Raw genomic sequence first — 57,671 nt, 5'->3', positions numbered from 1 at the left:
CTCCTGCGTGCTCAAATAAAGTGAGCGCTGCTTCTCCCTTGCGTACATACTCTCTGTAATCTTTGGGTTTATTCAGTAGTTGAATATAGGCAAGATAAAAAGGCTCAAATTCAGCATGTCTTTCAGAACCTGCCTGCTTTAGCATGAGATCAATATTGTACAACAGCTCGCTTTGATGCTGCATCGTCTCAATTAACTTGTTTTGATCTTGGCGGATCATTGAAGCTACTACTCGTTCGTCAAAGTTATTAAGTTGTTCGGCCACTGTTTGATAAATCTTTGCAAATTGAGCTTGATGTAAAACACTGAACTGTTGTTGCAAGTGGCGTAAAAAAATAGCTTCCTGTTCAACTAGTAAACCTCGTTGCCGTTTTGCTTCTACTAATACCGCTTGGTAACTTTGAGATTGTCTTTGAATATTTTGCAGTGTTTCAATCTGCTCAGTAATTGTTTTTATCTTAGTATTTATGGCAAGCAGCTTTTGATTGATCTCGATAGTATTCCACTTGCTAGGAGAGTGGTTAAAAAAAGAGGTGAACGATATTTCATTTTTACTTGCTGTCGTTTGCAATTGGACTAATTCATCAATCAACTCAGTAAGAGGGTAATCGATAGATAACGCACGCAGCAATGTATCCGCTTGCAATGAGTTATTAATATCTTTGGATTGTCCAGCTCCTATCTGGGCTATAACAATGTTGCCGTTGTCATAGGCGCGTTGTGCATCGGATAGCAAAGTGGAGGCATTCAATGTTTCTAGGTATAACGCTTGCCACTTATTATTATCATATTCATTGAGCGACTTGAGCGCGTTAAGTTGGGCATCTAAATTTCGTTGCTGTTGAGCAAGGGTTAATTCTTGCTCTATCTTGGTAATTTCTGATGGCGTGCAGGCCGCTAATGCAGTTAGAAATATAATAGAGAGTAGTTGCTTCATATCGTTATTGTTTGGTATTCCTTTTGTCTAACGTTAGCATCATCACTGCAATGGGGCAATATTCCTATATTGGGTATACATTTCGATATTTGCCCACACTTGTATTGTTCAATGGCTGTCTGATCTGCATTTTGCTGGCTGTTGCTGAGTAATAACCCTGCTTATAAAAGTGAAGTGCATTGTCTTGCCAATCTAACTCGAGAAATTGACAGACTTCTCTCATCACAGCCTGAGGCTTTTCTACCAGCGATTCATAATTCACAAACTTAATTTGAGTCGGATGTTGTTGCGCAGCATCTTGCAAAAACGCATATGTATTATCATACATAGCTTGAATATCTTGCATCCGGTATGAGTAGCCATGAAAGGGGCTATTCGTTTGATATAGCTGACGGAAGTTTGCGATACAAGTATCTGTTCTGTCTCGCTTCATCACGACAAATTTTGCGCGTGGAAACGCCTTTGCGAGTAAATCGATAAAGAAAAAATGAAATGGTTGTTTGTCTATAAAACGTTGAGCACCAGTAACGGACTGCGCAGTGAAGAGGCGGTATTGCTCAATGGCGTTAGCTTCTTCATAGGCGTGGCTGATATGTTGAATATTGCTGTTGTAGTCATGAGAAAACCTAAGTGCTTGGGGCAATATATTGGTCTCTCCCAGCGGTTGTAGTGACAATTGCGCTAAGATCTGCTCCATTAAACTGGTGCCTGAGCGTGGTAGCCCAATGATAAATACTGGTGCAAGCGTTTGCTCTGGAGCAAAATCAATAGGCTTGTCTAGAAGTTTGCCGAGTGCTTGAAAATAGCCAGTCATTTGTTTAGATGAATAGGAAATCTCGGCACTTATCGCTTGTTTACTGGCAATAAAGCTTTGCCATGCCTTGGGATAATTTTCCTGCTTTTCGTATTCGAGTGCCAGGGCATGGTAAAGCCGTTGTAATGTAAGTGGAGCAGTTTGCGCTGTTATTTCAGTTGCTAACTGAGCGATGCGAGTCGATGCTAATTCTACAGGAGTTAGCTCTGAGTAGGCTAACTGGCACTTTGCATTACTTGGGTTTGTTTGCACTAAAGAGGCAAGCAGCGTCCGTGCTTGTGCTAATTCACCATACATCTTTAAATGCATTGCATAGTTGAGCGCGATTTCAGGACAGTGTGGTGAGCGAGTGTAGGCATGGCTAAAATGCCAACCAGCGTCAGTATATTGGTTTAATCTCAGTAAGATATTTGCGAGGGTATCGTGCTCTGACCCTGACAATTGTGTGTTACCTAGCAAATGCAGAATATAGCGCTTTGCCACTAATGGTGCTTGGGTAAAAAGCGCAAGTTTGGCAGCGCTCAATGAGTAAAGTGCGCAGGGAAATAAACTTAGGCACTTGTCGTAAATTTTTAGCGCTTTGCTGCGGTTACCGAGAGCGATATTCAATTCGGCCAATAAGGCGTACGCGTGGTGATCGTTGGCATTGGTATTAATGCGAGCGACTAATGCGTGATGCGCCGCTTGAAATTGACGCTGTTGAATATAGCTTTGGATCTGATTGTATGATGTCATCGCAACGTAAAGAGAGTGAAGGTAACTTCACTCTCTATTTTAGTTTTTTGCTGATTATAACTCAAACTGGTAGTTAAGCTTGACCCCAACGGTACGAGGTGTTGTGACATAGTGTCCGTACACTCGCTGCTGCTCAGGCAAGGCTTTGTTTAACGCCGCGAATTTAGCTTCACCAGCCCAAGACTTGTCGCGTCTTACCGAGGTGAAAGCAAATTTGTCAAACAGGTTGTCTACATAAAAAGTGACGGCCCATTGCTCGCTTGAAAGCTTAGCACTGAGGTTAGACAAGGCAAATCCTGGTAATACCTCTCCGTCAGCTTTGAGTCCGACTTTAGTGTATACGTCACTCTGCGCGGTTACTCCATAATTAACGTTAAGCATTTTGTCGTCGAACACTTCCTGCTCGTAGCTTAAACCGAATGAGAACTGCTGCTTTGGGGCGCCAGGTAAGCGGTCACCGTCTGTACCGTCATAGTACGGCTGGTAAAGCGCGATTTCTTCAGCGCTATAGTCACCTTCTTTGAATACCGCAAACAGGGCTGGTGCATCATCAGTTAGCTGTGCTTTTGCATAAGAATAGGTTGCATACACCGTCCACTGATCGTTCAACATAGCCCGGGTTGATAGCTCAATCCCACTAGAGTTCGCAGATCCAGCATTGGAGGTAATGATCTCTTGGCCGTTTACCGTCACAGATGAGATCTGTGCATCTTCCCAATCAACACTGAATAATGCGGCATTAAAATGCAGCTTGTTATTCAGCCATGTAGACTTTAATCCCAGCTCATAGTTAGTGGTGGTATCTGGTTTATAGCTAAGCTCATGCGGCAGTGCACAGATGATTTGTTGCTCTGGTAGTGTTTCTGGACAGGACTCCAAACCGTTACCACCGCCTAACCTAAATCCTTCACTGACAGTGAAGTACGTCAGCAGTCCATCTTGCCAGGTGTAATTGGCATTAAACTTAAACAAACTACCATTGTCTTTGGCACTGACTTGTTCAAATGAAATTTGCTCAAGGCTTGGCAGGCCACCAGAATAGAGCGGGGTTTCAGCCGCTGACTCAGTTTTAACATCATAGCGATAGAAACGAGCGCCCACTGTGATATTGAAATCGTCTGAAAATGCATAGCCAACTTCGCCAAACAATGCTGACTCTTTGCTGGTGGCATTGGTCAGTGCAATATACTCAAGATCTTGCTCAATATTGTCGATTTCATCGCCCCAAAACGCCGTGAGTCCTGGCGTGTACTCTCTATCGTCCGAACTAATTTCTTGTTTGCTGTAATATACCCCTGCAATCCAATTTAGCGCGTCATCCCCTTTAGAGACTAAACGGATCTCTTGGGTAAAAGTGTCTTGATCAGTAGTATCTTTAGTCAAAGCGGTAAAACTAGGAAAATCCGCATAACCCGGCCAAATATCATAAAGTAGATCGGTTTGATCTCGTTGGCCTTGTTGTTCTTTGCTTGACCAACCGGATGCCGAAACTAAATCAGCAAACTCTAAATCGGCGTTGATTTCAAGGCTAAGCAGGTCGTCTTCTTGTTCGTTAGGCTCAAGCACGCGGTACGCTGACTCGTAAGGTTTAATAGAATCGGCAAGCGGGTGCTGTGCTGCAAGGCTTTGATATTGTGAAATTGAGTTAGCGCCATTTTCTTGCTTCTGATGAAAATAGTTCAGTGTGGTATCGATATTCTCACTCACCAACCAACGTAGAGAAACCCGTGTGGTTGTTATGGTCTCATCATTTGCATCCGCAACTGCGTTGATGTTTGCTTTTACATCCTCAGCATTGGACCAATCAGGATCTGGGTTTGAAACGCCAGCTTGCTTAACCACATAACTGTAATCCATAAAGCCGGGGTTGTGATAGCGGTTAACGCTCGCACGAATGGCTAATTCATCCATCACTAGAGGCATATTGAAGACAGCACCTACTTCATGACCATGACTGTCACTTTCATTGATACTGAATAAGTCACCACTTAGTTTACCTTCAATAACGTCAAGCACTGGCGCTTTAAGCATGGTTCTAATCGCACCACCTAGCGTGCCTGCACCGTAAAGCGTACCTTGTGGGCCGATCAAGACTTCAACACGTTCGATATCGGTTAGTCGCAAATCTACGTTGATTGGAATTTCGCCTAGGTAAGTTGCCACTGTTCCTGAGTCAGAAGCACGTTCCGACGAATTAGTATTCAAGCCACGAACAATAATAGGTGAGCCCTCACGGCCACCTTGCTCTGTGATTGTCAAACCAGGAACCCATCTTGCTACATCTTCAAGGTCGCCAATATTTTGGTCGCTCATCACATCGCTGTCGACGGCAGTAATGTTTAATGGCGCTTCTTGAACTGTGCCCGCGCGTCGAGTGGCTGTTACTTGAATTCGTTCAATTGACTTTTCTTGAATCTTACTTTCTTCTGCTTGTGATTGATTAACAACAAAAAAACTCGAACTAACAGCTAGTGCGACTAAGCTTGGATGGAGCTTACTCATGGATGGTGGAACCTCAAATTAAGAATTAAACGTGACGAAATTTCAATCTTTAGAAATGGGTAACTATGCAGGTGGTGCATTTCTGTCCCGAGTTTAGAGAGAATTTCATACAACCGGTGGTGAATAAATTAGCCATGTTTTGTTCATGGTTTAGGTAAATTTAGCCACCCTGAAACTGCGGCGCATGCTAACATGCTTATTCGTATTTTGTGAATAATTATTTTGATTATTTGAATGGTTATCTCTTTTTTAGATAAGGTGATTTGCGAAAATTTTCAAATAGCTTAGAGTATTAACTCCGTATGTTTCTTTTGTACGTCGATTATCTTAAGGAAAAACAATGAAAAAGCTGATGTTTGCATTGTTGGCATCTTGTACGTTACTAGGTTGCTCTGACAGTGAAGTTGGTGATGTGTCACTCGGTCTATTTACGCTCAAAGATATAAAATTAGACTCTATGGTTGACCCCGTTGTAACGGGTGTGACCTGTCATGTGGCGAGTGTTGAAGATGATTTGAGCTTTTCGGACCCAAGCGATAGCTCTATTTCTTGCCGTCAAACGAGTGAAATAACACCGGCAATGCTGGCGAATATAGATAAAAGTGATTCAGGCGAAGTGGTATTTAAAAAATCAAAAAGTGTGTTTTTTAAATCAATGAAAGTGAGAAGGATCTTTGATGCAAAAAATCAAACCTTGATGTACTTAGCCTATACCACTAAGGAAACCTCTGGTAGCTTTAAGCATAGCTTGTCAACGGTGCCATTATGGGGAACTCAGGCTTATCAAGGCGTTAAAACCAATTAATTCGAATGTTGGCTAGCACATAAACCAACACGTTTTGATAATTGCATTTAGTAAATTATTTTTGTTTGAATTAAACCTTTTTGCTCACGATTTCGACTAAGCTTAGTAGTGATAAGTTTAGGAGAAATCGTGATGTTAAAAACACGCTTTTTAGGGAAAACGGTTAATATTGCATTTGCAGTGATGACTGTATTGTTTGTTATTTTAACGTTAACAACTGATGCTCATAGCATCTCATCTCAAGCAACTCAGGTTGAGGTGTTTAGCCAAGACGAGGTGATTACCGAGTCCAAATCGAAGTAAGTTTGGGCTGTGATTTATCTTGTTTTACTGATTAGTGCCATTCGAAACGATGAAAATATAATATAAATATTGCGCTCGGCTCAGTCTCTGTTGCGCGTGGGATTAAGTGCATAAATTTTCATGAAGTTTTTATGACATATACTCATGCGTCACTTACGCTCTGTATAGCGTATAAACTCTAAACTACCATCTCTGACTCATCTCATTAATAGTCTTAACTAGGCTGTCACCAAAATTGTAATTAATTTGTTGCGTTCTCCCCAGTCTGCATTAGCTTTAATTAGGGACTAAGAAAAAAGCAGCGCAGTTTGCAATCGGATATATGCAAGTTTCTGTTTTAAAAAATACGAATTTTAGCTGACGTACTCGTTATTCGTCTGACTAAAACGCTCACACACAAGGAAGAAATATGGCACGCCAATTCGATAACTTTTATAGTCATGGGGCAATTAATTTTAGTGATTTTATTAATTGTGTTTCTAGCTTATATACTGGTCCAGACTGCTTGGATGACAGTACATTAAGACTGCTTGCTGAGATGTTGTATCGGCTTTCGCAAAACAAGCAATTTCTCGCGGCTCAAGTCGCGGGCAGCAGTAATTACCAACATCATGCCCGAGGAATGTTGGACAATGATGATCTATATGTACTTTATGAAAATAAACGACCATTTTTTAAAGTATGTGCACAAATTTGGCACCCAATGCCAAAGCGGGGGACTCAGCGCTGTTTTATTCCGCAAGTGCGGGACTACAATTTTACGGCATTGACAACCAATTATTTTGGCCCCGGTTGTGGCAGCAAGCTGTATCAATATGAGTATAGGAAGGACTTACAGCAAGGCGAGCATTGTGATTTACAGTTTGGGCAGTTTTATCAATTTACCCCTGAATCTGTACTCTTTACAGAAGCGTCGAGAGATGTGATAGCGCAGGCTTTACCTAAAAGTTTGAGTATCACCATCAGCTTACAGTTGGAGCAAAGGCCACATGCTTGCTTTGTGTTTGACAAGTCATCTGGTCGCGTGCAGCAGATTATTGCTGACTCTGCATTTGGCCACAACGAAATACCTGAACCTCTGCTGCTTGAAGACTAAGCACTCTATCTAAGGTTATGAACTTTAGTTCAGGTGTAGAGAAAGTAACTTATTTTGCAGGATTCTATCTTTTATAGCTGTAACAAAAGCGCAAATATGTTACTTGTAGTTGCATCTATGAGAATAGCGTGAGCACTTTATTGCATTCTGATTTCTCAATGAATGAAGTGCTTATACCAAATTGAACAAGTGTTCAGTCAAATTGGTATGACTATTCTATCACCAGTCTAATCTGCACTGGTATTTTTAGCTTTGACAACAACCCTAATGGAGCGGCGTAATAATGAATAAAATAAGCTTGGTAGCACTCTCTGTCGTGCTAGGTTTGAGCGGATGTGCTCAAGACAAGCCGGTAACGGAAACTACATCTGTTGCTAAAACCACTGAATCAACTCTCTCTCGTGCAGAAATCGACAAAGTCGTAGAACAGTACACCAAGCAGTTTATTAACCACGAACCCGCACTTGCCACTTCGCTCAAATTATCAAGTAATGAATATGGTCACTATGCTAATAGACTGCCGGATTACTCGGTTGTCGGAATGCAGGCGCTCCAGGTGGATATGAACGCAGCCGCAGATAAATTAAAACAATTACAATCGGGCGTGGCGAACTCTGACGACTTGTTGCATCTTAAAGTAAACGAAGTTATTGCACGTTATTATGCTGGCGATAAGGGCTTCTCAGCAGGTTACATTGATACTTGGGGCGGACACCTGCCATATATTGTCAACCAATTGTCTGGCCCATTGCTGGATATTCCGAATGTGCTTAAAGACCAACATGGAATAGAGAGCGAGCAAGATGCAAAAGACTATGTTGCGCGCTTAAATGCCTTTGTTGAAGTCACGAAGCAAGTTGCAAGTAAGGTAAAAGCGGATGCCAATAAAGGCGTAATTTTACCAAAAGTATTATTTCCAAACACGCTAGGTTATTTAGATAACTTCACGGCGCCAAGTGGTGCAGAACATCCTTTGGTTGCGTCGTTTAAAGATAAACTTGCGAATATTGATGGTATTACGGATAAAGCCGCCGCTGAATATGTTGCACAGGCAACACAAATTGTTGAGCAAAAGCTTTATCCTGAATTTAAAAATGTGTCTGCGATTATGCACGCTCTAGAGAGCAAAGCGCCTGAAAATGTTGGCATTTGGGCCCAACCAAATGGCGAAGCTTTCTACCAGCATGAGATCACCTATTTGGCAGATTCTGATATGAGCGCGGAAGAGATCCACCAAATTGGCCTTGCTGAGGTGGAGCGTATTTCAAAGCGTATGGACGAAATCCTCAAGCAAAATGGCTATTCACAAGGTACTGTTGGTGACCGGATGAAGCAGCTCAATGAAGAGTCGAGATTCTTATATGCGGATTCTGACGAAGGTCGTGAAGCGTTATTATCGTTCTTGCGTGGTGAAATAGGGACAATTTTACAAAAAGCGCCAGATTATTTTTCTACTATTCCACCGCAACCTGTTGAAGTTAAACGTATACCAAAAGCCGTGGAAGCGGGTGCACCTGGTGGTTACTATAACGGTCCATCGCTTGATGGAAGTCGCCCAGGGGTATTTTCAATCAACCTAAAAGACATGAAAGCAGTACCAAGCTTTGGCATGAAAACCTTAACGTATCATGAGGCGGTTCCTGGTCACCACTTCCAAATTGCGCTTAATATGTTGCAAACAGAAATCGGTTTGATGCGTCAAAATGCCTCATTTAATGGTTATGTTGAGGGCTGGGCGCTGTATTCAGAGCTATTGGCTTACGAAATGGGGATGTATAAGGACGACCCATTTGGAGACTTAGGGCGTCTGCAAGCTGAGGCATATCGTGCTGCTCGACTGGTGGTTGATACGGGCCTGCATTATAAAAAGTGGACACGCGACCAAGCGATCACCTATTTTGCTGATGCAACCGGTACGGCTATGAGTGATGTGGTATCGGCTATCGACCGTTATATCGCTTGGCCAGGTCAAGCGCTTGGTTATAAGTTGGGTATGCTTAAATTAGTTGAACTTAGAGAGTATGCTAAACAGCAGCTAGGTGATAAGTTTGATATTAAAGCATTCCACGACGTAGTGTTGCTAAAAGGCGCAAGGCCAATGGCGCTTGTTGAAGAAGATATCAAGACTTGGATTAATTCTTTGAGTTCGTAAATATACTTTTCGGCTTGAAGTCAGTGAACGATGCTGGCTTCAAGCTGATGTTATTTAAAAACCTCTATTTATAGCTCTCGTTCATACTCACCGTACTTAAAGTCACTATCATAACCTGAGCTTCGGATGATAAGAAGATAGTTTAAGGTGATTAAAAAACAATGAGCTAGCTCATTCCTTATCCAAACCTCAGGTTATCATAATTTGCAATTCGGCTTTGCCACGGCATTTTCAATAATATCTTTGCTGCGATGTATATCTTTCTTTTTCAGCTCAAGTCCTGCTTCATCTTCATTTTTTACGGGTTGATAAGCGAGTTTTGCATAAAGCGCAAAGTGATCTGACCCTATGTTGTTGAGCCTTTTAATATCGATCACTGTGAAATGGTGACTCGCAAACAAATGATCTAGCGGCCAGCGTGCAAACGGGTACTGTGCATGAAAAGTGTTAAACATACCTCGGCCAACTCTCGGATCAAGAAGCCCACTTATTTTCCTAAATAACCTCGTGGTTGGTGACCAAGCAACATCATTGAGATCGCCAGTGACTATGGTGGGCAAAGGCTCATTTATGACGCGTTTGGCAACAACCACCAGTTCTGCGTCTCGCTCAATGGCCGTTTCGTTCTCAGTGGGGCTCGGCGGTGCCGGGTGCAAGAAATGGGTTTGGATCATGATATGGGGAGCGAGCTTGAGTCTTGCATGTATCGAAGGCACACCTTCCTCAACGATATACTCACATTTTGCCTCGTCTAGCGGGTAGCGAGAATAAACGTGCATGCCATACAAATTGGATTGTGGACATTTAACGCTGTAGGGCAGTATATCTAACAACGAGTCTAATTGTTGCTCCCATAGCTCATCACTTTCTAACGTGACTAAAAGATCAGGTTGATGTGTCCGGACTTGCTCCAATAGTAGATTAAATTGTCGATTGGTTTGCAGGACATTGGCGGTGATCAAACTGATTGTGTCAGCATCGGTTGTCGCTTTTTTTACTTCGACTGGCCAAAGCGGGGTGTAGGGTAAAATCCACCACAGTTGAAAACTTAAACATCCTAATAGAACAATGACAGCAAGCGCGGCTACGCTTTGAAGATTAAGGTAGGAAATGGATAGCAGTAGCGTAAATGCAGTAATAACAGTGAGCTGAAGCCGTGGGAACTCCATTGCTCTAACACTCCAGTGCGGATGCTTAGCAAGTGGTAATAACGTAGCAAGTAGGATAAAACCACACAGCGCGACGATAACCCAAGTCATGAAATTCCTCAGCAATAGATGAATTTAAGAAGTATATTTCATGTTAGCTGAAATCGCTGTGAATAGTATCGGGTTTAGACGGTTGCCTAAACCCGATACTCGTTCAGGGATAACTAGTCGAGATTAGTTTTGGTACGGAGTGTTTTCCGCAAAATATTCATGGCTGTCAGCATTTTGAATTGCTTGACTTGGGTTTGAGTTTGCTAAGTTTTTCGCACCAGATTGGCCATAAACGATGTCATCTGTACCAGCAACGGCATTAAAGTGACTTAGCTCATGAACAATCGTACCCGCACGTGAATCTGTACCTAGCTCATTTGCGCTCCAAAATGCGCGACATAGATAGACTTTGTATGGTTGATTTGGGTATACATAAGCAAAGTATGATTTGTTACAACTACAGTCAAAAGTGAGATCTTGGTTGTCGATTGCATCATTGATGGCATTGAAGTTAGATTTCACGGTTGCATAACGGCTACTTGTCGCTGCGCCAAACCAAGTTTGATAACGCGTAGATGGGTTGCTTGCTGAGTGGCTATTTAGGTAAGCAACGGAGTCATTAGTGATCTGATCTGCAGCATTTAGTGCTGACAAAATACTGGTTTTTTCACTGTTACTACAACGACCTGTAAAACAAGTGCCATCAGTACAATCAGCCGCGCCTGCAGCTGGTTTTGCATTGACTTGAACATTGCCCTTCGTCATCGCAACGCCTTCAAGCCATAGATTGACCGAATTTGAGCTGAGTTCTGCTACATCGGCACGCATCATCGATTGCTGACCCATCGTTCTTGTAGTCATGCTTGGGATTTCTTTTTTACCGAAAAGATCAAATGATTCAACATCATAACTAATTTCGTAGTTACCTGGCTGGCTAAGATCATAAAGGCCTGAAAGCTCAAATGATTTAGTAAGCGTTTCGCCAGACTTTAACTTGATAAAGTCAGCTTCAGTAGGTGCTGGGCGTTTGTAGTGAGGACCAAAGAAATTAACTTCTTTACCATCACGCGTAATTTTGAAAATATGCTCTTCTTCAAGGTCTGTATACCAGCTTAAGATTTTCTGATTGCCTTTACCCTGATTGGTGATGTTTAGCGTCGCAATAACATCGCCATTGCTTTTTGTGTCGACATCAACACTTACCGCTAGGTCTTTATTCATTGCTTGAGCATTCAGTGATGCGGTTACGGCTGCTGCGAGTAACCCTGTAGATAGTGTGCGTGATAGTAGCTTCATTATTTCTTCCTGTTGAGGTTGCTACAGTCTCTCGGCTGGCAGGTACAAAACCAGTGGTGAGGACTGAGTTTACTTGTTGTCATTTCGTTATTTTTAAAGGTGAATTCACTCTTCACTTTTAATTAACAATAATATATTCAATGTTTCAAGCAGAATTTTTACAACAGAGCTAAAAAATTCACATTAAAAAATTACCAATAATTTCAAATAACTGTAATGTTATTGAAAAGTATGGATAAATTTAATACAAAACAGGGGTGAGGATAGTTGTGAATTTATTGTTTCATTCACATTGGTTTACATTGGAGTGTTTGAAATGTTATTCCAACCGGAACTGGAGTGGCACTGATGTTATCTAGCTAGCCATTATCAGTGCCAAACTGGGTATTAGATTTCGGTAATGATATCGTCGATAGCAAGGCGAGATTTAGGTAATTTAGCATTAAAATCACCTTCGTCTCGATAGCCCAATGCGACAATAGCAAGAGCATCAAAGCCTTGCTCAGTTAACCCAAGCTCATTGCTGAGAATTTCGGCGTCAAAACCCTCAATGGGCACAGAGTCTATACCGAGTAGTGCGGTGCTTAGCAAAAATTGCCCAAGATTTAAGTAAACTTGTTTGCCAGTCCATGCTTTGATTGCTTCATCGCTGGTTTGATTTAAGCCGACAAAATAGCGACGGCCATTATTCATTTGTGCTTCTACCTCAGAGCCTTTTTCAAATCGGCCATCAGCACTTTCTTTGGCAAGCACTTTATCTAAATGTGCATCATCTATATTTTGTTTTGCAGCAAATACAACAACATGCGATGCATTTAGTACTTTTGCTTCATTAAATTTGTAATTCTCTTGCGTGCTTTTTGCCACTTGAGTTTTTCCAGCCTCAGTACTTGCGATGACAAAATGCCATGGCTGAACGTTGGTACTAGACGGGCTTAGTCTTAGCGCCTGCTTGAGTAGGTCAATATCTGAATCACTAATTTTTTTATTAGGATCAAAGGCTTTTGTGGAATAACGATTGTTAATTGCATCGCGTAATGTGTACATATCAGACTCCTAAAATTGCTTTAAAGACATAATATGGATTTACATAATCAATAAAAAGATGATAATGAGTTAAATAGTTTCAAAAATTTTTTGAAAATGAATACACAAGATTTAATCGTCGTAATGAAAACGGCTCAGCTTGGCAATATTAGTGCGGCGGCTGCGCAGTTAGATATGCAGGTTGCCACAGCGAGCGCCGCGATAAAGCGAGTGGAAAAGCACCTTGGCTTTCAACTTTTTGTGCGTTCTACGCGTAGCTTAAGGCTATCAAAGCAAGGTGAAACTTATTTGCCAATTTGCGAGCAAGCACTTACGCTTTTGGAGAATGGCAAAAAGCAGGTGCTCGACAACGACAACGAAATTGACGGTGAGCTAAGGTTAACCGCACCGTCAGATTTTGGCCGTAATATCCTCCTTCCTTGGCTAGACGAATTACTGGATGAATACCCTAAACTTGCCCTGAAGCTTATTCTTAATGATCACAATCTCGACTTTTATCGTGACGGTGTTGATATCGCGCTGCGCTATGGTGCGCCTGAAGACAGTAGCTTCTACGGCTTTAAAATTTGTGATGTGCCATTGCTGCTTTGTGCCTCTACGGAATACCTCGAAAAACAAGGCATACCAAAGGATCATGAGGAATTAAGTGAGCATCAAGGACTGTTCTTTTTGATCAGAGGCAGTAAGTTTGATACGTGGAAACTAACGAAAAATGAACAAACTTACAAAGTGGTGCTTAAAGGGCGTAGAACCAGTAATGATGCGGATGTGGTAAAGCGCTGGTGTGCGCAAGGAGCGGGTATTTCATTGCGCTCCGCGATAGACGTAGCGGACCAACTAGAGCAAGGCATGGTGCAAAGTATATTAAATGACTACCGCGTTGAATGTAAGCCGCTGTGGTTGATCTGCCCGTCAAAGCAAATCATCAACCCAAGCGTGAGAGTGCTGCGCGATAAACTAAGAGTGTACTGCCAAGCGCTTGTTGAAAAGGCCGAGCGGTATAAATAAGGCACTAAGGTTTGACTGAAGCTGTATTCTTAGGCTTGTCGGGTAAGTGGGTTGGATAACCAAATAACGCCAACCATTTGCTCTTTAAGGTGTTTGCTTGTGAAAAGCGGTGGAACATATGACGCCACTGAGCAAAGTTAACATCTAAAAGGGTCTGCTTTGGTGCCGCACCTCTTATTCCATAGCAAATTGTTATGTCTTCCCGCTCCTCCACAAAAGTGCCAAAAAGCTTATCCCAAATGATGAGCACTCCGGCAAAGTTTTTATCTATATAGTCAGGATTACTGGCGTGATGGACTCTGTGGTGGGAAGGTGTATTAAAGATCCGTTCTACTACTCCTAACCTATTAACCGTTTGTGTATGGACAAAAAACTGAAAAGCCAAGTTGATTGCGACGATGGCAAATACCAAGGTCGGGGTAAATCCAAGCAGTATCATAGGCAGCCAGAACAGCCACATACCGACAATAGGGTAAAGCAAGCTTTGGCGAAATGCAGTGGTAAAATTCATGTTGTTCGAACTGTGATGGACCACGTGTGCACTCCAAAGCCAGTGAATACAATGTGATGCGCGGTGAAACCAGTAATACAAAAAATCTTGCAAAATAAACCCAAAAAGCAAAGAGAAGAGATTTAATTCGATTGTGAATAAGGCAAATTGATGAAGCCAGTAAAAGAGCGGCATCAGCACAAGCAAAGCCAGCGCGTCGCTGCCTTGATGGAGCAAGGCGAGTAGGGCATTGAGTATGGAGTCTCGCCAATCATAGTATTCGTGGTGCTTGATATACTCCCAAGCAACACAAAGTAAAAAGATGGGACTGAGTGCCAGTAAAATTAGCGATACATCAACCATATACAGCTCCTTCTTTAGCCAAAGCTTTGGTACTTTATATGCACTAGCGTAACGGGTTAGCCATTGACAATCCTGCCAAACTGCGCCAACAATTTGTCCAAATACGACAAAAGGAACTGCAATGCACTCCACTTCGTTTGTATATTTTTATAGTGCATGGGTATATCTCCATGACCATTTTACCGATGACAAGAGACTGCAAGGCGAGTTTGCTGAGCTGGTAGCGTCACGGCCTGAACGTGTAGCACTCTTTGAGTACGAGCGGTTGCTTGAAGTAGGGCAGGAGCTGAGCGGCGATCCCTTAATTGGTTTTGAACTGGGTAAAGCCATTCGGTTGCATGACTATGGAGCGCTTGGTTACTTGGTCGAAACCAGTAAAGACTTGCAGCAGGCTATAACCTCATTATTGCATTACGACGCAATTGTCGCCGATATTGGCCTCGCCGTATTCACAAGTGATAGTGACAATGCCAAGTTAACTTGGCAACCAAAAACCCCGCTGGGTAAGCAAGCCATTTTGCGTAATATGACCGCTTGGGTGAGCGCTGCAAGGCAGCTTTTGCGTTCAACTTTATCGCCTAACCAACTCCAGCTTAGCTTTAGCGTGTGTGGCCTAGAATTACAGCGTTTGCAAAGTTGGTTTGGCTGCCCCGTATCACAAAACTGCCCTGAAAATGCACTGTCGTTTCCGTTAGATTTTCTTACCATGCCAGTCGCTACCGTCGATAGCCTAATGCACGAACATATTGAGCAAGCGGTTGCCAAAAGCGTATCAGCGCTTTGTGATAATCATGATTTAAAAACGCGTGTTGCCAATTTACTTGCGGCAAAGCACTCACTGACTGGAGTCAACCAAGCAAGTATGGCTAAGGCATTAAACATGAGTGTGCGTTCGATGCAGCGTAAGCTAAAAGCACAACACACCAGCTTTAGAACCTTACTCGACCAAGAGCGAAAGCATAGATTTGAACAACTCATCGACAACACCAGATTGCTCGATATTGTAGACGCACTCGGTTTTACAGAGCAAAGTGCGCTGAATAAGGTTTGTATAAAATGGTATGGGAAGTCACCGTCAAAGCTAAAGTGAAGAACCGAAGGTAGGTAAGTTTTGGTTTGTTAGTTAAATTCCCAGCATCGGTGCAAATATGTAGTGGGTTTCATCGATTCCCTATCGTGATAAACGTAGTGAATGGTGCTACCTGTTCATATTCAATTCGTTTAATTTGGAAATCGGCAAAGCATAAAGTCAGTTATTGACGCGAAAGTCTTTTTGTTAGGTTACTGATTTTCGGCGATGCGCCACAACACGCCACTTGGGTCAGTAATACAAAATTCGAGCATTCCCCATGGCTGGTCGACAAGTTCAGTTATCTTTACGCCAAACGTTTTGTCCAGCTCGAGTTTTAAAACATGTTCATACCAGCTTTGGGCATCTTCGACTAAAAGGTGCATCATAAAGTTGTTGCTGTGCAATGGCTCATAGAAATCTTGGAGCAAAAAAGAACAAGAGCCAGATTTAAAATATGCGATATCTCCAGATTCAAAAGCCATTTCAAAGCCAATTAGCTGATAAAAGCATTTAGAGCATTCAAAGTCTTTAGCTGGAACAAAAGACTTTATTTCCACGGTATTCAGGTTTGCCATATTTATGTCCATATTGTGGGTACTGTTGGTAGCCTAACATTTTAATATTTATGAGACACGCAGCTTGTGTTAACAATCGCTTGTTGGAGTACAGATAGTGATGTGTGTAACTTGTTTCTGTACTTTCTTTTGTATTTACGGCGCGTTTTCGCGCGATAACCCGGTTTTGGTGTAGAGATACGCTTGAGCGCTAAAAATTGGCCTTTCGATAAACATTTTTGTACCCAGTGAATTAAGTATTTTTATACTTTTTTCACCTAAGTTTGTTCAGCGTTGATGCAAATCGTAGTGGGTGCCATCGATTCCTTGTTAATAGCCATTTGTTAGTCGTTGGAAGCCAACAAATGCAGTGCGTCAGTAAATAAAAAGGCGTGATTATTGCATATAGATTTAGGTCGAAACGAAAGGAGTTCTCTTATGAATATATCAAATACCCAAGCTATTTATGGTAACTACAACGCTGTCGAAGTCGTAAAAAAACAAGATTTAGCCAATCAAAAATCACTTTCTTTAGATTCTGAAAATAAGGAATCGAATACCAATGGCCTTGATATGCGGAACGTATCTCAAGAAGACATAAGAACGTTAGCTAAAGTCACTGGAGATGATCGCGTATGGCAGTACATCCCTTTTGAAGAATTTGAGCTTAAAGGTGATACTCTTGTAGGTGTAGAAAATAAAGACTATTTGGGCGCTTTAGAACGTAGAATTGAGTATAACCGCAGTATAGGCCAACCAACCAAAGATTATGAAGAAACCTTAGCAGCCCTCAAAAGTTATCAAGGTTATATTTTACCTAAGAAAATCAGTGTAACCGCTTAAACGCAAAGAGTATAAATCGCTGACACCCACCTCAACTAAAGCGCTCATTGCTCGTGGCATTCCTAAGCATGCCTACCGCTTGCTATTTCATCCTTGATATCTGTTTGTAAACACGAGAAATCTTAATCGTTTCAATCGAATCTGATTGTACGTGCTTTTATGGTTTTTAACTGTTTGAAAATAAAGTCTTTTATCCCAACTATCGACAGCAAGAAAGATTTATCTTGATAATCAAAATTACTCAATTGCTAAGTGCTATATTTAAGATTACAACTACTCCACTTTTATGTGGGCCCTTGAATTTGCCCACTAACCCTATGTTAAATCGTGGGGTGCCTAAACCATCATGTACTGATGTGCTAACGCATCGCCACCTAAGGATATTTAGATGCTATCTACTCTATTCGTTGTTGATCAAAATGCAGATGTACTGCCTTTGGCAAATAACGTAGTGACGTTTGAAACGTATTTGCAAGAGTACCCAAAGCTCGGTGAATCAAAACTTCGAGTGATTAATTTATGTGACTGTGACCGTTATTTGAGCCAAGGTTATTACTGCTCTTTACTTGCTGAAGCGCGTAATCACCAAGTGCTTCCGAGTCTAAAGGTTATTAATGGTTTACGTGATGGCGATAATGCGTTGTTTTTATCGCAAGCTTGGTTTGATAAGCGTGGGATCGCAATTACCGATGACGCTGAGCTGATCATTTGTATGGGCGAAACCCAACAGCCTGAGTTTAGTAAGTTGGCGGCGTATTTATTTCAGCAATTTCCAGCGCCTTTACTAAAAGTGACATTACAGCAGCAAGACAAAGGCGTGCGTGTGCAGGTGCAGCGACGCGACTTTTCGACTCTGCAGGTGGCGCAGCTTGAGTTTTGTACTCAAGTATTAGGTCATGTGCATGCCACTCAGTGGAACAAACGTAAGAGTCACAAAAAGTATCGCTGGGATATCGCGATGCTGGTGGACCACGATGAAAAGTTGCCGCCAAGTAACAAAGGGGCGATCAGCCGCTTTGTAAAAGCGGGTGAAAAGCTTGGCATTAAAGTACATCCATTAGAAGCGGCTGAGTTATACAACTTAGGCCAATACGATGGGCTATTTATTCGTGAAACCACAGCGATTGATCACCATACTTATCGCCTTGCGCAAGAAGCAGAGCAAAAAGATTTAGTGGTAATTGATGACCCAAGCTCGATCCTACGCTGTTGTAATAAGGTGTTTTTACATGATGCCTTTAATTACAAGAAGGTGCCAAGTTTAGAAACGCGATTTGTGAGTCAGTGTAATGAACAAGTAATCGATAAACTGATTGCTGAGTTATCGTTACCTATGGTGCTTAAAATGCCTGAGAGTTCGTTCTCAAAAGGCGTTTTTAAAGTAAAAACCAAAGAAGAGCTTGGCGAGCGTTTACAAGAGCTGATGAGCGTCTCTGCGATTGTGTTGGCGCAAGCTTACTTATACACAGATTACGACTGGCGTATTGGGGTATTAAATGGCCGTGCAATTTACGCATGCCGTTACCATATGGCACGTAACCATTGGCAAATCTATAACCATGAATCAAAACGTAATTTCTCGGGTGGGTTTGACACGCTACCAACGTTTGAAGTGCCAAAGGCGGTGTTACGTGCAGCGTTAAAAGCGGCGGCAGTCGTGGGTAATGGTTTGTATGGTATTGATATTAAAGAGCACAACGGCAAAGCCTACGTGCTTGAAGTAAACGACAACCCAAATATTGACCAAGGGGTTGAAGACAAATATCTCGGTGACGAGCTGTACATGCAAGTAATGTCTGAATTTTCAAGACGTCTTGAAGCGAGAGGTAAAAAGTAATGTTGCAAGCCGCGTTGGTGCTTGAAAAGGCGACACAACAAGATTTGAACTCACTGAATGCGCTGGAACAAAGCTGCTTTAGCGCAGATAGACTGAGTCGTCGCCAACTCAAGCATTACATCAGTTTTGAACATAGCCTGCTGCTCACTGCAAAGTTGGCCGGGGAACTTGTGGGCTATGGGTTGCTTTGGTTGCACCAAGGAACGCGGCTAGCAAGGCTTTATTCATTGGCGGTATCGCCTCATCATCAAGGTAAAGGGATAGCACGCCAACTGATGTCTGAGCTTGAAGTCAGAGCGGGTGAAATGGGCTGGTTATATATGCGCTTAGAAGTGGCTAAACGCAATGACACGGCCATCGGTTTATATAAACGCATGGGTTATCGTGTATTTGGCGAGTATCAAAACTATTACGCGGATCATGATGACGCGCTAAGAATGCAAAAATGCGTGCGTAAGCTGTCGCAAAAGGCGGTGTTGCATCAGGCTCCTTGGTATCAGCAAACGACAGACTTTACCTGCGGACCGGCGTCACTGATGATGGCAATGGCAAGCATAGATCCAGGCTGTATGGGCGATCAGGCCTTAGAGCTTGAGATATGGCGTGAAGCGACCACCATCTTTATGACCGCAGGTCACGGCGGCTGTCACCCATTTGGATTGGCATTGGCTGCGGAGCGCCGTGGTTTTGCAGCAGAGGTGATGGTGAATACGGCGGGCCCGCTATTTTTAGATGGCGTGAGAAGCGCGCAAAAAAAACAGGTGATGACCTTAGTTCATGAGCAATTCCGTCAAGAGTGTGAATATCGTGATATTGCTATTCATCAAGCTGATGTAAAGCTTGAACAGGTTGAACAATGGTTGTTACAGGGCAGTGCGGTATTGGCTTTGATCAGCACTTATCGGCTAAACGGTAAAAAAGCGCCGCATTGGGTGCTTATTACGGGGTTGGATGAGTTGTGTTTATATCTTAATGACCCTGATGTTGAGGATGACCAAAACCCTATCGACTGCCAGCAAGTACCCATCGCAAGGTCGGATTTTGAAAAAATGATGACGTTTGGCGCAAGCAAATTAAGTGCACTGGTGGTGTTGCACGAGTCATTTTAACTAACGTTTTCGGTTATAAGTCAAAGGGCCTGTATTCGGCCCTTTGTTTTTAGCGCTACATGGCGTTTATAGCGTTTTCAAAAACTCAACGATTTGCCATTTTTCATTGTCACTCAAGGTAGTGCCGTAAACGTGACCGCTGTTATCATTGCCCGGCATCACCTCACCGCTGGCTTTGTTCACTTTGAACTCGTTCATACCTTGATGAGTAATATATCCAACATTGATAGGGTCGAATTCACGACTGCCAACCCAGAAGGTATCTGGGCGCGACTCTGGTGATTGTAATAGTGACCATAGGTTTGGCACAGAACCATTATGTAAATAAGGCGCGGTTGCCCAAATTCCATTTAACGGCCTTGCTTTGTAGACACCCGCGTCGTAAAAACCATCCACACAATCTTCGTTAGTATTGGGGGTTAACTGTTGTCTATTTGCCAAATAGACTTTGAGGCGCTCTTCAATGGATTTTTTCACGGTGGTTTTCTTACCATCTGGCCCGGTGCGTTCTGCTATTAAGCCCGCTTCGATTGCTTTGATGGGATCTTTTAGCACTAGACCCACCACGCCATTTACTGGGATATCGATAGCGCTATCCACGGCTTGGAATTTGTCTCCCGCGATAATATCGGTTTTTGTGCCTTCCAAGAACAGTGTTTTTGCCATATGGCAGCTTGCGTTATTAGACATAGTGGGATCGGTGCCTATCTCTTTTACCGGTACTTTTACTGCTTCGTAATCCTTGAGTAGATTTTTTTGGTCAATTAATTGATGGCAGTTGGCGCAATTTGCTTGGAATAGCATTTTTCCTTGTGCCGCCTTATTGGTGTCAATCCCTGGAAGGTATTGCTCAGGCCAAGCTGGTGGCAGAAGTGTTTTTACCCACGCTTCTAGTTGCCCTAACGCATGCATGTCTACCGTTGAGCTATATCGAGCATGTTTCCCCCAAACGCGCTGCCAAACCGGCGCCTCTTCAATGGATAACGAACCAAACACACCGACAACTTCACCAATGTTGCGTACTAATGGGCCGACCACAGGAATATTGGGGGCAGAAGCATTCCACTGCACAACATTTGACTGGTGCGTCCCCCATAAAAATGGATAGGAGACGGGGGCGGTGGGCGCATTTTTATTGTTAAGGTCGTCAAGCGCAAATGCCGTGCCGGCGTTTTGTATATTGCCAAACGCATCAAGTCGAGCATAGCTGGTAAAATCGTCTGGATAGTCTTCGGGCAAGTCATTAACGGTTTGTCGCTCGGCGGTTGCAAGCGCCACATGCTTGAGATCGTCTCGTAGATCATCAATCAATTCTTGCGATGCCCCTTCTTTTAATACGCGCATCGCGAAACGGCTAAACTTTTGATTATCGTTAAGGGTCGCTTCTAACGCAGCATTTAGGCGGCTAAAGAAGAGTACAAAGTTGGCGAGGGTGGGCGCACCTTCTACCAAGATTTTTGTGCCGTTATAGTCAATTTGGTTCGTGTGACATGCCGCACAGGTCATCCCGACCCAAGCTTGTCCCGTGGTTTGATTGTTATGCACGGCAAAACCGATGGGCAAGCCTGAAGGGTTATTGGCGGCGGTTTTACTGGGCAGGTAGCGCAGCATTTCCATATGTTCGCTATCGCGAAAGAGCTTTTTACTGTTGGGTTGCTCTAACCAAGTAAACCAAGTATAGGGAATGATTTGTGACCCTTGGCCTGTAAACCAAAAGTCTTGCCGAAGTTTATCTGACCACCCTTGATTGAGCCAAACTCGCTCAGGCACTTGGCCAGATTCTGCAACTGGGTCGAGCGTTTCTTTGGGCACCGAAGGTTTTTTACTTGGTGAGCTACAACTTGCGAGAAACAGTGTGCAAGCCACTGCCGCACTTACATATTTTATTACTAGTCTGTTGTTCATGTTGAACTGTCCATGACGGTGGAAGTATCAACTACCTTAGTACAAACTTATTAACAATCAAGTTACACGACATTACACGTGCCGCTAATTCACAAGATGAGAAAGTCTCATCTTTCCAAATATGAAATATTTATGTAAATTTGTTTGTTTACACTAAATTTACTTTATTCATTTGGGAGCGGTTGTGCGTCGAAGTAGTTTTGCCATTTTTCATGTTATGGCGGTAATAGTTATCTTGGTTGGGTTACTGACAGGCCCTCGCTTGGGTATTATCAATCATGATTTTCTGGCGTTTCTTTCGCCTTTGCTTCCACAAGGCGCGTTGCTGTCAGTGCACGTGTTATTTGGTTGCTTACTCACCTTGATTGCGATTGTTTTTACTGTGGCAACCATTCGCGCACCGTTTCGTGGCGTACCAAGCAAGTTTGATAAAGCCGTTAACTATTTTGGGTATCTGGTTATCGTGCTGAGCATAGTCACAGGATGGTTACTTTGGCTCAATCCAGAGAGTCTCAGTCTAGTCATTCATGGGTTATCAGCGGCAGCCATTTTTTTGTATTTGGTGTTGCATGGCATAAAGCACACCGTGTTTAAGGGCAAGCAAGTACTGAGCGTATTAGTGCCCAGAAACGCGCTTATTTTGCTCAGTTGCAGCATTGCTCTAGTGTATTTTTGCGGCCTTGGCATAAAGCTTATTGTTGCAGAGCAGCATTTACGGTTAGAAGTTGCACCGCTATCAAGGCAAAGCCACCTTGAAATAGACGGTAAAGGAGATGAGCCACAATGGTTGCGTGCTAAGCCTATTAAGTTAACTACATTTGGTGGTGCAAACTTCTTGGATGGGAGTAGTGAGGTCGAAATAAAAGCGTTGAGCAACCATGATGAAACCTTCTTTCTGATCCGCTGGCAAGATCCGACCGAAAGCCTAGAGCATCTGCCGCTGGAAAAAACCTCGGACGGTTGGCAAGTACAAGAAAATGGCTTTTATCGCTTTGACGAGCGCACTTATTACGAAGATAAATTTGCCATCATGCTATCGACTACCTGTGAACTAGGTGGCGATGGCACCGTTCAATACGGCGATGCGCCGCTTGCGGGCAAGCCCCGTAACTGGCATGGCAAGGGCTATCATGCAAGTACGGACGGCCGCACGCGAGATTTATGGCACTGGAAAGCGCTGAGAACCAATGACATGTACTTGGCCGATGATAATTTTTTTGGGCCGCCTCAAAGCGTTGCACTTGGGCAAAGACGCTACACCGCAGGGTATCAACCTGATGGCAAAGAAAGCGGTGCTTATGTGATGAACTGGCGCTGGTACTCACCGACTGAGGTTACGCCAAAGCGAATGCCAATCCCATCGCCAGATATCACTGAGCGCAAAGTCCTTGATTGGTTTGCCAGCGAAACCTACAACCCACAACAAGACATGGCGAAAATTGGCGAACAGTTACCGTCCGTGTTGTACCGTTCAAATCGTTTTGAGGGAGATAGAGCCGATGTTAGGGCTAGGGGAGAGTGGCACGATGGTTATTGGACGCTAGAGCTGGTACGTAAACACCAAACGCATTCTCCCCTTGATGTTGAACTGCGTTCTGGTGTTTGCATGTGGGTCTCCGCATTCGATCACGCACAAATCGCGCATACTCGTCATCACAGAGCGATTCAATTGAGGTATATGTTATGACCGTTGCCTCACGTTTAATACTTAGTTTAGCGATTGCCGCTGTGGCGATTAGCTACTTGTTATTCAGCGCCCCTGAGCGAGAAATTCCAACTCATGCACGCTTTATTAAAGTCACCAATGACATGCAGTTTTTGTCTGTATGGCAGGGCCCTTGGCATTGTGTCTATGATAAAAAGCTTAATCTGCTTTGGGAAGTAAAACGAGATGATGAGTCTATTCACGATGGCTATTGGAGTTACTCTTGGTATGACGGTCAATTTGGTCATGCTGATCAAGGTGATTGTTATTTCGAAGCATCCCACTGCGATAGCCAAGATCTGATCCGTAAAACCAATCAAGCTTCTTTATGTGGTAGTGCCGAGTGGCGCTTACCTACACCTGATGAGCTGCGCTCTTTAATTCAAACACCAAATAGTCCTGGAAAGCCCCATATCGCAAGTGATTTTTTCCCACACATTAAAAATGGTGACTATTGGAGTGGTGAGGTTGGCGTGCCGTTACCCAAGTCGTTTAAGCGTGAAAAGTTAGGAGCAACGGCCGTGAATTTTCAATTGGCAGAGACGCTTTCGCTCCCTTATGCAAACGCCGCATTTGTCATGTTGGTGGCTACGCCGTCAACACCACTCTCATTGGCTCAAAGTCGTGTTGAGCCTGTTACTCTAAACTAGGATCCAAGGAAATGAAATATACTCAAATGGCAACTTTTGTGGTTGCAGCTGGTCTATCTTGTAGCAGTTTTGCTGCGAGTGACTACCATCGTCTTGTGTGGGACACCAGTCCAAGCACCTCAGCAACAATAGGATTTACACCCACGTCAGGCACTAATCATATTGTTAAATATGGCAGCACAACGGATGAGCAGAGCTGGCAAAGTGCAGCGGTCAGCGCAACGCATACCTTTGACGGGGGCCTCTCAAGTTCATTTGTGAAATTAACCGGCTTAGCCCCAGATAGTGCGGTTTATTATCGTGTTTGTGATTCACAAGGTTGCGGTCAGCGTCTGTGGTTCAGAACTGCGCCGCAAACGGCATCAGGGATCACTGCTGTAGCTGGTGGTGATACGCGCACGGGTTGGACAACACGCCGTAAAGGCAATGAGTTGATCGCTAAAATTCGACCGCTATTTATTATGCATGGTGGCGATTACACCAATGCAAACTCCGTTTCTGAAATGCGTGAATACTTAAAAGATTGGCAATTAACCTTTTCGGATGATTTGATTGATGGCCTTGCATACAAGCGAATTTATCCATTCGTAGCAACACATGGCAATCACGAAGATGATAACTACAAAACGCTATGCCAAGTATTTGGCGTAGATTATGACCAAGATGGTGCGTGTACAGCAAAAGATACCTATGGTGCTTTTAACGTGGCGGGGCTTTTAAGGGTTTATACCTTAAATAGCCAATTTAAAAATAGTGGCTGGTCGAGCTATGCCACAGCGATGAACAATTGGCTGAAAAGCGACTTACAGTCTCAGGGCAACAGCGCAACGTGGCGTATCGCTCAATATCACAAACCGATGTATCCTCACTATTCAGGTAAGTCAGACAACACCATATTACACACTTGGTGGGCACAAGACTTCTATAATAATGCGATGAACTTAGTAGTAGAGTCCGATACTCATATCAATAAACTGACTTACGCACTAACGCCTACCAGCAATGGCTTTACTGCAACGACCCAAGGCGGCACCGTTTATGTGGGTGAGGGAAGCTGGGGTGCACCGGCAAGAAGCGCCAATGATCCAAAAAGCTGGACTATCGACCTTGCGAGTATTCAACAGTTTAAAGTGTTGAGTGTGACAAATGATAAGCTTACTGTTCGAACAGCTGAGTTTTCAAGCAATGCAACTGCCTTATCTAAGGCGCAGCGAGATGCCGATCCGCTCGCATTACCGATGAATATGACATGGTGGTATGCCGCCGAAATTGGTGATGAACTCAATCTGATCAAAGCAAGCAATAATCTATCTGTGATAGAAACTCCGATTGTTGAGCCGCCAGCTGCAATTGAACTTATCAGTGGTCAAACACAAGCGAATGTCACTGGCGCTAAGTCTTCTCAGACACTTTATTACATTGATGTGCCTGCGGGAGCAACGCAGCTAAAAGTTGAAACGGCGGGCGGCAGTGGTGATGTAGATATGTATGTGCGCTTTAATGCGGAGCCAACGACACAAAACTACGATTGTCGACCCTATAAATCAGGTAATAATGAAGTCTGTACGATTACTCCAGTACAAACAGGTCGTTACTATGTCATGCTTGATGGCTATGAGAGTTATTCAGGCGTTGCGCTAACGGCTACGGTTTATACTGACACTCCTCCAGATCAAGGTAATAGCCAGCAATGGTTGGATCAATCTGCCAGTAAAGGTCAGTGGCAGTATTATACTTTTGACGTGGCACAGGGGACACAGAGCTTGCAAGTAAAGGCATCGGGTGGTACTGGAGATGCTGATTTATATCTGCGTTTTGGTCAACAACCAAATAGTAATACCTATGAATGTCGGCCTTATGAAAATGGCAATAATGAAACGTGCACAATCACCAATCCAAATGCGGGAACTTGGCATATTGGACTCTATGGTTACGCCGCTTTTTCAGGGTTGACTCTACAAGCAGAAAGTCAATAATCCTGTAAATGAGAGCTTGGTGGTTATTGGTGTAACGATCAAGCTCATTTTAAAACTGACCGAATATTGAGAGTAGCTTGACCATTCACAATTAATGGAATTGAGACAATAATCGAGGTACAATACCGCTGCATTTTTGGACATGCAATTGTCTTTATGCAACGACCTCTGACGCGCGCAATCGTTGCGGTTCGTAGGGAAGAATAAATTTACCACGTGTTTGGCTATGTGCCGTGGTGATAACAAGGAATCAATTATGAATACAAAACTTCTCGTTGGCTTAGGTGCAGTGGCTATTGCCGTTGGTGCTTATGTAACCACTCAATCATCTTCTTCAAGCATTGCGATGGAGCAACTGGAATACGTTCCGGCTGATACCGCTGTATTTTGGGGGCAATTAACGCCTTTTGAGCAGCAAAAATATTTATCTTTTATGCCTGAAGCGCTTAGAAAAGTACAAAACCTTGAAGAAGCAACTGGGCTGCTTAGAAAAGAAAATGACAAACATCTGAATTTTCTGGCGACGTTATTAGAGCAGTACAATCTAGCGATGACATCCCCTGAGCAAATGAAAGCTATCTTAGGTATGGGTGAGACAGTTAGAAGTGTATTCTACACCGTTGGTTTGTTACCGACGCTGCGTTATGAGCTTGCAGATCCTGAAGCTTTTCAGCGCACAATAAAAATGGCTGCAAAAGATGCCGAAATCACATACCAAGAAGATACGCTTGATGGCGTCGCATTAACGCGTTATCAGCTTGAGTTCGCGCCAGAAGCTAAAATTGAGCTTATCACATCCGTGCAGGGTCAATGGGTAACGACGACATTTAACACCCCTATTAATACTGAAGCGGATTTAAAAGTTGCTTTGGGTATTGCCAAACCAGCCCAGTCACTGGCGCAATCTGGCAAACTTGAGCAATACAATACGCAGTTTGGTTTTGATGGTTCGTCAATTGCGTTTCTGAACCATGTGGCTATCGTCGATGGTATTACTGCAAATAAGCAGTCTGATTTGACTCGTATGTTAAATAACCTATTGCAGCTAGGTGGTGGTACTGAGAAATTAGCAGCGGTACGTGCTCCTGAGTGTCAGGCGGACTACAGTGAAATCGCCAACCTGTGGCCTGCAACGGTATTGGGTACCAAGAATATCAAATTTACAAATTCCGCAATCGACTTTGAAGTTGATACTGTTGTGGTGGGTAAAGATGCTGAACTGATGAAAGCGCTTGGGTCGATCCGTGGCTTTATTCCTGCGCACGTCACCAACGGTGAAGAGAAAGTACTAGGGTTTGGCTATGGTGTTGATGTTGCAAAAGTTGCGCCGCTTGTAAACACTCTTTGGGGCCGCTTTACTAAAGCTGAATTCAAGTGTTCAGAACTCGTTGCGCTACAGCAGCAAGCGAAACAAAACAGTCCAATGGCTATTGCGATGATGACAGGCATGGCGAACTCGGTTAAAGGCGTGAGTGCGTCCGTTTTTGATCTTGTTATGGAGCTAAACGACCAAGGCACGCCGGAACCTAAAACGTTTGATGCGCTAGTCACATTGTCTGCCGAAGATCCTTTAGTACTTGTTAATACGGTGAAAGGGCTTGCACCTATGCTGGGTCAAATTCAAATCCCAGAAGATGGTACTCCGGTTTCAATTAACCAGTACATTCCATCTCCACAGCCATTGGGTATGGATATCAAGCTGGCGGTTAAAGGCGATCACTTGGTATTGTTTACGGGTGAAAAGGCGACAATTATTGCTGAGAAAATGGCAAGCCAAGCGCTAGAAACTAATGGCATGACGCATTTCAGTATGGATATGCAAGCGTTTTTAGCGCCAATGTTAGAAGCGGCAAAAGCGACTGGTCAACCAATGCCTGAAGGTATTGATGCACTTTTACAGCAAAATATGGTGTTTGAGTTTAGTATGGATGTTGCAGATCATGGCCTTGTATTTGGCACTGATATGAAGCTGAAAAAACTATAACGAACAAAAACCAAATGATGTTGAAAATGCCGACGTAAAGTCGGCATTTTTGTTTATACTGGCTGTAATTTTTGAGAAGGAGGTTTTATGAAATTACAAAATAGGTTGCTGCTGATGTTGGCATTGCTTAGCACTATATCTTATGCAAGTGATACCCAGTTTGGTGGTGGTGCAGACATGAGTAAGCTCGTTGCGGGCAAAGACGTATTGAAAAATACTGAGCAGTTTGTGGGGAGTCAGATCACGCTGTCGGGTGAGGTGGTCAAGGTGTGTAAAAAACGCGGTTGTTGGATGACACTGAAAGTAGATAACGGCGAGGAAATAAACGTAAAGGTACGGGATGGCGATATGGTTTTTCCAATGTCCGCCATTGGGAAGCAAGCCTATGCGACTGGAGTACTCGAGCAGTTCAAGTTAGACATTGAGAAAACGAAGCGTTATTTGGCTCATAGAGCACATGAAAACGGTGAAGTGTTTGATGCAAGCAAAGTCACTGAGGGAATGAATCTAGTTAGGCTCAAACCGGAGGCAGTTACGATTTTAGAAGCGCAATAAAAGCTATTTCACAAGCACGGCGTACTCGAAGTTTGTGCGCTGTGAATTTGGACTGATCACTACTTGGTAAGTGTCAGCGCCAAGCATCACATAATTTACTTTGCCGACTTTAAGTGGCTTAGGTGTACTATCTAAGTCCATGATCCAGACACCCGTTTCCGTATCCGGAGCCAAGTTTATTAAGGTTCTTCCGGCGTTATTTGGAATATATAAAGCGGCATTGCTACTTTTACCCCAAATCGCTTTGAGTTTGTGGTTTTCCGACACCAATGTGTAATCCGCAGGACCAGAAGGGCGCATATCGGTCTGACGTTTGATTTCACACTGTTCACATTGAATTGAGGGAGCTGACAGGTGCGTTTGCAGCTGCCCATCAAAAATGATGCCTTCTGAAGCGATTCTCCACAAAGATTGACCTTCGCCCAGTTGGTGGCATCCCGACATCAGTAAGGCTGAAAATAGCAGGCTGTAATGTTTGTTGAAAATAGGCACCGGATCACCAAAAGAAACTAGTTAAACCGGTACAAATAGTAGCTAATCTTTAGCGCCAATATAAGGCCTTAACGTTAACGAATGTAAAAGGCCGCATCCTAGAAATACTTTGTGTTTAACTACTACAGCCGCTACCGCAACTTGAGCCACTACTACAACTTGAGTTTGAAGAGCTTGAGGAAGAGGTGCTGCTGTCGCCACTGTCCATTGACGTACACCCGATGTGCCCTGCATAGGTTGTAGTGCTGGAATCGCCTTTGGTAATGGGCTCTAGAAAATCGGTTGCCGAGTAGTAATAGCCATTTGGGATATTAAGTAAGGCATCCAGTGCGAATAATATAGGTAAAACAGCTGGTCTTCGCGGGGATATGCGCTCGATGCTACAGCAGGCTCGCCATGTCTTACGTAGACTAAGTTGAGCTTTGTTTTTCCCTTTCATTGCCTCAGATGGACAATGATGTAAGAAACGGTCAAAGGCCTCGTAGCAAAAGGAGTGATACTCTTGGGTGTGTAAAATAAATTCATGCCACAGCGCATCTACAACCCGAGAGGGCATAGCTAAGGATTGATCTTCGAGCAATAAGTTCGCTTGAAAAAACTGCTTAAGACCTAATTCAACTTGTGTCAGTTGCTCATTAGTAAGCTCTGGATAATGGCGGCTGAGTTTGGGTCTTAAATGTGTGAGGTCGTAATCTTGAATAAAACTACGCCTACGTGCAGTCGTTTTTACTTTTTGATATTGTAATACGCCAACAAAGGCTACGAACGCAGCAACAAGTATAAGAAATCCAATCATGTTATTTCCCTATATTTTTGTGTCCTAGACTGACCGAATGTATAGAATGTGTCAATAACGGGAAATATTAGAAGCAAGATTGCTTGCCTCTAATTGATTGTAAGTTTCCTAAATACTCTGTTTGACGTATTCTCCGGGGGCGTCGTAAATCCCCGGTTGTTCATCACTTTGTGCGGCACGAGCTGGGACTTGCTCTGGGTTTATTTGATGTAGCCACTGCGCCCAATGCGACCACCATGACCCGCTTTCATGCTTTGCCGAAGCAAGCCACTGGGCGGGGTTTTCTTGGTTTTGTCCATCAAACCAATAACCATATTTGTTTGCACTTGGCGGGTTGACCACTCCGGCAATATGGCCAGACTCACCAAGCACAAAGGTGAGCGGGCTGCTGAGCTTTTTAGCCCCCTCAAAAGTGCCTTGCCACAGCGCAATATGATCGTCACGGGTAGAGAGAAAGTAGACAGGTTGCTTTACTTTACTGAGGTCAATTTTAGTGCCACGAATACTGACAGATTTATCTTCAATAAGCTGATTATTGAGGTATAAGTCCCGTAAAATAAAGTTGTGACAGGTCGCTGTTAGGTTCGTGCTATCACTATTCCAGTAGAGTAAATCCAAGTCGGCGGGCGCTTTGCCTTTGAGGTAGTTATTGACGAAGTAATTCCAATACAAGCTGTTTTCTCTCAGCATACTAAAAGAAGTACCGAGCAAGTGCCCAGACATCACGCCATTTTGATTATTATACTGTTCTAGCGCATTAATGGTGGGCTCATTGATAAATGCGCCAAGTTCACCAGGCTGCGAGAAATCTAAAATCGTAGTTAGCAAGGTTGCACTTTTTACTCTTTGTTTGATGCGCTTAGCAGCAATATAGGCCATACACGTAGTGAGTAGAGTACCGCCGATACAATAACCCACAGTATGGATTTGCGTTTCGCCTGTTTGCTTTTCAGTTTGCTCTAAAGCACATAACACACCGTCGACGACATAGTCGTCAAACGCAATATTTGCCATGCTTGGATCTGGGTTTTTCCATGACATCATTAACACGGTATACCCTTGTTCAAGTGCCCATTTAACCATAGAGTTATCTGCTCTCAAGTCCAAAATATAGTATTTATTAACAAATGGCGGCACGATAAGCAGGGGAGTCTTGTGTACTTGCTCCGTAGTCGGATGATATTGGATCAATTCAAACAAGTGGTTTTGGAATACCACTCTACCCGGTGTACAAGCTAGGTCTTCTCCAAGTGTATACGCATTTTCATTGGTCATGCTGACTCGGAGCATTTCAGTGCTTTTGGCTAAATCTTTTTTTAAGCGCGCCAGTCCATCGAATAGATTCTGCCCGTTACTTTCTAGCGTCAGCTTGAGTAATTCTGGGTTGGTTGAAACAAAGTTGCTCGGCGATATTGAATTAACGGACTGTCTTGCAAAAAACGCTAATCGCTCTTTAAGTTTTGGGTCGAGACCTGGGGTATTTTCAATGGTGTTTTGTAGTGATTGTCCAAACCAAAGATAGCTTTGTTTAAGGTAGTTAAACCAAGGATTTTCTTGCCAATCAGGGTCTACAAAGCGTTTGTCTCCACGTTCTGGGCTAATAATGTCTTCTTTATCATCGGTAGTTTGTGACATAAAACTGTTTTGAAAAATTGCAAACTGAGTCTGCCACCACGCATTTTGCTGTTTAATAAAGGTTTCCGGTTGCTGATTGAGTGCACTGAGCCAGCTTTGTAAGTCGGCTTGGTTTTGCTCATTTAATGCATTTTGTAATGGATTCTCTTTACCAAAATGTGTCGCTGCGAGCTGCCACAATTCTTGGTTATATTGCCACCACGCAGTTAACCCTTGCTCAATATTTTCTTGAGTGCCCATACAGGTAGATCCTTTGTGTTGTTTGAACGGGTAAGGCGACCTAAGTCGCCCAAAATTGCAGGTTATTGCGCTTTCGCTGTTTTCAGCGTTTCTTTACCAAGAGATTCTAAGCTGTCTTTAAACTCTTGACCTAACTGAGAAAGCTTTTGACCATCTTGGATCATCTGTTGGCTTAGTGCGTTTAACGCGTTCAACTGACTTGCGTTAAAATCCATCATAGATTTTGCATCTTTGATTTCAGTCGCTTGCTTTAGCTGCTCAATGGATGTTTTAGTGATCTGTTCAGCCGAGTGCAGCTGAATTTTAGATAGTGCTTCGATGTTTTTTGCCACGATTTGGTTAAACTGTACCGCTGGTGCAAAGAATTGCTCAGTTTGTTCGTTGAATGTTTTGAATAAATCGCTGTACATGGTCTTTTCCTTGTTATCGATTAAGTTAACACAATGGATGATAGTGAATAGTTGGCACCACCGAACATCAGGTACAGCTCGCTCCCTCAGTGGTACTTAGGTTATTGCATATATAGGCCGCCATTGAGCGACAGGGTTTCGCCAGTAATGTAACCTGCTTCTTTTGATGCTAAGTAAGCAACTGCAGCTGCAACTTCGTCAGGCGTGGCTAAACGCTGCATCGGTACTTGTGCTTTTATGCTATTTAATACGTCTTCACGCATGGCGCTCACCATAGGCGTTTCTGTGTAGCCTGGCGCTACTGCATTGACGGTGACACCGCTTCTCGCACCTTCATAGGCTAGCGCTTTAGTAAAGCCAATCATGCCCGCTTTCGCAGCGGAATAATTTGCCTGCCCAAATTGACCTTTTAGGCCATTAACGCTAGAGATATTAACGATACGACCTTGCTTATTAGCGCACATTGCCGCAAAGACCGGGTTGGTCATATTAAAAAGGGAATTTAGATTGGTGTTGATCACCTCGCTCCATTGCGCGTGGGTCATTTTTTTAAACGCTGAGTCGCGTGTGATCCCGGCGTTGTTTACGAGTAAATCGATATTACCAAATTCTTGTAGGACCTGAGTCATCGCTGTGTGGCACTGCTCAGCATTAGTCACATCCAAGAATAGAGGTTTTACTGCCGCTGGATTGATTTGTAGCGTGTTAAGCCAGAGATCAAAGTCGGCCTCATTACGCCTTTCGCTTGCTATCGCGACAACAAAAAAATCTTTTTCAATGAGTGTTTTCGTAATAGCAGAACCAATACCACCAAAGGCACCAGTTACTACCGCAATTTGCTTGTTTTCCATAACGCTCCCGCGAAAAAAGAGGCTATACCAACATACTTCCTAGCCGAGTTAGCTTATCGAGTATTTTTGCTGGTATTCATGACAAATTGGTCGCGAGTTGATGTCAGTTTGAAGACAGCGGAAACGAAATTAGGAACGCACAACATAAATTTAATTAAGTTTTATCCAGTTTTTCCGATATGTATTGCAAACAGTGTCTATCCCAAGGAGTGAAAATGGATATTCAAATACATCAAGGTAGCTTATCACCGCTAAAGCAACAGACTGAATTGAAATCACAAGGCTCGGCTCAAGTTGCTTCCAACCAGATAAAGACGAAATCACCAAGCGATGCGGAAGAAAAGCAAGAGCTACCCGCGATGCTTTCCAAAGAACTTGATGCTGAAGCCGCTGGTTATAAGGAAGATAACCCTGTATTTAAAGAGGATTATGAAAACTTAGAAAAGGCAATGGACCTTATTCAAGCGCAAATTCGTAAACTCCAAGAAAGAATTAATAAGCTGATGCAATCCCAAGAGCAGCGCTTTTTAAAAGTCGAACAGCACCCAGACGCGATTAATGATGGGCAGCAAGCTTTAATCGAACACGTAGGCAGTAAAAAGTACCGTGACCAAACAAAAGTAGATGAAGTGGAAGTGCTTGAAGAGCAGCTCTCTGAATTTAAACAGCAAGAAGCGGAGCTTCGCATTCAGATGTTAAAGATGATTTTGGCGGAGCGAGAACGGTTGGAAGAGCTTAAACGCAAAGGAAAACGGTAACTTTTTACCACTAAAAGGTAACAGTATGTTGTATAAGTAATTTTTGAGAGTTATATTTTATTGGATAATCTTATTGGAAATAATGTGTGGCGTGCCAACGATATCCATTTAGAACAATAAACGCACTAGAAAAATAAAGTGTATCATATTCGGGAAATAAGGAGTTTAGAACGTGCAATATCAAGAGTCAGAGTTGTTTTATAGTGACCTTTTTGATGAGCTTTTCCCCATATTGCGTTCAATCACGGGGCCAGGCTTGCGTCAGAGTTATGATATTTTCTCTCGTTATATGCCCTTGACAGTTCAGTCTATCCCGACAGGTACCTCAGTGTTTGATTGGACAGTTCCACAAGAGTGGCACTGTAATGATGCATACCTTCTAGATCCGGATGGGCAAAAAGTCGCCGATATGAAACGTTTAAATCTAGAAGTGGTAAATTACTCTGAGCCTGTAAATAGTGAGATTGAGCTCGAAGAATTACAAAACCACCTTTACAGTCTTCCTGAGTTACCGAATGCCATTCCATATGTGACCAGTTATTACAAAAAAAGGTGGGGGTTTTGTGTATCTCAGAATACTCGGGATAAGTTAAAACCCGGCACATATAAAGCGGTCATTGACAGCGAATTTGTTAATGGTCATTTGGATATTGCACAGACTGTCCTTGAGGGAGAGTCAAAAAAGGAAATCCTGCTAAGTTCTTATTTATGTCATCCATCAATGGCAAATAATGAAATCAGTGGGCCTTTGGTGCTGCTCGGTTTATATCACCGAATTAAGCGCTGGCCAAAGCGACGTTATTCGTATCGCTTTGCTTTGCATCCGGAAACAATTGGTAGTTTAGGGTTGCTTCATTTAGAGGGCGATTACTTAAAGGAAAATTTAGTTTCAGGTCTTGTAATTAATTGTATGGGTGGTGAGCCTGAAGAATTAGTATTCAAGCATAGTCGTAACGATAATGGATTGTTAGATAAACTGCTATATCACCTTAATGAACATGGATTTCACCACCAAAACATTCCATTCAGCCCATTAAGTGGTTCAGATGAGCGTCAATACAATTCACCAGGTTTTCAATTTCCAGTATGTTGCGTGAGTCGATGTTTTCATGCAGGTTATAGTGAGTATCATACTTCGTTAGACGATAAAGAAAATATGGGGATTAAACCGATATTGGATAGTATCGACAAACTTGAGAAGATTCTCATTGCGTTGGAGCAGACAGCAACGTTCGAGAACAAGTTTCCTTATGGTGAACCAAATTTAGGCAAGCGAGGGCTGTACCCGACATTGAGCTTTTTCAGCAAAGAAAGAGTTGGCCAATTAGAAGAGTTGAATCATATCAGGATGTTACTCAATTATAGTGATGGAAAGCATGACACGATAGATATTGCGAACTTATCGGGTTGTAGCGTAGTAGATATGGAAAGTGCGATCAGTAAATTAGAGCAACAAAGCGTTCTTGAAATGCTTTAGAAACGGAATGATAGCCAAGCTTTAAGCTTGTGCTATCATTTTTTAAAACTAGTTATTATACAACTTCAACATCATACTTTTTAAGTATGTTTTTCCCTTCGCCGTATGAACTAAAGTCTATGATATCTTCCATTTCTAACATGATATCAAATGCATCTTCTAATTCTGCAACTAGTCCCATGTGACCGACTGAGTCCCACTCAGGAATTGCTTGATAGCCGAAGTCATCGGTGAGCTGTGCTTCAGTGATGTCAAAAGCTGTAATAAAGGCCTGATTGTACTTTTCTAAGTTACTCATTTATTGTTCCTATTTGACGACGAGCAATAACTATTATTGTGAAAGAATATTCGTTGACTATCAATAGCATCTATAAAAGAATGTCAGTATCTTGATATATTAAAACACACTTGCCATGACAGAATACTATAATGCACTCGTAGTGGAAAAAAAATCTCCAAGAGAATTTGAATATCGAGTTAAAAGCTTGCCAGTGACACATCTACCTAGTTCTGAAGTACTCGTAAAAGTGCACTATTCTTCTTTAAATTATAAAGATATTTTATCCTGTCAGGGCAATCCTGCAGTGACTCGCCGCTTCCCTCATACTCCGGGGCTTGATGCAAGTGGGGTGGTTGAGCAATCAAATTCAGCTCTTTTTAAAAAAGGCGATAGAGTAGCTGTGTTTTGTACGCCATTGGGGATGAATTATCAGGGCGGTCTTGCAGAGTATATATGCGTACCTGCTGAGTGGCTCATCCGATTGCCAGAAAATATGTGCCTAGAGGAAGTAATGGTATATGGAACCGCAGGGTATACAGCAGCACTTGCCGTTGAAGCAATCGAAAAGCATGGTATCGACAAGTCAGCTAGTAAGGTGCTGGTAACTGGAGCTAGTGGTGGTCTTGGCAGTATCGCTGTATTACTTCTTAAGCATCTTGGTTATGACGTTGAAGTGAGTGTAACTCGGGAAAACGGTAAAGTTTTCCTTGAGAATTTAGGGGTCACCGCTATTGTTGATTTAAATGCGTCAGATGTGAAGACGACACAAAACTTATTGCCTTCAAGGTGGCAGGCAGTCATTGATGTGGCTGGTGGAGATGTGCTCGCTTGTATTTTAAAGCAGGTATCAGAGAATGGTATTGTTGTGAGCACAGGGCTTGTTGCGGGGACGCATTTTGAGACAAATGTATTACCTTTTATTCTTCGTGGGATCAGTCTAATAGGTATCAACGCGGAAGGAACCTCGGTCGAAAGTAGAAAAAGTCTACTGATAAAACTGGCCTCAATTTGGCGAAGTTCTGCGCTTTGTGATGTCTACACAAAAGTGAAATTAGCAGGGGTCAGTTGTGCTATTGAAAACTTTAAGGAGCAGAATATATATGGCAGAGTTGTAGTGGATATGGAGGCTAAATGATGATGAAAACTGCGGAACAAATATCTACCGCTTTGGATATAACCGCCCCTTTTTTAATGATCGATAATTACGAGTTGATTGAGAAAGGGAAAACGGCTATTGCGACAAAGTCTATCTCCGTTGATGATTGGTTTTTTGAATGTCATTTACCAAAATCTGGAGTCATGCCGGGCACATTGCAGATAGAAGGTATGTTACAAACGTTGGTGCTACTGATTTACGACTCATTTGAGCACGGAGAACATCGGGCTTATGTAAACAATATTAACGTTAAACTGATGAAAGCAGTCACAGTGGCCACTTGCTCGGAATTGCGCTATGAAGCAACCATACTTTCTATGAGAAGGGGGATATGTAAGGGCGAAGTAATTGCTTTGTGTGACGGTACAAAAATTTGCGCAGGCACATTTAGTTATGCCTCTCCACACTTAATGGCAGTCCCTAAGTCAGCTGAATGATTTACGACCAATAGCCTGAAATAACTGTTGGTCGTAAAAGGGCATTAATTATCAGCAGCTTTGGGTATTAATTAGCGCGTTTAACTCTTTGGTATACAGCTTATCTGCTACCTTGCCGGTTATCACTTCATGCTCTTGTTTCATCGGTCCATAGTAATCAACATATCGGTTATTTCCACTATTTAGATCTTGCAACATCATTTCATGTGCACAGAGTAGGTTGATGCTGTGAATGAGAAGAGGTCTTTTTAGTGTGGATAGGAGTTGGGATTCAATAACTGCTGCTTCTCTAAAGGCTCTATCTCCAGTATGGGTTAAAGAAGAAAAGTCACAGGTATCTAAGTCTCGAACATAAAACTGAGTTTCAATGTGCTGCTCTTTGCTGTTTTGTAAGAGCAGTGAACCTGAAAATGTTTTGACGTAGCGATAATCAACATCGGCACAATGCTCTGCATGGTGAATGCTTGAGAGTGATTTTACATAGTGATGCCCAACGCAGATTAGCTGAGTGTTGTTATTTATCACCCACTCAAAAATGGAATCTGGTCCAGTGCTTTTAGCGATATAATTTTGTGTGAGAGAGGGGTAGGCGTGACCAAAAACTAAAAAGGAATAAAATGGTTGTTGAACTCTATGTTGCGGATATTGGGCTAACAACATTGCACCAAAAACACCGGTTTGTACTTCACTCTTGTAGGGAGAAAACGCTTTACTGTGAGGAAAACTAAAGTAAAACGACGAAATAAGTAAAGACTCATTAGGTTTGAGTTGTTCTACCAATGAATCAACAATATACACTGCAGCTTTGTGCGCTTCTGTGTGCTTTACACCTGTTGCAGCAATCAGCATGCGAAAATCAACTGACAACCAATATACATCACTTTTACATTGATTAAAGCTCAATTGTACTGCTGATACGATATTATCAAGCGCTTGAGTGACAGAATGATGATTATGTTCAAATTGCATCTTTAATCCAATTACTTAGTGAGAAATGTTACTGCTTTTTGAGCTATTGATTTTGCGTCCAACCCTAGCTCGCCAAGCATATAATCGTAATCACCTGTTTTTATGTATGCATCGGGTAGGGCAACAGAAAGGTGACGAGTACCACTGCCCAAAGGCGATAAATATTCAGCAATGGCGCTACCAAGGCCTCCAATTTTAGAGTGTTCCTCGACGGTGATAATAGGTCTGCCTTTCGCGATGATTTCTTGCAGTCTAGCTTCATCCAAAGGCTTGATAGTATGCATGTTAATGATGGATGCCGATATTCCTTGCTCCGCGAGTAATTCGGCGGCCTGCAAAGACTGGTAAACCATTGAGCCACAAGCGATAAGAGTTACATCAACCCCTTCCCTAAGCAGAATTGATTTTCCTATTTCAAATTCATAATCATCTGTGTAGACGATTGGACAGTTTGCTGTGCCTGTGAGGCGTATATACATGGGGCCTTTGAAACTGGCCGCGGATTCTACTAACTTCACGACTTCAACACAGTCTGCAGGGGACACAACGGTTAAATTTGGGATAGCACGCATGACCGCCATATCTTCGATTCCGAAGTGAGAGTTCCCCAAAAATCCCATGCTTATCCCACCACCGATTGCGACAGCTTTAACATTTAGCTCCATGTAACCCAAATTCATTCGAATTTGTTCGCTTGCCCGCATGGCGATAAAGGGTGAAAAGGAAGAGGCAAAAACATTGTACCCCTCCTTTGCAAGTCCTGCTGCTACGCCAATCATGTTTTGCTCTGCAATACCAGCATTAAGAAACTTATCTGGGTAGGTCGTGCGAAAACGTTCTAACCCAGATGAACTCGCCAAATCAGCTGACATTACCATAAGGTCATCGTGCTTATCTGCTATGGCAAGAATAGCTTGACCATACACCCCTCTCGGACCGAGTCTCGCCCACTGACGTGCACTTTTAGACGTTATTTCCATTGTCGCTCCTTTCGTTATTTGACTTATTGAGGGCAGCGACAGCTGCTTCGTAATTAGTTTTAGTTAGACGATTGTGATGCCATGCGTTATCGCCTTCCATAAAAGAAACACCTTTTCCTTTAATCGTATTAGCGACGATGGCTTTAGGCTTATTTAGAGGAGCTTCTTCAAAAGCTTCAACAATGGCATCAATATCATGACCGTCAACTTCAATAACATGCCAGCCAAAAGCACGAAATCGTTCTGCCATATTGTCGATGTGAAGTACATCTTTTCCAAAGCCATCATTTTGTTGTTTGTTGTAGTCTATGATAGCGGTTAGGTTGTCCAGCTTTAGGTGGGATGCCAACATAGCAGCTTCCCATACGGAGCCTTCATTGGTTTCACCATCACCAACTAATGTATAGGTATGAAAAGGCTTTGCTTGTTTTTTAGCCGCGAAAGCGATTCCCACCGCCATTGATATGCCGTGACCCAAACTACCATTAGAGGACTCAATCCCTAAATCAAGATTCATCACGGGATGGGCGATTAGATCACTGCCATTTTGTTGAAAGGTATCAAAAACTTCTTGAGAAATGATGCCTGCGCCAAGCAGTGCAGGATAAAATCCAAGTACACCGTGGCCCTTACTTAAGATGAAACGGTCTCGTTCTGGCCAGCGAGGATCTTGGGCGTCAAAATTAAGTACTTTTCCATAGAGTACCGCCATGACATCAGTCATAGACAGAGCACCACCAATATGAGTAGATGTGCCACTGTGATAGCTAATATCGAGTATCTTTTGCCTCATGGTACGTGCAAACTCAGTTAATTCTGGATAACTCATTACATTCCTCTTTAAATTAAACCGCCATCAACGTTGAGCACTTGGCCTGTGATGTGCGTCGCTAAATCACTACATAAGAACAAAGCTGTATTTGCAATGTCTTGAGGTATCGCAGCCTTTTTCAGTAAACTTTTAGCGACTAAGTCTATTCTTGCTTGTTCATCCATCTCTTCAGCCATATCGGTGCTAGTGACACCTGGCGCAATAGCATTCACCCTAATACCGCTATCTGCAAGTTCTACTGCCATACTTAGACTCGCGCGCTCAAACGCAGATTTGACACTTCCGTACGCTAGTGTACCGCGATCAATTTGATGCGTTGCACTTGAAAGAATATTGATTACACACCCTTGTTTTTGTCGCTGCATTAGTCTTGAAATCTGCTGAGTTAGCAATAACTGATTGAACAAATTCACTTCAAATAGCTGTTTAACATCATGCATTGAAGTCATTTGAAACAATCCACCCATTGCAACTCCAGCATTATTTATCAATATATCGACCGTTTTAGAAATTGCTCTAATATCTTTTATCGAGGATTTGACACTATCTTCATGGTTTAGATCTAATTTCACAAAGTGCAGATTATCTTGATGTGTCAAACTTGCCTTTGCGGTTTCAATGTCTCTGACAGCAGCGATTACCGTGCAACCATGTGCCAACAAGGTCTCGCTAATCGCTTTGCCGATCCCCCTGTTTGCGCCAGTTACAACGGCCACTTTATTTTTAGCAAGTTGCCCTGCAATGTAAGGTATCATATGACTTTCCTGTAAATAGGCCCACGTTCGTACACATCCTCAAGCAGCAGCCAGTCATCACTTTCCAAAGAGTTCCCGTCAGGAAAAGGAGGCACTGCGCCGGAACCAATTTTGGTTAACACGCTAGGGTGAGTGTAGTAGGCAGTAAGACATTGTTGGACGATATAATTGACTAAATAAACATCCACTCGCTTAGCTTTTTCAATGCAAAGTAAGTAGCTTTTTTCATCAAGGAAGGACAATGAGTTCGAAAACTTTTCTTGCGCAACATTATTCAAAATGAATAAAAACTCTTCAATTTGCTGTGGTTCTAATAGGTTTGCTAAAGCCTTATCTATATGCAGATCCATCGCAGAGGGCATATTAAGGCTTGTATCTGAAGGTAAAATAACATCTAGAAATTGCGATAAACTCATTATACTACCCAACTCTTTATATTTTTACTGATGTGGTCACAAAACTTTAGAGTTAAAGCTTGGGCAGTAGCGACTGGGTTGACAGCTCCTGATGTGATAAAAACGCTGCTGTCGACGATGAAAAGGTTGCTTACTTCATGTGCTTGCCCATGTTCATTGACCACTGAATTTGTTTTATCTGCTCCCATTTTGGTTGTTCCCATTAGGTGCCAACCCGCATGTTTCACAGGATAATGAGCTGCTGAAATTTTCGCTCCGGCTTCGGCGAATAACTTTTTAGTTTGTTCGATACCATGCTCGAGCATTTTTTTTGTATTTTCATGTAGAGAATAGTGCACTTTGATACCGGGCATACCAAACCTATCCGTTTTCGAATAATCAAGCTCTATACGGTTTTCAGGATCTGGTAAATCCTCAGAAATGACGGCAATGCCCATATTATGGTTAAAATATTGCGAAAAGGCCTGATGATGGTTTTTTCCAAGAGGTATTCTTCTCGTTATGTATCCGGAGCACGCGCTATCTACTGCTGAAGAGCCTCTTAATACGTGCAATGTGTAGCCGCGTTTAAAGCCTCTATCTTCTTGCGTTTCATAAAATTGTTGAGAATAAATACTACAGCCTTGTGGACCGATGCTTGTATCAAGTGGTTCATCAAATACACCTTCGACATATGCGAGTGGATGTAGCATCAAATTGCGACCAACAAGGTCATAGTTGTTTAATAGCCCATTAGGGAAAAGTTCGGATTTACTATTTAGTAGTAATCTAGGTGTACCTATCCCGCTACAAGCGAGAATGACAAGGGATGCGGCTAAAAATTGCTCACTTCCATGTTTGTCATAATATTTTACTCCTGTTGCTTTTTGTTCTTTATCAACTGGAATATCAAAAACACGGCATTCAGTCATTACTTGAACGCCTTGTAACTTTGCTTGCGGCCAGTAAGTAATATCAACGCTGCCTTTGGCACCTTGACTACACCCGGTATTACACGGGCCCAAATTTATGCAAGGAGGTCGGTTTTGGTGGTTTTTAGTATTGATAGCACTGTATGACGGCCACCAATGCCAGCCAAGCCGATTAAAAGCTTGAGCCAATTTTTTCGCACCTCGCCCCATCGCTACTGGCGGCAATAAGTTTTCATATTCAGGGTATGCAGTATCTCCAACTAACCCTGCAACGCCCATCATCTCTTCATTTTGATTAAAGTAAGGAGTGAGCGTCTGGTAGTCAAATGGCCAATCCTCTGCAACCTTATCAAGCTTATATGTGGCAAAGTCAGAAGGGTGAAAGCGCGGAAAGTGCCCTGAATATAAGATGGTACTACCACCAAAGCCATTAAAATTGGCAAGAGATATAGCGGAATTACTGTTATCAATTGGGTAATCAGCCTTGTTGGCTCTAACATTCGGGTCAAAACTCGCTGACCGTTGCTTATCTCGCTCCCAATCCGCTTTGGTCGTAGGGTATTGGGCTGGGTTAGATTCGCGACCTTGCTCAATACAAACTATAGATAGGTTGCTATCCTGGCTGAGACGCCAAGCAGCGGCTGCTCCACTTGCACCAGAGCCAACAATAATAATATCTACTTTAGCGGTCATAACTCAGTTTTCTTTTTTGGCAGATATTGCTCGAGGATTTCCGGAATGGTAATCATCATATCGGCCTCACAGGCTATTTCGCCATTAACCTTTGCCACGCCCCTTCCTTTACAAATACCTCTTTTCCAAGACAGTACTTCAGTTTCAATTTCAAACTTTTCACCTGGTTTTACTTCTCTTTTATAGCGCACGGTGTGTTGCAAGGCATGTGTTACTTTACCCTTTAAGCCGGGAAGAGTAGTAATCGCGACCGTTAGCATTTGCGCTAACGCTTCGAGTTGCAGGGCACCAGGCATATTTGGACCATCAGGAAAGTGTACAGGGAAGTACCACTCATTCATGGTTAGATTTTTATAGCCTTTGGCATATTTCCCGGGAATAACTTCCTCAACATGGTCAATCATGAGAAAAGGGTAGCGGTTAGGTTGATATTCTTGTAGTTCAACACAGTTTAAACTGAATTTTTCCATTTTTTACAAAGCCTTGTTTAAATATCTTAGTCGATAGTTACGATTCGGGATAATGTCGTTATTATATCGTACCCATCCCATAAATTGTGCATATTCAGTGCGTTACCTATGGGGACTATACGATCAATTCCACTACAGCCATTGCTATAGATAAACTCAGCAATAGTACTTTTCTCAACGCCTAAATAGCTCAAAGTTTGCACTTTCTCGTTGATTAGCGGGGCAAGCTGCGCTATCGATTTAATTCTGGTTTCGTAGATTAATCCACTCGTACCACGGAAGCTTTGTTGAGAAATATTGATGGATTTTACTTCAATCCTAGTAAGTTCAGGTGAAGCAATTTCAATATTGGCGATATCCTCATGGTCAATAGCTGCATTACAAGTATCCACAAACTTATTTAGTACCTGAATATCTTCAATCGCGTATTTATCTGCCGCAATGTCAGCTAAGCATTGCCAAAGTCGACTTTTTGCTTCTATAACCGAAGAGTCATCACCAAGCCAGACACACAGCTGAGGTGACGAGCAGCCCGCTTGATCTAGCTGATATATATCATTATAAAAATGGTGGCAGTGGGTATTGATAAGGTCGTCAGAACAACAGCTAATGTAGGTAGCATCAAGCAAACATAGAGAGTAGCGATCTGCAAACGCTATTTCTCTAGAGCGAGGAGGTGTGGCAAATTGGCGCATTTTATTAATGGTATGATCACCGCCCCAAATCACTCTTCCTGCTGCTTGGCTAAGCCAAAATGCAGTGACATCATCATTATGAGCATAGCGAATAAGAAAAACTCGTTGGGCGATTGGTTGGTACTCAGACTCTAATAATAATTGCGAGAGAGTTTGTAACGCAATATCTGTGCTGCGGTTTGATTTAGATGACAAGCGCAAAACACAGCTATTACCTGCAAGTAGCGCAAATGCGAGTGAATAAGCAAAGTTTATCGGTACGTTTGCTGGGCAAATATGAAAGGTTAAACCCAGCCCTACAGATAGCCTGTTTGAGTAGGGGCTTGTTTTCATTGATAAAAGGTTGGCTTTTCTTAGCCAAAACGCGAGCGCCATTAGATCTGGAAGCGTATTTGCCTCTGGATGTCGTCGTAGCCTTGCTGAAAGTGTATTTAAAAACGATATGGTCTGCTCTTCCCAAACCCTTGTTGGCTGAATATGAAAATCAGATGCTGAGCCAACTAAGGTGGTAAAGTGAGCTTGAATGTTATTTGGAATAAGTATCACTGCACCCTCTCACTTCCGCTTGTTTTACTCTACCCAGTACATCAAAATAGGTACCTTTCCAGCCGCACTGGCAGTCATCTTCTCCAAGCTTTACACCGATATCTTCACTTAAGATACTATGTCCAGGGTAGCTATGAGGGAGTGCAGAAATTAATTGAATAAGCCCCAAATTACCATCTTTAACTGGTTGTAATGTTTTAAAATCTCTAATTATTACTTCAGACCATGATGAGCAGTGGAAGTGGCCCTGTTTACACTCCATAAAGATAGACCCTGTTTGCTCAATCATACCGTAGTAATTGTGTACACTCTGGATTGCAGTAACGTTAGCTAATCTAGACTTAAAATGTGACTTGGTTACCTTATTTGCTTCTATTTTCTTCCAGCCACCACCATGAAGCAAAATGCTTTCGGATAAATCAATTTTTTTGCTCAATTGCTCTAAGGCTTCAACAAAATGAAGCCAAACTATATAAGTAAAGCCAAAGATAAACTTTTTCTGTCCTTGATATTTGTCTATGAATGCGTTGAGAGCATCAAAGTTTATTGTCATATCATCATTCAATGCGTAAGTGATGTCTCGCCCATACATTGAAAACCCTAAGATACCCGCAGTACGAGCCGAAAACTTTGTTCTATTTTTGACGGTAGACGGACAGTCGATAACTAGCATTGGAAGGCGCTGTTTACCAATTAAGTGAGTAACTAGTTTAGAGAGTATTTTTACTTGCAGCGCTGATGTTCTTTTATCGAGATAAATTTTGGAAACGGATTGTCCAGAGGTTCCCGAAGACATCATCGTCTTAATAACACTTTCTTGTGGTACACTTTTTAATTCTTGAGATTTAAATAGTCTGACTGGCAGAGGAAAAAACGGACTAAATGGGTGGCTATTTAAGTCAATATTAGGCATAGACTGCTTAAGCTTTGCAAATGGCGGACATTGAGATAAATGAAGTTGATCTAGTTCAGCCAACTTTGATATTAATACAGATTGCTTTTGCTGCTTAGGCCATGCGTATGGTGGCCAATCAGATAATATTACTTCATCTACTTCATAAGACATTGATAATCTACCTTGCCACTTTCTAATCGAGGAATGTGTGAAACAGTTTGAATTTTGATGGCTGTATAATTAATGGAAAATAGTTCTGCGAACGTTTTTTTAAGTGTTCGTAGATCAATTTCTTCGCCATTTACAATGGCAATATTTAGCTTATCATCAGTGCCAAAAGCGACACTTTCATACCCTAATTCTTGCAACGTTGCTTCAACATGACTCAGAGATATACGATTTCCAAACACTTTGATAAAGCGCTTTAAACGGCCCTCTATGTAGAAATAGCCCTGTTTGCAGCTTGCTAAATCGCCTGTTTTCAAAATGCCTTGGTTTTCATCACCTTTAGATAAGTCGAAAATAGTTTCAGCGTAACCTAAGCATACATTATCTCCCTCATAGACTAGCTCGCCTATGTCGCCTGACTTTGTGATGTCGTTACCTTGTTCATCTTGGAGCCATAGTTTTCCTCTCGGAATTGCCTTACCGATACTGCCAAGGTGCGTATTCAAATCACTAGGCTGCATATAAGATATCCTCGGTGAAGCCTCCGTTTGACCGTACATCACCCAAAAATTAATACCCATTTTGTTCGTCAATGTTTGTATCTTTGACAAATATCGCTCTGCTAATTTACCACCTGCTTGTGTCATCGTTCTAAGATGGGGCAATTTCATGGTATCAAGCTTCATTCTCAGTAGTGATTCATAATGAAATGGTACTCCTGAGAAACTGGTAATTTCGTGAGCCGTCATATTTTCCCAAAATGACTTGTCCATTATCGTTTCATTTGTCAGATAAATTGAGGCACCCGCAAGTAAATGGCTGTTTACAATAGATAATCCATAAGAATAGCTAATAGGCAAATGTACAATAGCGCGCTCTAATGGGGTGATAGATAAATATTCTTTGATAGCTTGCGCGTTACTCAATAGGTTTTGTCTAGAAAATCTAACGAGTTTTGGTGAGCCGGTTGATCCCGAGGTTGAAGCCAAAAATGCCAATTGGGGGTGTAAAGCGTGAGGTTTATTTAAGGGGTCACATAGTAATTGATATTGATCCTGTGAGCTTAAAACTGTGTACTTAGAGAAAATACTTGCTTTCTCTGCTTTGGTTAAAACATAGTCAGGTCGGTATGTGCACACTAGCGTTTCGAGCTGCTCAGTTGCCATATTTGCACTTAAAAACAGTACTACGACTTCAGCCTCAATTGCTGCTAGGTAATGAACAAGGCATGGGTAATCATTATTTCCGATGATAAAAAGTAATGCCTTTTGCTGTAAGGGTTTTGCTGCATTTGCAACATCATCAAGCAGCGCTCGATAAGTATAGGATTCGCCGTTTTCAGTGATCACGGCAATGTGTTCTGGATACTGCTTGTTGATTACACTTTGAATCTTGGTCATGGGCTAAACTTTTGACGTTAAAACTGCTAATGGCATTACGCTTATTCTACAATAAAAATCCTGCAAAAATCGCGCCGATATCAGATGAGTATCACACGCTCAACGTGAACATATAAATAAAATATAGCGGTACGTTTAAAACTGAGATGAACTCAATGAATAGCGCTTACAGCACCTGTAATGTTAGCTTAAACAAATAAAAACATTAACTTATATGAAGAAGATAGAAAAGCATAACGTTAAAATCAGCGAAAATTCATCCAAATTTCATGGCATCACTCTCACTACTTGCTAGCTTGAACACCCTTTGTAATTGATTTCAAAAGTTTAATTAGTAATAGGGAGATAAAAATGGATAACAAATTATTGACGTCTGAATGGTTGATACTATTCGTAACTTTAGTAATGGTCAGCAAGAGCCTTGCTCAAAACGCAGAAGTATCTTTAATAGGTCCTTATCTTGGCCAAACACCACCTGAGGACACACCTCAAGTATTTGCGCTTGGCACGGTGTCAACAGAGAACAGGGATCACAATGCGTTTTTCTCTCCCGACATGAAAACTTTTTATTTTACGCGAAAGGATCTGAACGTGAACCGTTGGAGTTTGATTGCATACGAGCAGCGAGGTGAACAGTGGCATGAAACGGTTGTTGGTCCAAGAGTAGGCAGGCCATTACTAGCACCAGATGGCGTGACCATGCATATGGGGAAATATGTTATGACGCGTCGAGAGGGGAGCTGGTCTGAAGCCAAAAGTCTAGGCCCTATGTTTGATAAAGAAAGCTGGGGGATCATGCGGTTAAGTGCATCTGCGAGTGGTACGTATGTGTTTGACGATTATAAAAGTGGCGATGTTATTAGGATCTCTGAGGTGAAAGACGGTCAACGCCAAAGACCGGTTAAATTAGGTCCTGAAATTAACACCGGTCTATATAATGCACATCCATTTATCGCGCCCGATGATTCCTACATTATATGGGACGGGGTTCGAGATTCAGGGTTTGGTAACTCGGATCTTTATATCAGCTTTCGTTTGAAAGACGGTAGTTGGGGCGAAGCGATTAATTTGGGAGACAAAGTAAACACGAGTTCGCGGGAGGCGTCAGCGAGTGTAACGCCCGATGGCAAATATCTGTTTTTTAACCGTACCACACCTTCAAGAGATGCTGATATTTTTTGGGTTGATGCTCAGGTAATCGAAACGCTAAGACCTGCCAATTAACTTATTGGTATATAGCGCACAGTGACTACTTTGGTGTTCGCTTTATTCTTTTCTTTAAGTTAGTCAGAGTAAGTTGCTCAACAATGCTATCTACAAAATGAGCTTGATCTCCTGTGATGTTGAAAGGCAATGCTTTAAACCTAAACTCGTCACTAAATCCCTGTTGAATAGCCTGTTTGAAATAGTCCTGAGCCTTGTCATTTTGCTGATGGTAAAGGCTGATGAGGCCGAGGCTAAAGACTAATTCAGGGTTTTGGTTGCCGGCCTTTATCTGGTTGGCAATATCATCGGTATATCTACTTATTGATTGATGCTTAGCAGTGAGAAATGACAAGTATAATTGACTGAATAATGCATATCGACCGTGCTTTTCAACAGTCAGCGCTAAAACATTGGTCGCTTTATCATGATGATTGTTACTTAGATAAGAAAGGGCTGTGAACCAGTTTAATGTCTGAGCATTTGGCGCGGCTTTGGCTAATAAGTTAAGGTGTTGGATGGCTTTTTTATGCTGCATTTGTTGCTGTAAAAACTGGACGTGTTCTAGTTGTATCCAAGGAGATCCCTTTACTTCAGGGCTGGCGTTGATAAGTACCTTGTTAAACCAGTTGGCCATATACATTTTGCGCAGGCAGTGGAGGTAGCTAGCAACTACCTTAGGCTCGCTGGGAGAAGCCTTATAAGCTTGGCGTGCTAGTGGGTATGCATCAATGGTGTTGCCTTGCAAGAGATAGGTCTCGGCTAGGTGTGACTTTAACAGAGGCCAATTCGGCGTATTTGCTATGGTGTCATTTAGAAGTTGTTGTGCTTGATGGTAATGCCCTTGAAGAGTATGGACTTGAGCCAAAAGCAGTTTTACTGATGGACTATCGGGTGTTAAATCCAGCGCTTTTTCTGTATTGTTCCGGCTTTTCGTCAGCGCGTCTGCAACCTGATTATATAAGTTATAGTCGCTCAATAAAGCTCGACTCAAGCCCTTATAACTCTCATCTACGTCTTGTGATGTGGTGATGCTTTGCTGATACAGCGCTATCGCCCGTAAATTATCTTCTAAAGTTTGTTGGGTAAAGTGTTGCTGGGCGATGCTCAGTGTTGCGTCAGAGCTTGTTGAAGAAAATGGTGAGGTAAAAGGGGAGTGATATATACCAATAATACACGCCAGAGCTAGGCCGATACTTCCGCCGGCTAGAGTAGTAAATCGCTTTACTGCTGGCGCTTGCGGTTTATGATATATCTTATCAACGGTTGCGCTAAAGCGGTATCCGACGCTACGTTCAGACACGATATATTCTGGTTTATTGGCATCATCTTCAAGGAGCTTTCGTAGCCTTGCTATTTGTTTTTTAATCGCATCATGAGTCACGACTCGACCAAGCCAAACTTGTTGTTCTAATTGCTGGTGGCTCACAAGGTGAGGTGCATGCTCAATCAGGTTCAGCAACAATCTATGTGCGAGCGGTGTCAATACATGAGATACATCGCGATGACTGATGGTGCGAGAAGATACATCAAAGTCCCATTTTTGATTCAACTGATACTGCAAGTCATAAATCCTGTATTTTTTATTTTATTGATTTAAATGCTTTTAATTGTTCTGTCACGCAATGTCACCAAAGCGCACTGGCAAGCCAACATTAAATACGTAGAGTAAGACTCGTCATAACAATAAACAAGGATTTACATGAAAGCATTACCCCATTTACTGTTATTTTTATGCTTGTTTTCTATGCCTGCTCAGGCGACGACTCAACTGCAAAAACAACTAGATGACTATATCGCGCAGTATCACCAAATTAAAGAGTTTGATGGTACCGCTTTGGTTGCTCGAGGATCTGAGGTGTTACTGCAACAAGGTTATGGGTTTGCCAACGTAGAGTGGCAAATAGCAAATCAGCCCAATACTAAATTTAAGCTAGCATCAGTGACCAAACAGTTTACCGCGCTTTTGGTATTACAACAGGTTGAGAAAGGAAAGATTGAGCTTGATGCTAATATTTCCAGTTATTTACCTAAATACCGAAAGGATACGGGAAACCAAATTACCATAAGGCAATTACTTAATCACACGTCAGGCCTACCTGATGTGTTTAAACACCCTGAATTTCGCCAAGTGCAAAGTCACAACCCTTATAACCGCGATGAGTTTATCGACCATTTCTGCTCAGGAGACTTGTTGTTTGAGCCGGGCTCTGCGTTTCGTTACAGCAATGCCGGCTACACGATACTTGGGCGTATCCTTGAGCTTGTGAGCGGAAAAAGTTACTGGCAACTACTTGAAAAGCAAATATTAGTACCGTTAGATATGAAAGAAACTGGATTTGCCGATCATAAGCAGGTAATCAAAGGCCTAGCGAATGGTTACGATACCACGTTGAAGGGGTTCAAACATGCCGATTTTATTGACATGACAGTGCCTTTTTCCGCAGGCGCAATGTATTCAACGGTGCAAGATATGTATAAGTGGGACCGGGCATTATACACAGATAAGCTATTAACGCCTGAGACCAAGACATTGTTATTTACCCCTTCTAAACATAGAAATTACGGGTTTGGCTGGGAAGTCACCGACAAAGAAGATGCCAGTCAAATTAAAACGCTGGTACACCATGCTGGTGGCATCCCAGGGTTTGGGGCTAAGATTGCAAGAGTATTGGAGGACAAAACGGTTATTATTTTGCTGGATAATACAGGTGGCGCGCCATTGACACAGATGGTTGATGGCATACTTGAAATCCTTGCAGGTAGGGCTGTAGCAGCGCCTAAGTTAAGTCCATATCGGCTGCTTTTTGCAACGATTCTATCTGACGGCGTTGAAATTGCGATTAAAAACTATCAACAACAGGTTCGCGAAGGGAAGGGGCTGAGTGAGCGCCAGCTAAATCGCTTTGGGTATCAATTATTGGAAGTCGGTTATTACGACGCCGCAATTGAATTTTTCAAATTGAATGTTACGGCACACCCAAAAAGCGTGAATACCTATGACAGTCTTGCCGAAGCCTATCTTATTAAAGGAGATAAAACCAATGCAGGTGTTACTTATCGGCAGTTATTGCAATTAGATAATAACCATGAGGCGGCTAAGAGGTTTGTAGAATCAACCTTGAAGTGAGCGCAGCAGTCAACTTTTGCGATGTCTGTTACCGAGTATAGTTTTCCGATGATAAAGTGCCTCAATTATATAGCGCCTAGCCGTACGTAGGCTTAGGCGCTATTTATCCATTATGGCGGTATTTTAGAGCGTAAACTTGTCGACTTGTGACTTTAAGTCGTGGGCAAGTTTACTCATTTCATTACATGCCGTCGCGGTTTGGTTGGCACCTTCGGTCATTTCAACGGCTGAGTAATTGATAGTTTCGATATTTTTGTTCAGTTCCTCTGAAACCACTGATTGCTGATGACAAGCTGACGCTATCTGCGTACTCATTGCTGCGATGCTATCAATTTGAGATTCAATTTGATGGATCATATTGCCAGCGACTTCTGATTGCTCAACACAAAGTGCAATACCTTGTTCACAGGTCTTGGTTGCCATGCCAGTTTCCTTCGACTTGGTTTGTAGGTCGTTGACGATTTCAACAATTTGCGTGGTTGAATCTTGGGTGCGTTGGGCCAGTGAGCGAACTTCATCCGCAACAACGGCAAAACCACGCCCTTGCGCGCCTGCACGAGCGGCTTCAATGGCGGCATTTAATGCCAATAGATTCGTTTGCTCCGCGATTTCTCTAATTACGTCAACAACCACATTAATGTTGTGTGAGTTTTTCTCGAGATTATTGGCAAGCTCGCCTGCAGCTGTGACTGTTTGCGCAACGTCTGAAATATGATTAATATTTGATTTAAGTGCGTCGCTGCCTTCTCTGGCCTTTTCACTTGCTTGATTTGCTGACTCAGCGCCCATTTCTGTACTTTTAGCTACTTCACTAATCGCTGCTTGCATTTGTGTCATCGCGGATGCGACGGATTGCAGCTCATTTTGTTGTACATTCATACCTTGGGCATTTTGGTAAGAAATGGCATTTACTTCTTCTACCGCTGCAGTTAATTGAATGGCAGAGTCATTGATCATGGTGATTAAGGCGTGTAACTGTGAACGCATTTTTTCTAAAGATTGGGTCAATAAACCGAGCTCGTTCTTGCCTGTATCTTCAAGTGTAATCGCATGATTTAGCTCACCACGGGAGATTTTACTCGCAAGATCCACGGATAAAGCGAGCGGTGTCTTAATCGCTTTACTCAACAGCATACAGATAATGACTATGGTTATTGCAACGAGTAATCCAGAAATCGCTAAAGTAAATAAGGTGCTATTAACTGCTGATATAGCCGAGCGCTCAGAATTTTCAACACTGCTATCATTTAGTGCTTCCAGTTCACTAAGCTCAGACATGGCGTTGGCAAACAGGGGGTAGCTATCTAAAATGATTCGATTCGCTTCTTTGGCATCACCATTGATGATGAGGCTCTCATAACGGTACGTGGCATTGACGTATCGCTGCCAAGCGGTAATAAACGCATTGAACAGTGCCTTTTCTTCTTTGCTGACCGGTAATGATTGATAAAATGTTATCTTGTCATTCAATGACTTCTTCAGATCTCTTAATATAGCGAGCCAGTTTCGTACCTCTGAGTCTTCAGGGTTTAACGCAGTACTAAACTCATCTTTACGTATCGTTGCTAAGTCAATTTTAATGTCTTTGATGGTTTCCATCGATGGAATGCTGGTTCTGACTATGTCGTTCAGATTGGCGTTTACTTCTTTCATTCCTTGGTAGCTCATCAAGCCAACTCCAATGAAAATGACAAAAAGTAAGGTGAAACTTAACGTTATTTGGTTAGAAATAGATAGTTTTTTTAACTGCATTATTGAAGCTTAATGAATCCATGGATGATGATTGATATTTAAAGGGGCGGTATTGTATTTGAAAAGCAGGTGATATTAATAATTAAATGTTTTTTGCTAATGTTTGCAGTTTGTATTATTTGTTGATTATATTTTGTGTTTTAGATTTGTGATTTTTTAGCTGAAAGTCAGTGTGGTTTTTTATCCTTTTTTTGTGGTTTTATTTTCTAAAAAATGTCCGGTTTTTAACTTTGTCACATCACTTACTTTTTTGTTTAAAATCTTTGTTTTATGGAGCTTTATAGATAGTGTTGAACGATGAGATTGGAGTATGTAGGCTAGGTGAATTAAAATTCACCAAAATTTTAGTTGTAGAAATCTGCATAATATTGATTTAGTTCAGTTGTTATGAAGTCAGGGTGGGATTCCACTTTGCTCACAGCTTAACCAAAAAGTAACTCTGCCCTAAAATTGCAGTTTTTTTGAACCACATAACCAAAACATTGCAATTTGAGTGTAAAAATGACACCAAAATCAACCACGCACACTCCACAAAAGAGTCGAACTTATTGATATCGTTTCATCGCGTCACGAGCTCGTGAAGCTGGAAAAACTCATTGATTGGCAGCGTCTAGAGGCTAAATTCAAACAGCATTATAGGGGTAAAGGTACTTGCGCAAAGCCTATCCGCCTACTTACGGGTCTCGAATACCTGAAACAAATTCATAAACTGTCTGATGAAAACACGATGGTCATGTGGTGCGAAAACCCGTATTGGCAATATTGTTGTGGCATGCAATTTTTTACGCATGAGCCGCCTTGCGATCCCAGTTCATGACACGTATTCGCAAGAGAATTGGCGAGGATGGCGTTGAGTTGATGCTGTCACTCACGGTGGATGCGGGTCTTAAAAACAATACAATTCAACGTTCAAGCTGTCATGGAGAAAAATATTGCTAACTCAACAGACAGCAAGTTGCTCGAACAATACCGCAATAAACTGGTTAATTTCGCTCAGTAAGCTGGCATTGCGCTTAGGCAAAGTTATGAACGAACTGGCCGTAAGACAGCACAAAAAAGTAGCGTGTTATGTTCATGGCAAACAATTCAAACGCATTAAGAAAACACTGAAAAAACAGAAAAACTATCTCAGACGAGTGATAAAAGACATCTTGCGGAAAATTACTGAGCAACTGTTGAAGCAAGAAGAACGAGTAAAAACAAACTATATAGCCTACATGAGCCTAGTGTTGAATGTATCTCCGAGGGAAAAAGCGCCAAGCCATATGAGTTTGGTGTCAAAGTGGTGTCCCCTGCGATACTATTTACCGCCATCGTAAGCTGATAAAACAAGGTGGGATCGAATCGTTAAAACGTCAGGAAATGCCAAATCGTCACCACAAAAATCGTACTGACAGAGCTATTGAGGAAGTTGTCATCGAATTCTCACTAGCTAACCCATACATGGGACAATCCAAAGTGTCACGACTGCTCAAGTCTGAAAGAAACGTCGACATACATGCAAGCGGCGTTCGCAATACCTGGCTAAGGGAGAGTACGAATACTACTGCGTTACGGTTAGCAAAACTTGCTGAAACTCGGCAACATTGATAGTGTGATTACGTCAAAGTCGCTTGGTACTTATACCGTCAGTATCCCTTGGTAATCACACTAGTACACTTAATATAACTTACTTTACCTTGATCTGATTAATATAATACTTTTCAGTATCTGAAGTTGTTTTTGCGTCGATAAATAATACCAGTTCACCTTCACCTGATAGTGGAATATCAAACCCTTGAGTAATATAGTGCTGCTCTATTTGTCCCCACCTAGTAAAGAATGTGCCCCTCTTTACTTCTGCCGCACCATTATAAACAACATAATAAAACTTAATAAAATCACTGTATGCAGAACTTTTACCATCCAGCCCCTCTGAACCTTTATATGCTATATACAACTTCGTATTACCCTTTATACGAATTCTTTGGCTTTTCCAAGTCAAGCGTTGTGCATTAGCCCAGTCACCTCCTATACCTGTATTACCTAGTACTAGTGCTCCATCAATAACGTCGGAAATCACTTGTTTACTTGAATGGGCCTGATGACTAATAGACCAGCGGTTTAACCAACTTTTTTGCTCTTTGCTTGGCAGATTATGTAGTTTATTTACTAGTGTATTATATACATCATCATTTTGATTGTTTTCTAGATTAAAGCTTTCTACCCACCTATCATCTGCGGCACTTAGACTTTTAGTGTCTGAAAGCACGGGGTAATGCAAATTAACACTTTTAGCATCTCTAACATGATCAAACTGAGATAATACATTGTAGTAATTACTTGAAACATCTATTTTACTAGGGAAGTCAGCCTCACCGGTCAAACCTCTATAATTGTTTCCAATTGAACGTAACGTTGCACTAGAAGAAAAATCCCTCATGAACGTATTATTAACACTATAAATTGCGGTTCTAAAGCTAAACTTAGGTGAGGCCAAACCTGTTTTACAGTGATTCCCGAAATTAATATAGACGTCATTTTCAAAATAAGAATTACTAATTCTAGAATTATCCCCCCAGCTTCTCAAACACAAAGCTATATGATTTTGACTCCTAACATTATTTTCAGGAGAATATTGATATAAATGAGTCCCGTCTATATCCAAAGTAGGAGTTGCACTATCTGAAACCAATATGCTTGATGAAAAACTGGCATCTTCAGAGCCATAATTAAAGAAAAAACCTCCGTGAACAATTAAACCTCCATTAGCGTACTCATCGAAATATACACCATGATTTGCACTACCACTGATAAATGAATCAGTTAATGTTAAAGATGAATCGCTCGATACAACATGTATTATTGCATTTCCATTATTTGAAACGTTGCTTCTATTTATAGTTAAATTTCCGTTATTTAACTTTATAGCACTTTGAAGCTTATGGGTTGTACCTGAAAACGCTCCTTTTACATGAATATTCGTTAGAATAACGCTTTTATTTATTTCAAGAAACGTATTAGGTATCTCTAGGCAGTCTTTACCACGTACAAATCCAACATCACGGCTTGAGCCCTGTGAGGAAAAAGGAGCATTTGCTGCAATCTCTGATATCGCTGTTCCTGCTTCGATGCTCAGTTGACATGCCTCATATTGACCATTCAAAACTATTTTGGAAGCGGTTTTAAATGCAAGTTGAATGGCAGCGTTGTTGTGCTCCACTTCATTCCGGTTGCTGGTATTGCTCCTCACTCCAAATGCTTCAATATTGATACTTTGTGTATTTCCCATATCTAATTTAGCACAAAGTGTCTGCCCCAAATTTTCAAGCTGAAATATACAATCACCTTTATTAACACTAAAATTATAAGTTGCTGCGCCAAAGTCTCCAACACGGTAATAGCCTAATGTAGTTACCTTTTCGCCGTCTAAATTTTCACTAGTTTCACTATTAATAAGGGCTGTTACTGTTTTATAGTGTAATTCACTTTCTTCACTAGCTAGAGTTTGGTTAATAAAGAATGCATTCAGAAAAAGCATCAATATATAATTTTTATTCATCATTATCCCTTATTGGTAACCATAGATTTTAGAATTTAAGCTATTTGAAAAATCTCCAGAATTAAACTCACCACAAATATTATATGTAATATCTCTGTAATTAACTTTGGATTTTTTGAAAATATATTGATCAGTGCTGCGCTGACTATCGGGGAATTGGCCTATATCATCTAGATGAGAAACAAATCTAACCCCTTTATTTCCCCCTGTCTCGCTATTAAATTCAAGGATTGAGATTGTATTAGAAATAGATCTTACTAGGTTAATACGGTTATCTCCCGGTGTAACGTTAAGTTTTTTAATCTTGTTGTTAGGTCCTATTTGACCACTACCAAAACCAGAGCTCGCAGAAATATTAAGATCTTCGATTTGGTTGCTTATAATTCTTGAGCCATACGAATTATTAGGTATTATGACTTTTCCATTAAATTTCACACCATTAATTAACACAGCAGCTAAACTGTCAGAGTCCACCTGTAAATTCACACTACTTGTTGACTCAAATGTACAGCCTTCTAGATGCCAATCTGTCGCATTTTTAACAAACATATGTGCTTTGCTAACATTTCCTTTGAAAGTAATGTTTTTAAAAACATTATTGACGATAGTGCCTTGGTCGGTTTTTATATTAAGTGTCGTTGTTTTAGCTCCAGATAAAATAAGGTCTGAATGGTATCCAAAAAACCAATTAACACCGAGCACCACATCATGGTTTTGGCGCGCATCAAGTGTTAGGTTCATTAATGTTACAGGGCGGGATCGAACTTTAAATTGACGAGTATTAGTGTTTTATGATCTGATTGCGCATCGCAATTTTTTCTGTCTCTTATACACATCTGACGCTGC

The 57,671-nt window shown here is 42.1% G+C and carries 51 protein-coding genes (1 of these 51 running past the window's edge); 22 read left to right on the top strand and 29 right to left on the bottom strand.

The window, feature by feature from the left end:
* The 3 genes from BB427_RS03370 to BB427_RS03360 all read right to left on the bottom strand — a co-directional run.
* On the bottom strand, nucleotides 1-937 hold the 5' portion of the coding sequence (locus BB427_RS03370) for a hypothetical protein (RefSeq protein ID WP_069018940.1). The gene continues 122 nt to the left of window position 1, outside the view; the window shows 937 of its 1,059 coding nt (coding positions 1-937); its start codon is at nucleotides 935-937; the stop codon falls past the left edge of the window.
* 64 nt (nucleotides 938-1,001) lie between these two features.
* Nucleotides 1,002-2,486, bottom strand: a complete 1,485-nt coding sequence (locus BB427_RS03365) for a tetratricopeptide repeat-containing sulfotransferase family protein (protein ID WP_069018939.1) — start codon at nucleotides 2,484-2,486, stop codon at nucleotides 1,002-1,004.
* A gap of 54 nt (nucleotides 2,487-2,540) precedes the next feature.
* Nucleotides 2,541-4,988, bottom strand: a complete 2,448-nt coding sequence (locus BB427_RS03360; RefSeq protein ID WP_069018938.1) for a TonB-dependent receptor — start codon at nucleotides 4,986-4,988, stop codon at nucleotides 2,541-2,543.
* A gap of 340 nt (nucleotides 4,989-5,328) precedes the next feature.
* Here BB427_RS03360 and BB427_RS03355 point away from each other — a divergent pair, with 340 nt between their 5' ends.
* From BB427_RS03355 to BB427_RS03345, 4 genes are all read left to right on the top strand, one after another.
* Nucleotides 5,329-5,793, top strand: a complete 465-nt coding sequence (locus tag BB427_RS03355) for a CreA family protein (RefSeq protein ID WP_045964078.1) — start codon at nucleotides 5,329-5,331, stop codon at nucleotides 5,791-5,793.
* Nucleotides 5,794-5,922: 129 nt separating this feature from the next.
* Nucleotides 5,923-6,096, top strand: coding sequence for a hypothetical protein (locus BB427_RS24385; RefSeq protein WP_162484726.1), 174 nt, complete (start codon nucleotides 5,923-5,925; stop codon nucleotides 6,094-6,096).
* Nucleotides 6,097-6,505: 409 nt separating this feature from the next.
* A complete protein-coding gene (locus tag BB427_RS03350) occupies nucleotides 6,506-7,192 on the top strand; it encodes a hypothetical protein (protein ID WP_017216280.1) in 687 nt (228 codons plus the stop codon).
* A gap of 283 nt (nucleotides 7,193-7,475) precedes the next feature.
* Complete coding sequence (locus BB427_RS03345) at nucleotides 7,476-9,344, top strand: DUF885 domain-containing protein (protein ID WP_069018937.1); 1,869 nt, start codon at nucleotides 7,476-7,478, stop codon at nucleotides 9,342-9,344.
* Nucleotides 9,345-9,541: 197 nt separating this feature from the next.
* Here BB427_RS03345 and BB427_RS03340 read toward each other — a convergent pair whose 3' ends face one another.
* The 3 genes from BB427_RS03340 to nfsB all read right to left on the bottom strand — a co-directional run bounded on the left by BB427_RS03340 (nucleotide 9,542) and on the right by nfsB (nucleotide 12,886).
* The gene (locus BB427_RS03340) at nucleotides 9,542-10,603 is read right to left on the bottom strand and encodes an endonuclease/exonuclease/phosphatase family protein (protein ID WP_069018936.1); all 1,062 of its coding nucleotides are present in this window, start codon (nucleotides 10,601-10,603) and stop codon (nucleotides 9,542-9,544) included.
* A 123-nt stretch (nucleotides 10,604-10,726) separates the two neighbouring features.
* Nucleotides 10,727-11,839, bottom strand: coding sequence for a M35 family metallo-endopeptidase (locus BB427_RS03335; protein ID WP_017216277.1), 1,113 nt, complete (start codon nucleotides 11,837-11,839; stop codon nucleotides 10,727-10,729).
* A 387-nt stretch (nucleotides 11,840-12,226) separates the two neighbouring features.
* A complete protein-coding gene (nfsB, locus tag BB427_RS03330; protein ID WP_069018935.1) occupies nucleotides 12,227-12,886 on the bottom strand; it encodes an oxygen-insensitive NAD(P)H nitroreductase in 660 nt (219 codons plus the stop codon).
* Nucleotides 12,887-12,982: 96 nt separating this feature from the next.
* Between nfsB and BB427_RS03325 the strand changes: the two genes are divergently transcribed.
* Nucleotides 12,983-13,894: a LysR family transcriptional regulator gene (locus BB427_RS03325; protein WP_069018934.1), complete on the top strand. Its 912-nt coding sequence runs from the start codon at nucleotides 12,983-12,985 to the stop codon at nucleotides 13,892-13,894.
* 4 nt (nucleotides 13,895-13,898) lie between these two features.
* On the opposite strand, the gene BB427_RS03320 is transcribed toward BB427_RS03325, so the two are convergent.
* Nucleotides 13,899-14,747, bottom strand: coding sequence for a sterol desaturase family protein (locus BB427_RS03320; RefSeq protein WP_069018933.1), 849 nt, complete (start codon nucleotides 14,745-14,747; stop codon nucleotides 13,899-13,901).
* Between the two features lie 121 nt (nucleotides 14,748-14,868).
* Here BB427_RS03320 and BB427_RS03315 point away from each other — a divergent pair, with 121 nt between their 5' ends.
* Complete coding sequence (locus tag BB427_RS03315) at nucleotides 14,869-15,837, top strand: AraC family transcriptional regulator (protein ID WP_069018932.1); 969 nt, start codon at nucleotides 14,869-14,871, stop codon at nucleotides 15,835-15,837.
* Between the two features lie 191 nt (nucleotides 15,838-16,028).
* Here BB427_RS03315 and BB427_RS03310 read toward each other — a convergent pair whose 3' ends face one another.
* Nucleotides 16,029-16,394, bottom strand: a complete 366-nt coding sequence (locus BB427_RS03310; protein WP_045988364.1) for a VOC family protein — start codon at nucleotides 16,392-16,394, stop codon at nucleotides 16,029-16,031.
* A 417-nt stretch (nucleotides 16,395-16,811) separates the two neighbouring features.
* On the opposite strand from BB427_RS03310, the gene BB427_RS03305 reads away from it, so the two are divergent.
* The 3 genes from BB427_RS03305 (at nucleotide 16,812) to BB427_RS03295 (ending at nucleotide 20,162) form a co-directional block, all read left to right on the top strand.
* Entirely contained in the window at nucleotides 16,812-17,216 is a 405-nt protein-coding gene (locus BB427_RS03305; RefSeq protein WP_069018931.1) for a hypothetical protein, read from the top strand.
* A gap of 388 nt (nucleotides 17,217-17,604) precedes the next feature.
* On the top strand, nucleotides 17,605-19,053 hold the full coding sequence (locus BB427_RS03300) for a RimK family protein (RefSeq protein WP_010606541.1): 1,449 nt from the start codon (nucleotides 17,605-17,607) through the stop codon (nucleotides 19,051-19,053).
* Nucleotides 19,053-20,162, top strand: a complete 1,110-nt coding sequence (locus tag BB427_RS03295; RefSeq protein WP_069018930.1) for a GNAT family N-acetyltransferase/peptidase C39 family protein — start codon at nucleotides 19,053-19,055, stop codon at nucleotides 20,160-20,162. Before BB427_RS03300 ends, BB427_RS03295 begins: the two co-directional genes overlap by 1 nt.
* 66 nt (nucleotides 20,163-20,228) lie before the next feature.
* Here the strand turns inward: BB427_RS03295 and BB427_RS03290 are convergent, their stop codons facing one another.
* On the bottom strand, nucleotides 20,229-22,067 hold the full coding sequence (locus tag BB427_RS03290) for a di-heme-cytochrome C peroxidase (RefSeq protein ID WP_069018929.1): 1,839 nt from the start codon (nucleotides 22,065-22,067) through the stop codon (nucleotides 20,229-20,231).
* A gap of 184 nt (nucleotides 22,068-22,251) precedes the next feature.
* On the opposite strand from BB427_RS03290, the gene BB427_RS03285 reads away from it, so the two are divergent.
* The 5 genes from BB427_RS03285 to BB427_RS03265 all read left to right on the top strand — a co-directional run bounded on the left by BB427_RS03285 (nucleotide 22,252) and on the right by BB427_RS03265 (nucleotide 28,937).
* A complete protein-coding gene (locus BB427_RS03285; protein WP_069018928.1) occupies nucleotides 22,252-23,754 on the top strand; it encodes an ethylbenzene dehydrogenase-related protein in 1,503 nt (500 codons plus the stop codon).
* On the top strand, nucleotides 23,751-24,422 hold the full coding sequence (locus BB427_RS03280) for an Lcl C-terminal domain-containing protein (RefSeq protein ID WP_069018927.1): 672 nt from the start codon (nucleotides 23,751-23,753) through the stop codon (nucleotides 24,420-24,422). Before BB427_RS03285 ends, BB427_RS03280 begins: the two co-directional genes overlap by 4 nt.
* An 11-nt stretch (nucleotides 24,423-24,433) precedes the next feature.
* Nucleotides 24,434-26,398: a pre-peptidase C-terminal domain-containing protein gene (locus tag BB427_RS03275; RefSeq protein ID WP_069018926.1), complete on the top strand. Its 1,965-nt coding sequence runs from the start codon at nucleotides 24,434-24,436 to the stop codon at nucleotides 26,396-26,398.
* Nucleotides 26,399-26,654: 256 nt separating this feature from the next.
* Nucleotides 26,655-28,382, top strand: coding sequence for a hypothetical protein (locus BB427_RS03270; protein ID WP_069018925.1), 1,728 nt, complete (start codon nucleotides 26,655-26,657; stop codon nucleotides 28,380-28,382).
* Between the two features lie 87 nt (nucleotides 28,383-28,469).
* Entirely contained in the window at nucleotides 28,470-28,937 is a 468-nt protein-coding gene (locus BB427_RS03265; protein ID WP_069018924.1) for a DUF4920 domain-containing protein, read from the top strand.
* Nucleotides 28,938-28,940: 3 nt separating this feature from the next.
* On the opposite strand, the gene BB427_RS03260 is transcribed toward BB427_RS03265, so the two are convergent.
* The 5 genes from BB427_RS03260 to BB427_RS03240 all read right to left on the bottom strand — a co-directional run bounded on the left by BB427_RS03260 (nucleotide 28,941) and on the right by BB427_RS03240 (nucleotide 33,361).
* Nucleotides 28,941-29,429, bottom strand: coding sequence for a hypothetical protein (locus tag BB427_RS03260; RefSeq protein ID WP_017216263.1), 489 nt, complete (start codon nucleotides 29,427-29,429; stop codon nucleotides 28,941-28,943).
* A 115-nt stretch (nucleotides 29,430-29,544) separates the two neighbouring features.
* A complete protein-coding gene (locus BB427_RS03255) occupies nucleotides 29,545-30,225 on the bottom strand; it encodes a glycine-rich domain-containing protein (protein ID WP_069018923.1) in 681 nt (226 codons plus the stop codon).
* 108 nt (nucleotides 30,226-30,333) lie between these two features.
* Entirely contained in the window at nucleotides 30,334-32,100 is a 1,767-nt protein-coding gene (gene phaC, locus BB427_RS03250) for a class I poly(R)-hydroxyalkanoic acid synthase (RefSeq protein ID WP_069018922.1), read from the bottom strand.
* A gap of 62 nt (nucleotides 32,101-32,162) precedes the next feature.
* Nucleotides 32,163-32,510, bottom strand: coding sequence for a phasin family protein (locus BB427_RS03245; RefSeq protein WP_017216260.1), 348 nt, complete (start codon nucleotides 32,508-32,510; stop codon nucleotides 32,163-32,165).
* Between the two features lie 101 nt (nucleotides 32,511-32,611).
* The gene (locus tag BB427_RS03240; RefSeq protein WP_045964280.1) at nucleotides 32,612-33,361 is read right to left on the bottom strand and encodes an SDR family oxidoreductase; all 750 of its coding nucleotides are present in this window, start codon (nucleotides 33,359-33,361) and stop codon (nucleotides 32,612-32,614) included.
* 215 nt (nucleotides 33,362-33,576) lie between these two features.
* On the opposite strand from BB427_RS03240, the gene BB427_RS03235 reads away from it, so the two are divergent.
* A complete protein-coding gene (locus BB427_RS03235) occupies nucleotides 33,577-34,119 on the top strand; it encodes a hypothetical protein (RefSeq protein WP_069018921.1) in 543 nt (180 codons plus the stop codon).
* A 172-nt stretch (nucleotides 34,120-34,291) separates the two neighbouring features.
* On the top strand, nucleotides 34,292-35,596 hold the full coding sequence (locus BB427_RS03230; RefSeq protein ID WP_045989169.1) for a DUF4910 domain-containing protein: 1,305 nt from the start codon (nucleotides 34,292-34,294) through the stop codon (nucleotides 35,594-35,596).
* Between the two features lie 55 nt (nucleotides 35,597-35,651).
* On the opposite strand, the gene BB427_RS03225 is transcribed toward BB427_RS03230, so the two are convergent.
* Nucleotides 35,652-35,894: an acyl carrier protein gene (locus BB427_RS03225; protein WP_039496786.1), complete on the bottom strand. Its 243-nt coding sequence runs from the start codon at nucleotides 35,892-35,894 to the stop codon at nucleotides 35,652-35,654.
* Nucleotides 35,895-36,036: 142 nt separating this feature from the next.
* Here BB427_RS03225 and BB427_RS03220 point away from each other — a divergent pair, with 142 nt between their 5' ends.
* Both BB427_RS03220 and BB427_RS03215 read left to right on the top strand, forming a co-directional pair.
* A complete protein-coding gene (locus BB427_RS03220; protein WP_175401234.1) occupies nucleotides 36,037-37,011 on the top strand; it encodes a YhdH/YhfP family quinone oxidoreductase in 975 nt (324 codons plus the stop codon).
* Nucleotides 37,008-37,469 carry a 3-hydroxyacyl-ACP dehydratase FabZ family protein gene (locus BB427_RS03215; RefSeq protein ID WP_052258352.1) on the top strand — a complete coding sequence of 154 codons (462 nt, stop codon included), beginning with the start codon at nucleotides 37,008-37,010 and terminating at the stop codon, nucleotides 37,467-37,469. Before BB427_RS03220 ends, BB427_RS03215 begins: the two co-directional genes overlap by 4 nt.
* A 51-nt stretch (nucleotides 37,470-37,520) precedes the next feature.
* Here the strand turns inward: BB427_RS03215 and BB427_RS03210 are convergent, their stop codons facing one another.
* From BB427_RS03210 to BB427_RS03165, 10 genes are read right to left on the bottom strand one after another with little or no spacing between them, the layout of a single operon-like run.
* Entirely contained in the window at nucleotides 37,521-38,438 is a 918-nt protein-coding gene (locus BB427_RS03210) for an AAC(3) family N-acetyltransferase (protein WP_069018919.1), read from the bottom strand.
* A gap of 11 nt (nucleotides 38,439-38,449) precedes the next feature.
* Nucleotides 38,450-39,418, bottom strand: coding sequence for a transketolase family protein (locus tag BB427_RS03205; protein ID WP_069018918.1), 969 nt, complete (start codon nucleotides 39,416-39,418; stop codon nucleotides 38,450-38,452).
* A complete protein-coding gene (locus BB427_RS03200) occupies nucleotides 39,402-40,247 on the bottom strand; it encodes a transketolase (RefSeq protein ID WP_069018917.1) in 846 nt (281 codons plus the stop codon). The genes BB427_RS03205 and BB427_RS03200 overlap by 17 nt, the downstream gene beginning before the upstream one ends.
* Nucleotides 40,248-40,258: 11 nt before the next feature.
* Nucleotides 40,259-41,005 carry an SDR family NAD(P)-dependent oxidoreductase gene (locus BB427_RS03195; protein WP_069018916.1) on the bottom strand — a complete coding sequence of 249 codons (747 nt, stop codon included), beginning with the start codon at nucleotides 41,003-41,005 and terminating at the stop codon, nucleotides 40,259-40,261.
* On the bottom strand, nucleotides 41,002-41,421 hold the full coding sequence (locus tag BB427_RS03190) for a hypothetical protein (RefSeq protein WP_069018915.1): 420 nt from the start codon (nucleotides 41,419-41,421) through the stop codon (nucleotides 41,002-41,004). The genes BB427_RS03195 and BB427_RS03190 overlap by 4 nt, the downstream gene beginning before the upstream one ends.
* Complete coding sequence (locus BB427_RS03185) at nucleotides 41,421-43,025, bottom strand: GMC family oxidoreductase (RefSeq protein WP_069018914.1); 1,605 nt, start codon at nucleotides 43,023-43,025, stop codon at nucleotides 41,421-41,423. The genes BB427_RS03190 and BB427_RS03185 overlap by 1 nt, the downstream gene beginning before the upstream one ends.
* On the bottom strand, nucleotides 43,022-43,495 hold the full coding sequence (fabZ, locus tag BB427_RS03180; RefSeq protein WP_039496798.1) for a 3-hydroxyacyl-ACP dehydratase FabZ: 474 nt from the start codon (nucleotides 43,493-43,495) through the stop codon (nucleotides 43,022-43,024). Before fabZ ends, BB427_RS03185 begins: the two co-directional genes overlap by 4 nt.
* A 26-nt stretch (nucleotides 43,496-43,521) precedes the next feature.
* Nucleotides 43,522-44,736, bottom strand: coding sequence for an acyl-CoA reductase (locus BB427_RS03175; protein WP_069018913.1), 1,215 nt, complete (start codon nucleotides 44,734-44,736; stop codon nucleotides 43,522-43,524).
* Nucleotides 44,717-45,802, bottom strand: coding sequence for a LuxE/PaaK family acyltransferase (locus BB427_RS03170; protein ID WP_039496802.1), 1,086 nt, complete (start codon nucleotides 45,800-45,802; stop codon nucleotides 44,717-44,719). The genes BB427_RS03175 and BB427_RS03170 overlap by 20 nt, the downstream gene beginning before the upstream one ends.
* Nucleotides 45,787-47,199: an AMP-binding protein gene (locus BB427_RS03165; RefSeq protein ID WP_069018912.1), complete on the bottom strand. Its 1,413-nt coding sequence runs from the start codon at nucleotides 47,197-47,199 to the stop codon at nucleotides 45,787-45,789. Before BB427_RS03165 ends, BB427_RS03170 begins: the two co-directional genes overlap by 16 nt.
* 351 nt (nucleotides 47,200-47,550) lie before the next feature.
* Here BB427_RS03165 and BB427_RS03160 point away from each other — a divergent pair, with 351 nt between their 5' ends.
* Nucleotides 47,551-48,423, top strand: coding sequence for a PD40 domain-containing protein (locus BB427_RS03160; protein WP_069018911.1), 873 nt, complete (start codon nucleotides 47,551-47,553; stop codon nucleotides 48,421-48,423).
* 25 nt (nucleotides 48,424-48,448) lie between these two features.
* Here BB427_RS03160 and BB427_RS03155 read toward each other — a convergent pair whose 3' ends face one another.
* Nucleotides 48,449-49,966, bottom strand: coding sequence for a winged helix-turn-helix domain-containing protein (locus BB427_RS03155; protein ID WP_069018910.1), 1,518 nt, complete (start codon nucleotides 49,964-49,966; stop codon nucleotides 48,449-48,451).
* A gap of 138 nt (nucleotides 49,967-50,104) precedes the next feature.
* Here BB427_RS03155 and BB427_RS03150 point away from each other — a divergent pair, with 138 nt between their 5' ends.
* The gene (locus BB427_RS03150) at nucleotides 50,105-51,532 is read left to right on the top strand and encodes a serine hydrolase domain-containing protein (protein ID WP_069018909.1); all 1,428 of its coding nucleotides are present in this window, start codon (nucleotides 50,105-50,107) and stop codon (nucleotides 51,530-51,532) included.
* 123 nt (nucleotides 51,533-51,655) lie between these two features.
* Here BB427_RS03150 and BB427_RS03145 read toward each other — a convergent pair whose 3' ends face one another.
* On the bottom strand, nucleotides 51,656-53,284 hold the full coding sequence (locus BB427_RS03145) for a methyl-accepting chemotaxis protein (RefSeq protein WP_069018908.1): 1,629 nt from the start codon (nucleotides 53,282-53,284) through the stop codon (nucleotides 51,656-51,658).
* Nucleotides 53,285-53,861: 577 nt separating this feature from the next.
* Between BB427_RS03145 and BB427_RS24830 the strand changes: the two genes are divergently transcribed.
* Nucleotides 53,862-54,101, top strand: a complete 240-nt coding sequence (locus BB427_RS24830; RefSeq protein WP_175401233.1) for a transposase — start codon at nucleotides 53,862-53,864, stop codon at nucleotides 54,099-54,101.
* Between the two features lie 115 nt (nucleotides 54,102-54,216).
* Nucleotides 54,217-54,603 (top strand): hypothetical protein, encoded by a 387-nt coding sequence (locus tag BB427_RS03140; RefSeq protein WP_139119010.1) that lies wholly within the window; start codon nucleotides 54,217-54,219, stop codon nucleotides 54,601-54,603.
* A 350-nt stretch (nucleotides 54,604-54,953) separates the two neighbouring features.
* Here BB427_RS03140 and BB427_RS03135 read toward each other — a convergent pair whose 3' ends face one another.
* Nucleotides 54,954-56,825, bottom strand: coding sequence for a hypothetical protein (locus tag BB427_RS03135; protein WP_069018906.1), 1,872 nt, complete (start codon nucleotides 56,823-56,825; stop codon nucleotides 54,954-54,956).
* A 9-nt stretch (nucleotides 56,826-56,834) separates the two neighbouring features.
* Complete coding sequence (locus BB427_RS03130) at nucleotides 56,835-57,566, bottom strand: hypothetical protein (RefSeq protein WP_069018905.1); 732 nt, start codon at nucleotides 57,564-57,566, stop codon at nucleotides 56,835-56,837.
* Nucleotides 57,567-57,671: the final 105 nt, after the last annotated feature.

Origin of the sequence: Pseudoalteromonas sp. BMB, assembly GCF_001709235.1 — a bacterium.
GTDB lineage: Bacteria > Pseudomonadota > Gammaproteobacteria > Enterobacterales > Alteromonadaceae > Pseudoalteromonas > Pseudoalteromonas maricaloris.
The sequence above is the reverse complement of the archived record's forward strand: the minus strand, read 5'-3'. Positions and strand labels throughout refer to the sequence as shown.

Excerpts from the sequence above, each read along its gene's own strand:
- BB427_RS03335 (WP_017216277.1), bottom strand. The coding sequence starts at position 11,839 with ATGAAGCTACTATCACGCACACTATCTACAGGGTTACTCGCAGCAGCC.
- BB427_RS03275 (WP_069018926.1), top strand. The coding sequence starts at position 24,434 with ATGAAATATACTCAAATGGCAACTTTTGTGGTTGCAGCTGGTCTATCT.
- BB427_RS03315 (WP_069018932.1), top strand. The coding sequence starts at position 14,869 with ATGCACTCCACTTCGTTTGTATATTTTTATAGTGCATGGGTATATCTC.
- BB427_RS03255 (WP_069018923.1), bottom strand. The coding sequence starts at position 30,225 with ATGATTGGATTTCTTATACTTGTTGCTGCGTTCGTAGCCTTTGTTGGC.
- BB427_RS03360 (WP_069018938.1), bottom strand. The coding sequence starts at position 4,988 with ATGAGTAAGCTCCATCCAAGCTTAGTCGCACTAGCTGTTAGTTCGAGT.
- BB427_RS03215 (WP_052258352.1), top strand. The coding sequence starts at position 37,008 with ATGATGATGAAAACTGCGGAACAAATATCTACCGCTTTGGATATAACC.
- BB427_RS03290 (WP_069018929.1), bottom strand. The coding sequence starts at position 22,067 with ATGAACAACAGACTAGTAATAAAATATGTAAGTGCGGCAGTGGCTTGC.
- BB427_RS03165 (WP_069018912.1), bottom strand. The coding sequence starts at position 47,199 with ATGACCAAGATTCAAAGTGTAATCAACAAGCAGTATCCAGAACACATT.
- BB427_RS03170 (WP_039496802.1), bottom strand. The coding sequence starts at position 45,802 with ATGTCTTATGAAGTAGATGAAGTAATATTATCTGATTGGCCACCATAC.
- BB427_RS03160 (WP_069018911.1), top strand. The coding sequence starts at position 47,551 with ATGGATAACAAATTATTGACGTCTGAATGGTTGATACTATTCGTAACT.
- BB427_RS03340 (WP_069018936.1), bottom strand. The coding sequence starts at position 10,603 with ATGACTTGGGTTATCGTCGCGCTGTGTGGTTTTATCCTACTTGCTACG.
- BB427_RS03245 (WP_017216260.1), bottom strand. The coding sequence starts at position 32,510 with ATGTACAGCGATTTATTCAAAACATTCAACGAACAAACTGAGCAATTC.
- BB427_RS03210 (WP_069018919.1), bottom strand. The coding sequence starts at position 38,438 with ATGCAATTTGAACATAATCATCATTCTGTCACTCAAGCGCTTGATAAT.
- BB427_RS03345 (WP_069018937.1), top strand. The coding sequence starts at position 7,476 with ATGAATAAAATAAGCTTGGTAGCACTCTCTGTCGTGCTAGGTTTGAGC.
- BB427_RS03310 (WP_045988364.1), bottom strand. The coding sequence starts at position 16,394 with ATGGCAAACCTGAATACCGTGGAAATAAAGTCTTTTGTTCCAGCTAAA.
- BB427_RS03365 (WP_069018939.1), bottom strand. The coding sequence starts at position 2,486 with ATGACATCATACAATCAGATCCAAAGCTATATTCAACAGCGTCAATTT.
- BB427_RS03350 (WP_017216280.1), top strand. The coding sequence starts at position 6,506 with ATGGCACGCCAATTCGATAACTTTTATAGTCATGGGGCAATTAATTTT.
- BB427_RS03240 (WP_045964280.1), bottom strand. The coding sequence starts at position 33,361 with ATGGAAAACAAGCAAATTGCGGTAGTAACTGGTGCCTTTGGTGGTATT.
- BB427_RS03205 (WP_069018918.1), bottom strand. The coding sequence starts at position 39,418 with ATGGAAATAACGTCTAAAAGTGCACGTCAGTGGGCGAGACTCGGTCCG.
- phaC (WP_069018922.1), bottom strand. The coding sequence starts at position 32,100 with ATGGGCACTCAAGAAAATATTGAGCAAGGGTTAACTGCGTGGTGGCAA.
- BB427_RS03300 (WP_010606541.1), top strand. The coding sequence starts at position 17,605 with ATGCTATCTACTCTATTCGTTGTTGATCAAAATGCAGATGTACTGCCT.
- BB427_RS03195 (WP_069018916.1), bottom strand. The coding sequence starts at position 41,005 with ATGATACCTTACATTGCAGGGCAACTTGCTAAAAATAAAGTGGCCGTT.
- BB427_RS03190 (WP_069018915.1), bottom strand. The coding sequence starts at position 41,421 with ATGAGTTTATCGCAATTTCTAGATGTTATTTTACCTTCAGATACAAGC.
- BB427_RS03225 (WP_039496786.1), bottom strand. The coding sequence starts at position 35,894 with ATGAGTAACTTAGAAAAGTACAATCAGGCCTTTATTACAGCTTTTGAC.
- BB427_RS03320 (WP_069018933.1), bottom strand. The coding sequence starts at position 14,747 with ATGGTTGATGTATCGCTAATTTTACTGGCACTCAGTCCCATCTTTTTA.
- BB427_RS03280 (WP_069018927.1), top strand. The coding sequence starts at position 23,751 with ATGACCGTTGCCTCACGTTTAATACTTAGTTTAGCGATTGCCGCTGTG.
- BB427_RS03145 (WP_069018908.1), bottom strand. The coding sequence starts at position 53,284 with ATGCAGTTAAAAAAACTATCTATTTCTAACCAAATAACGTTAAGTTTC.
- nfsB (WP_069018935.1), bottom strand. The coding sequence starts at position 12,886 with ATGTACACATTACGCGATGCAATTAACAATCGTTATTCCACAAAAGCC.
- BB427_RS03295 (WP_069018930.1), top strand. The coding sequence starts at position 19,053 with ATGTTGCAAGCCGCGTTGGTGCTTGAAAAGGCGACACAACAAGATTTG.
- BB427_RS03325 (WP_069018934.1), top strand. The coding sequence starts at position 12,983 with ATGAATACACAAGATTTAATCGTCGTAATGAAAACGGCTCAGCTTGGC.
- BB427_RS03305 (WP_069018931.1), top strand. The coding sequence starts at position 16,812 with ATGAATATATCAAATACCCAAGCTATTTATGGTAACTACAACGCTGTC.
- BB427_RS03135 (WP_069018906.1), bottom strand. The coding sequence starts at position 56,825 with ATGAATAAAAATTATATATTGATGCTTTTTCTGAATGCATTCTTTATT.
- BB427_RS03200 (WP_069018917.1), bottom strand. The coding sequence starts at position 40,247 with ATGAGTTATCCAGAATTAACTGAGTTTGCACGTACCATGAGGCAAAAG.
- BB427_RS03150 (WP_069018909.1), top strand. The coding sequence starts at position 50,105 with ATGAAAGCATTACCCCATTTACTGTTATTTTTATGCTTGTTTTCTATG.
- BB427_RS03130 (WP_069018905.1), bottom strand. The coding sequence starts at position 57,566 with ATGAACCTAACACTTGATGCGCGCCAAAACCATGATGTGGTGCTCGGT.
- BB427_RS03185 (WP_069018914.1), bottom strand. The coding sequence starts at position 43,025 with ATGACCGCTAAAGTAGATATTATTATTGTTGGCTCTGGTGCAAGTGGA.
- BB427_RS03265 (WP_069018924.1), top strand. The coding sequence starts at position 28,470 with ATGAAATTACAAAATAGGTTGCTGCTGATGTTGGCATTGCTTAGCACT.
- fabZ (WP_039496798.1), bottom strand. The coding sequence starts at position 43,495 with ATGGAAAAATTCAGTTTAAACTGTGTTGAACTACAAGAATATCAACCT.
- BB427_RS03235 (WP_069018921.1), top strand. The coding sequence starts at position 33,577 with ATGGATATTCAAATACATCAAGGTAGCTTATCACCGCTAAAGCAACAG.
- BB427_RS03270 (WP_069018925.1), top strand. The coding sequence starts at position 26,655 with ATGAATACAAAACTTCTCGTTGGCTTAGGTGCAGTGGCTATTGCCGTT.
- BB427_RS03355 (WP_045964078.1), top strand. The coding sequence starts at position 5,329 with ATGAAAAAGCTGATGTTTGCATTGTTGGCATCTTGTACGTTACTAGGT.